We start from the raw sequence: 57,671 nt of genomic DNA, 5'->3' as shown, positions 1-57,671 counted from the left end.
TTTTTCAATTGCTGGGTTTCCAGCATCGTCTTCTTCCATTTATCGAAACTATCAACCCCTTCATGCAGGATGGTGACAAAGACATTGAAAATAGCGGCCGATAACAGTGTCCATTGGTACCTGACCTGGTTCAGTTCATAATTGAGGAAATGGAAATAGTCGTACCCCCAGAACAGAATGGTAACAATGAGCGCATTGATCAGGATGAACAGGAAGATGGAGATCACCATCCGCTTCATCAGGTCGTTATCATGGGGAAAGCGGTAGCGCAGCAAAACGGCAATTCGGGTAAACAGGAACCAGAAACCGGAAATGATCAGCAGGGTACTCAAACTGGCCCACACAAACACCCTTCCTTCGCTAAAATACCGGTTGCCAAAGATCAGGGAATTGTACACCAATACAATGACAGGCACCACAGCCGCAAAGATCCATAGGTCCTTACGGGTGTATTGTGGCAGTGACAACCTGAGCAGGGTGGAATGGGTGTTTACTGTCATTACTACTACAAATTACCAACATTTGTTGCAGGCAAGTTAAGGGGTTTCGTCAGAATGGGGAAGAAGGAGGATGAATTGAGGATTCAGGGGCGTGAATTGGAGGGAAAAACGAGCCATCGGCAGGCTCATGCCTTTGAGCCGGCAACATCGGCCGTTAGAACATACTAAACTACACACTCCGCCAGCGCCTACACCCATTCTTTCACTTGATCCCCCAAAATCGGCAGGTCATGCACGAACTGCTTTTAAGCGGGACTGAAGGGTTCCATCTTTGCGGAGCAATCATTACCAAATAGCCATTATAGTCATGCAAAAAACAAAAAAACTCCACCTGCTGGTCCAGGGATTGGTCCTGGCAGGCATTACCGGATTGGCCCTTTTCGGCCTTTTCTCCTTCACCACCCGCCAGCTGTTTGGCGATTTCTGGGAACAATTGGGCGTCACCCAACAACGAGGCAGCAACAGCATCAAAAGCAGTTTCCTGAATGGATCCTTTTATCACCCCAATGTACGGGTTGTACGTAGCCTGGCGGCAGGCGACCGGGTCGCAGTAGCCAAAGACCTGCTCGCTTATACCAAAGAATATGTCAATACCCCTGCCTTTGCCCAGGAGTATGAGCAATCGCGCCAGAGCAGGAAGCCTACAGTACCGGAGCCCGCCAAAACCGAAGCCGTGATCCGCCAGAAGTTCATAGATGATACTAAAAAGGGGATCGAGAACATGGAAAAATTCATAAAGGTAGCCGACGCATCCATGAAGAAAACAGCGGAAGAAGGGCTTGCTCAACAAAAAGCCTTTCTGAAAGACTACCAGGATCCCAATAGCGAAATGATCAAGATGGCCGTGCAGGGTGAGCAGATCCAATTCCAAAGCCGCCAGGAGCAATACGAGCAGGCGCTGAAAGACTGGCAAACCAATTATCCCGCCAATGTAAAAGCCATGATCAAAGTCAGGCTGCAACACATGCTCGCGGCTACCAAAGACGTAGACTTCGCCGCACAAACCGTAGAGCGCGATGGACTGAAGCGTTTCGTGAAACAGGAATACGAAAACAAATCAGCAGAATGGAAAAAGGCGTACCGCGCCGGTAAAGACGTCACCGTAGCAGCCCAGGCCTTCGCCCGTCAATGGCTGCAGGAATTACCCTAGCCATCGCACACACACGACAAAGCAATTAGCTCATACAAAATAATGCCGCACATGAAACGGATCCTCTTTATAGCCGTGCTCCTGATCCCTGCCACTGTATTTTCGCAGGGATTTATGGACCGGTTGAAAAAAAAAGTAACCAACAAAGCAGAACAAAAAGCAGGAGAGAAGGTCGAGAAAACGATTGACAAGGGTGTTGATAAAGCTGAACAGGCGGGAAAGTCGGGCAATAAGCCGGCAGATCAGCCTGCTCCAGGTGCAACAAACACAGCCGCCGTCCCGGAAGCGGCCCCAGCACCTGCTACTACGGCACCTGCAACACCCGCACTAAAAAGCAATACGCGCTTTGATTTCATCCCCGGAGAACAAATCGTGTATACGGAGAATTTTGACCAGGAGGCCATCGGTGAATTGCCCACCAACTGGAACACTACCGGTACGGGTGAAGTGGTGACACTCAACAACTTTCCCGGGAAATGGCTCCAGGTACACCAACGCAGTTTTTACCTCACGAGCAACCAGGCCGAATTTGGAGAGAATTACACCGTAGAATTTGACCTGATCATGAACGTAAAATACAATGGCCATTTCTTTCCCTATATCGAGTTTGGCTTTCTGAGCACCAATAAAGAACCGGCTGCCAGCAATGACTACCTGCGCAATTACCGCAAATACGCCAGCCTGGAAGCCATATTCTATCCCTCAGAAGGGGAGCGGAGTACCATGGGTATCCATACTTACCAGGCCAACAAGAACTATTATACCGGTGATCAGCAAACTGTACCGGCACTGAGCAAGTTCTTCGGTAAACCCATCCACATTGCCATGCAGGTACAAAAAGAGCGGTTGCGCATCTGGGCCGACCAGGAGAAGATTTTCGACGCCCCCAAGGCCATGCCGGCAGGTGTCATCATGAACCAATTGATGTTCCAGATCCATAGCTCCAGTTACAAAGAAGACCAGTATGGTTACTTCCTGACGAACCTGAAAGTGGCGAAAGGCGTACCCGACATGCGTCATAAGCTGGTAGAAGAGGGTAAGTTCAGCACTACGGGTATCCTGTTCGATGTCAATTCGGACGTGATCAGGCCCGAATCATTCGGTGTATTGAAATCGATCGCTACTGTACTGAAGGAAAACGGTGATCTCAAAGTAAAGATCATTGGTCATACCGACAGCGATGGCGACGACCAGAAGAACCTGCAACTGTCGCAAAAACGCGCTGCAGCCGTAGCCAGGGCATTACAGGAGTCGTTCAGCATCGAAGCAGGCCGGCTGCAAACAGATGGGAAAGGAGAAACTGCTCCGGCAGGTGACAACAAAACGAAGGAAGGCAAAGCACTTAACCGGCGTGTAGAGTTTATCAAATTGTAGCTCGCATCCACAAACAACTGATAAAATGCAAAAGCCCTGCTCGTTAAGGAGCGGGGCTTTTAATTTCTATGGGAACAACAGCGACATCTCCCGGATCGGCAGGAACCGATTCGCGTGGTACATGCTTCTTGGGAGCGATCTTGTCCTTAAGTCCGATAAATCTATTTTCAAAATAATTGAAGGAGAGGTAACTGATACCAATGGTGGCGAGCAGGGCGCCCAGGTCCACCAGCAACCTGGTGGCAAAACGATCCATCAGCCCTAATTCTTTACCGGCCTGATGTGCCAGCCAGATCATCGCAAAATGATAGACATAAAGTCCATAACTCACTTTGCCGAGCGAAGCCAATAGTTTGTTTTCGAAGATCCAGGTCTGGAAATTCCGACTTTTCAGCTTGAACAACAGCAAGGCAAAACAATAATTCAGGGCGGTGTACCCCCACACATACTTGAAACTGTTTTGCATGTATGCCGGATACCCGAGGGTGAGTATCTGTATGTCTCCCGATTGGAAATAATTGGTGGCATAGCCCAGCAATAAGGTGGCTCCCAGGGTAGCGAATACCTCCAGGCTTTTGACGACCCGGGTCTGGTACAAGGCAAAGTAACCGCCGATCGCAAAAGCATCGAGGTGCGAGAAAGTCGACAGGTATACCAACAGGTCTTTGTGGGCACCCAACCAGCTGGCATGACCATGATCGGCGTAATAGCCGGTCAGCAACCGGATGACGGGGCCAAGCAGGATGATCAATTGCAAAACCCGTTTGATGCGGTGGGTACGGGTAAAATAGATGAGCAGGGGCCACAGTAAATAAAACTGTTCTTCTACTGCCAGGCTCCAGAAATGCGTGATGAAATCATTGTGCTCAAATGACTTCGTGGCATGAAAAATATTATAAGTATACGTAAAACCATATACCAGCTGACTTTTCAGCGAAGCGAAGTACTCAAACCGGGCGAGCCCAAAGAAAGTGATCGCCAGCAAAATGACGATGAGGTAGAAGTAATACAGCGGGAAGATCCGCAGGGTCCTTCTTACCAGAAAGTTTTTGATATAGGCACCGAAGGAATTGGTCTCCGCTTTGGTGTCGATCAGGATGGGGGTGATGAGAAAGCCAGAAAGTACGAAAAAGGCCTGTACCCCCAGGTAGCCTGCATACAACAGATTGGTATGGAACAGGAATACGGCGAAGAAAGCGAAAAAACGAAAACTGTTGTAACTGGGGTTCATAAGGCTAAATAAATTCTGTTCTGCAATATAATGGCAGCAGTCGGCTCCTGCAAGACTGGGCGATCTGGTTCAGCCTGCTTTCGGAGCATGATCTGGATATTGCTATAGGAATTTGGAACTGAGTGTATTAGGAGGAATTGGAAGTTGGATGATAGACTAATAACCGACAGTAAACCGCTTGCGAATGAATCGGCCCTGCTCCAGTTCGTCCAGCAAAGCTACGGCAAGATCTTCAACGGAAATAGTGCTTACCTGCTTTTCATTGAAAACAGGCTGGTCCGTGCCGGTCCGGTAATGACCGGTTCTGCCGGTTTTTACACCCGGATGCATCACAATGGCCGGACTGAGGTAGGTCCAGTCGAGCGTATCGTTCCTACGCAGGATGGCGAGGTAATCCCGGGCACCAAGGGCACCCGGCTTGAACTCGGCCGGAAAGCCAGGCGTGTCGATCAACTGTACACCGGGAGATATTTCCAGGCTGCCGGCACCACCCACGACGATCAACCGCGGTACACCCGCCGCCGCGGTGCCCTGCTCAATGGCCTGGGCACCTTCGAGGAATTCGTTGTAGATATGGGGATTTTGCCAGCCGGGATTGTAGGCACTCACCACAGCATCGTGACCGGCCACCAGGCGGGCCACTTCACCGGCCTGCCGTACGTCTCCTTGTTTGACCACCAACCCGGCGTGCTGCAACGTGATCTTTTCGGGATGGCGCACAATAGCGGTTACCGAATAGCCGCGTTGCAATGCTTCCTGCAACACATGCGACCCTACAAAACCGGAAGCGCCGATCAAAGCTATCTTCATACCGTTCAATTTATATTATAAAAGTAAGCAATGTTTTTTTTGGAAGGCATGGGTGATAGAAAAAATGTAATGTGATTTGAGTCTGGAAAAAATAAGCCGCAACCGGACTAACCCGAACGCACATTGTCAGGAAAAATACCTATTTTCCACTATCGTTCATTTTTGCATGTCGGCCCCTGTTACTTTTACTGTCCTCCCTATGGTGCTCCTTTGCTACCACCTGAACAGGCAACTTGGCTAAACGGCCCGAAAAACCAGTTAACACTTACCAGGTATCGTTTTTATTGTAACCCAGATTGAACAGCCGGTTGTACAACCACTGGCACCAAAACCCTTATGTTCACATGAGCAAACTATCCACCGAAAAGGATCTCATGATCCGTTTTCAGCAGGGGGAGGCGATGGCATTTAATACCATCTACAATCGCTTTTTCACCTCGCTGCGACAATTTACCCACCGTCTTACCTGTCAAAGGGAGCAAGCCGAACAGATCACCGTAGAAACATTTGCCAAGTTGTATCACCTGTACGGCAATTTCGATGACCTGGCCAATGTCAGGGCCTTTCTGTATGTCACCGCCCGCAATGCCAGCTATCATTACCTGGCCAGCTCGCATCGAAGTGTACCCGATGAGGAAACCCTCGCCGACATCCACGAATGGCCATCCTTCTACGCACCGGGTACCCCTGAAAAAGCCACAGCCAGTCACCAGGCAGTAGTCGACGCAGTAGACACCTTACCTGACAACCATAGCCAGGTATTCCGCCTGGCTTATCAGCAAGGACTGAAGACCGCTGAGATCGCACGCGATCTTCAACTATCAGAAACAGCTGTGCGTGGTTATCGCCGCGGCTCGCTCAAATTATTACGCATCGCACTATTCGAAAAACGTTTGCCCGAAGCAGCACTCAATTGCGTACAGCTTGCCCGGTCACCGAGGACGGCAGCCACCTGCATGATGTAGAGCAAGACGACAGGGCACGCCTGGCAAGGAACCGGCAAACCTGTAACTACCAGGGGATGTCACCCGTGTTGAGCGCGCCATTGTGCGGGAGATAGAAGGTACGCCTTTTTAAAAGCAGCACTGAAGCTATTGATGGTATTGTAGCCAGCCAGCAGGGCGATCTGTTTGACCGGCTTGTCGCTTTCCTCCAGCAGCTTTTTTGCCCTTTCCAGGCGAAGCTGTACCTGGTACGCATAGATGCTGGTACCAAACAATTGCCTGAAGCCATACTGCAGTTTGGTGCGGTTCATGCCTGCCTCATGAGCCAGCTCCAGGATCGTGGTGTGCGACCAGGCTGGCTGTTGCAACATAGCCTGAACTTTCCTGATCTGTTGAATATCCGAGGGATGAAGTTTGATAATAGTTCCGCTCATGTCCATTTATTGGGGCAAAGCCCGGATTATACATACGCGGTGACAAGTAACCAAGTTGCCTACCCGACACAAACGCAGGGTCGATACAAATATAACAGCTTTGGTGAAACGACATAGCCCGTAGCATCCGATCTGGAGACAGAACGGTATTTTTTAGCGCGTTTACAGGTTAACCCTTATCAACCCGGCATTTCACACGACACCGGTCGATCACTGACCGTTTGCATTAGCCAATACCCAGCAGGGCCATGAACCGGTCACGATAGGTATCACCCACCGGCAGGTATTGCCCGTTGATGATCACTTTGCCGCGGTCCAGGAACTCAATCTTATTGCGGTTGATGATGTAGGATTTGTGGATGCGGATAAAAGTAGCTGGTGGAAGGGTAGCTTCCATTTTCTTCATGCTTTCGAGCGAAAGGATCTTGCTACCTGGCGTATGAAAGGCGACATAGTCACGCAGGGCTTCGATGTAAAAGATGGCATCCAGGTTGACCTTTTGGATGCGGTATTCGGCTTTGATGAAGAGATGGTCGGGCTGATCCTTTTCGGCGGCCCCCGCCTTATGGTCCAGGCGCTCCCTGGCTTTCATAACAGCCATCATGTAGCGATCGAAAGAGAAGGGTTTGAGCAGATAATCGACAACATCGTGCTCGTAACCCTCCAGTGCATACTGTGGATAGGCGGTGGTCAGCACCACTTTGCAGCGGTTGCCGATGAGCTTCATGAATTGCATACCGCTCAATTCGGGCATATGAATGTCCAAAAAGAGCAGATCGGCTTCGCCCTGCTCGATCACCGACAGGGCTTCCAGTACATGGGTGGTCTTGAAAACGACCACTAGACCAGGCGTTTTCTCCACATACTGCGCCAGCAGGCCAACGGCCAACGGCTCATCGTCGACGATCACACACCGTATAGTTGCAGCATTACTCATTGGTCAGTTCCAGGTTGATGGTGAAATGGGTATCGGTGGTGGTGATTTTCAACACATGCTTTTCGGGATACAGCAAGGCCAGCCGGCGCTGTACGTTCTGCAACCCAATGCCGCCCACAGCATCCTTCAGACCATGCCCTTTCCTATTCACGCAGTGAAAATAGATATTTTTTGTTCCGGCATGAATGGTAATGGATACCCCTTCTCCGGTTTCAGACAGATCGCCATGCTTGAAGGCATTCTCCACAAAAGGGATCAGCAGCAACGGAGGGATCTGCATCGATACTGTATCGCCGGTCACATGAACAGGCGTGTGAATGGGATGGTCGAAACGGATGCGCTGCAGGGCGATATACCGGTCGATGTAATCGATCTCTTTTTGTAGCGATACCTTTTCGCTGGCATCATACAACATATACCGCAGCAAGTCCGAAAGACCCAGTATGGCCTCCTGGGCGCCCGCCGCGTGTTGGTACATAAGAGAATAAATATTGTGCAGGCTATTGAACAGGAAATGCGGATTGATCTGCGACCGCAGGAATGACAATTCCGACTGGCGGTTCTGGATCACCATGTCTTTTTGCTGCAGCTCCTTGTACTGCGCATAACGAATAAAATAAAATACGATGCCATACAAGGAATATAGAAAGGCATACGAGATATTATTCAGGAAAAAGGTGCGCAGGCGAAGTGGTCTGCCAAAAGGCTCGAAATAAAAGCATCCGTAAAAGATTACCGGAAAAGCCGCCAGGGTCAGCAGCACGGCCAGGTAGGTCCTGCGTGGATAAAACCGGTGCAGCGTCAGGTAGGGGAGCAGGGCAAACAGGAAATACAGGCCCATGGAAAAGAGCACCATGATCAGCTCCGGAAAATTGTGGGGCGTGCCCAACACCCTCGTGCGGCCATTGACAACATTGGGCAGATTAAAAGCGATGTGCAACAGGAAATACAAAACCACATAAATTCCCAACAACAGGGGGATTCTTTTTCGCATCGGTCAAAGGTATACCATAATGCCAGATATCGGGTTACCACGCCTGCCGGTTGGTAGAGATGCAAAGCCAGTACGTCGATTTTGATTGGAAGCCGCTCACAGCGCAGGTAATTTTCCATCATCAAACGCAGCCCCGTGGCTGCCAACTATTCATCAACCGCCGCCGGGTGTACTGCGGACGAGGTTTCTACCTCGTCTCAAGCGGTTGCCCGCCTAACGTCGCAGGCAGGCAATGCATGTTCGAAAAAAGATAGCATTGAAGTGGAACATACCCGGCGGCTGGTTTTATTACAAACTCATTTTATGGAATATTTCCCATTTTGGTCACACCCTACAAAACCGCCCGGGCATGCAACTGCAGGTACATTACAGGCACCCGTGCAGCCCGTCCGGAACAATCCGGTGCCCAGGGAACAACGTCGCTTTCGCTGGTGGCGCGTTCCGGGGTGGCTGTTGCTACCAGTCATTCTATATGGCCTGTATCGCAGTATACCCTGGCCAGGTAGCAGAGGGCAGGCACCCGTAAGTTCCGGTTTTCAGTTATCAGGCAATTTCGGCGAGCTGCGGCCGCACCATTTTCACATGGGTCTCGATGTGCGCACCGATGGAAAGGAAGACCTGCCCGTGTATGCGGTAGGGGATGGCTATATAAGTCGTGTATTGATCGAAGAATATGGGTTGGGCAAGGCATTGTTTGTCACGCATGCCAATGGCACCACCTCCGTTTACGCACACCTCAACCGGTTTTATGACGCGGTACAAACCAGGGTGGAAACCATGCAGCGCAAACGGCAACAAAAAGCCATCAACCAAACCTTCGCCGCCGGCGAGTTTCCCGTGTCGCGCGGACAACAGATCGCCCTCAGTGGCAATACCGGGGGATCGGAAGCGCCTCACCTGCATTTCGAGATCCGTGACACGCGTACCGGTCACAACCTGAACCCGCTGCTGAAAGGCTATGAGATGGACGACGACACGCCACCTATCCTGGGATCTCTGTATTGGTACAACCGGCAGTTCAGCACCTACCGAATGGGAGCCAATCCCATTTCCATCACCGGCAGTGCCGGAAAATACCGGGCAGCGAAACCGGTGATCAAAGTACGTTCGCCACGCATCAGTCTCGGCATAGGCGCCAGCGATAAGAACAACGACAGCCGGTTCCGGCTGGGTGTTTACCGCACCGTGACCAAACTGGATGGGAAAGTGGTACACGAAGCGACACTCGATGATATCGCCCCCACAGACAGCCGGTATATCAACGCCTGCATCGACTATCCACGCTGGACACGCACCGGCTCCTTTGTACAGCACCTGGCCACCCTGCCTGGCAATCACCTGACCGCCTGGCAGGGCAGCGGGCTGCTCGACCTGTCGGATGGCCGCGTGCACGAAGTGCACATCCAACTCTATGACGTCAATGGCAACAGCAGTAGTTTCGAAAGTTCCGTACAATATGCAGGAGCCCTGGAAACCCCGCCGGCTAAAGAACCGGGAGCGGTGATCATCACCCCCGGGAAGGCACGTACTGTGTCCGGACCTTCGGTAACCCTCCAATTTTCAGGAAAAACCTTTTATGATACGGTAGCCTTTGTACTGAAACAAAAGACAGCCGCGCCGCAGGCTGTCTCCGCAGCCATTGGGCTGCATACCGCGGCCATTCCCGTGCATGATCGTTATACAGTGACCCTGCGAGCTTCACATACGCTCAGTCCGGCAGCCCGTCAACAGGTAGTGATGCAACTCAATACCGGCAAAAAAAAGTATACCGTCAAAGGGCAATGGCAGGGCGCATCGATGGTAGCCACCCTCAATGAACTCGGTACCGTACAATTGCTGCGCGATGAGCGCCCACCGACGGTGGAACCCGCCGGCTGGGAAGATGGTCAGTTATTTAAGAACGAGTCCATCGCCTTGAAACTAACCTGCCTGGACGACCTGGGCACCATGGCCGATTTTCGCGCCACCTGTAATGGTCAATGGTTATTGTATGACAGCAAGGGGAAAGACTTTGTCGTATATATCCCGGCCAATTGTCCGGCGGGAAAACAACAGCTGGTGGTAACGGCTACCGATGTGGCCGGCAATACCACGACGAAGACGATCAGTTTCCGAAAAGACCGGTAAAAAAAAATCAGGCATGATACAGCACCATATCAAGACATCCTACCGAAAAATGGCCAGGAGCAAGACCTATACGATCCTCAACATCGCGGGGCTTGCCATCGGGATAGCGGTTTGTACGATCCTATTTATCATTATACAGTACCAAACCAGCTTCGATACCTTTCATGCAAAGCGGGCACGCATCTACCGCGTTTTGACGGAACAACGCCAACAGGATGGCACCCTGATAGCTCGCACACCAGCTGTTCCTTTTCCCCTGCCCGCAGGATTGAAAACAGCTTTTCCGCAACTGGAGCAGGTAGCCCCCGTCTATGCCAGTCAAAACGACGAGTTGCAGTTGCTGGATGCCCATGGAGTACCGCAAAAAAGTTTCAAAGAGCAGCACGGGGTATTTTATACAACGCCGTCGTTTTTCAGCATCTTCGATTTCCCATTGCTGGCAGGCACTTATGCCTCCTTAAAGGCCCCAAACCAGGTCTTGCTGACCAAAGAGACCGCCGCCACCTATTTCGGCGATTGGAAAACAGCCACAGGCAAAAACATCCGGCTAACAGGCTCCTACAGGATCGGTGCCGGCCTGTTTCAGTCCCCACCGATCACGCTGAAAGTAGCAGGTATTCTGGAAAACATTCCGGCGAATTCCGATTTCCAGCTGAAAATAGTCGTGTCGTATGGAACAGATTTCACGGGCGACGAACAGTACGGATTTCAAAACCCCGACTGGCATCAAACAGCCCCTGATTTCGGTTGCTATGTGTTATTGTCACCCGGAAACTCCATGGACCAATTTACCCGGCAACTGAACGCCTATGGCCAAAAAATGATTCCCACAGGCAGCAAGGACAATTACCTGGTACAAAACATCAGCGAGGTGCACCAGGATGCCCAAACTGACAATTACAGCCACCAAACGATCAGCCACCAGGAGATCGATGGCTTGTGGCTGATAGCAGCGTTCATCCTCCTGATCGCTTGTGTAAATTTCATCAATGGGTCGACAGCCCAAGCCATCAACCGGGCAAAGGAGGTGGGCGTCAGGAAGGTGCTGGGTAGTCGTCCGCACCAGTTGCAGCTGCAATTTATTGTTGAGACCTTTTTGATCGTGACCGGGGCAGCCTTACTGGCAATATCCCTGGTGGTGATCGGGATTCCTGTCGTCAACCGGGTATTGGCGCTCTCCATTTCCTTCCGTAACCTGAACGCCTCCTCCCTGATCCTGTTTGTGATCACTGTTATGCTGCTGGTCACCCTCCTGGCTGGCTGCTATCCTGCGGTGGTCTTGTCGCGCCTACGTCCTGTTTATGCATTCAGGAACAAACTCCCCGCAAACATGACGAGTGGCATGTCATTGCGCAGGGGACTAGTGGTAGGTCAATTTGTGATCGCACAGGCGCTGATCATCGCTACACTCGTGGTGGCCAGGCAAATGAAGTATTGCACGACCCAGCCACTGGGTTTCGACACGGCAGCCATGGTACAGGTGCCTTTCCGTCCCGACAATACGGGTGATCGGCTCACCAGCTACCTGCGGCAACAGCTGCTGTCTCTGCCGGGAGTGCAGTCAGTCAGCTTTTGTTCCAACACGCCCATCGAATCAGGAAACGATCTGTGGACTACCTGTACATTGGGTGAGACCGCGTCAGCTTCCGGTTTCCAGTCTATGCTCAAATTCGCCGACGATCATTACCTGTCATCCTACCAATTACAATTGGTGGCCGGCAGAAATGTGCAGCCGTCGGGAATGACCAGGGAATTCCTGGTCAATGAAGCGCTGGTGAAAAAGCTGGGCTTCACCAATCCGGAAGATGTATTGAGCAAAGAGCTCAGCATATGGGATGGTCGGATAAAATGCCCCATCGTCGGCGTATTGAAAGATTTCAAGGACAGGTCCTTTCATCATGCGCTCGCCCCATTGATCGTCACCACCAACGGCACCATGTATAGGCAGATTGCGATTAAACTGGCTACGAACAATATGGCTTCCACGCTGCAGGCCGTTCAACAAACCTGGAAAAATAGTTTTCCGGACTATGTGTTCGAATACCGGATGATGGAGGATAAAATTGAGGGCTTTTACAAACAGGAGCAGCAATTGTCCAGTATGTACCAGTTCTTTTCAGCCATTGCTATATTGCTCAGCTGTCTGGGACTGTACGGGCTGGCCTCGTTCATGGCTGTGCAGCGAACAAAAGAAATAGGCATTCGCAAGGTATTGGGAGCCAATGCCGGCAACATCCTTTACCTGTTCTCCAAAGAATTTACGGTATTGATTATCCTGGCATTTTTGATCGCCACACCCATTGCCTGGTATTACGGGCACCAGTGGCTGCAAAACTATACGTATCGTATCTCCATCGACGGGTGGCCATTTGTGGGGGTTGGACTGGCTGCCATTGGCATCGCGCTCACTACCATCAGCTTTCAGGCAATAAAAGCAGCAAAGGCAGATCCGGTGAAAAGCCTGAAGGCGGAGTAACCTGGTCCGCACTATTGCTGTTGTATTGACCAGCCCAATCCACTACCTGCTGCAAGGGATAGAGACTGGCCTCGCAGTATCGTTCCCGGCCCTGTTGACGGATGCGGATAAGCCCGCATTGACGCAGTATTTTGATATGACGGGAAATGGCGGGCCGGCTGACGGAGAAATGCTCCGCCACGCCATTGAGCGAAAGCGTTTGTTGCGACAGCAAGGCGATGATCTGGCGGCGTGTAGGATCGGCAATGGCCTGGTATACATCTCGTCTCATGTGATAGCATTTCATTATTCATGGTATGGGCGATGGCTGCTGCCAGCCATCAACGTCTGCGGGCAATAATGCCCGCCACGGGTAAGCCAATACAAAACATCAGGATCAACATATTGATGATGACGCCCGAAGTCGTGTGTTTGCCCGCAGGCGTATTGCTGAGCGGCACCACGACCAGGTTCATCGCACACCAAACTACTATCCCATAACCCAGGCCGGCGAGCACCCAGTTGCTGGTTAGTTTTTTGATGGTCGGCCAGGCCGCATAAAAGATAGCTGCGAAGATCGTGGCGATCAGAAAATGCAACGCCATGCCCAACACCCGCATCGGTATCACATCCTCGTACGCAGCCTCTTTGCCCACCACACCACTGGCGATATAATTGAGGATCGGCCAGGGACTTTTGCCCGTTTTCAACGAATAATTGACAAAAGCAGCCACGATATCGCAGGTCCCGGCCAACAAACCGGCCTGCAGGATAAGTCGCCAGGCCTGTGGGTTGATGCCGGGCCTATAAGCAGGCGCCCCTACCGGAGAAGGAGTTATTTTGGTCATGATGGTAAAGGATGGGTTAAATGTCCATCTGTAATAAATTTACCCGCATTTCCCGCTGATTGCGTAGGAGATGTATGTACAACGCACAACAACGGCCTGATGGCTGTTACCGGCGGCTGACCGGGAAAAGAAGCGCCTGTGCCGCAACGACCGCTGCACACGCTTCTAATCATTCTTTAACAGGTGAATGGCTGATTGCCCGCCAATAACCGTTAATTTTCCGGAATATGTTGTGCCTGTCCTATTTAGTCAAGTTTTAAAACCGTATGATCAATCGATGATTGCCTGTCTGAAAAAGTTATGGTGTTGCTGGTTATGGACGATTTCGCTGCTGACCGTGGCCAGGGCCCAAACCTCCGACGACCAGTTCCGGATGCCACTGAAGCAAGTACTGGCCGATATTGAAGTACGCTACGGCGTCAAAGTACAGTACAACGAAGACATGGTAAAAGACAAATGGGTCAACTATGCGCAATGGCGTTACCGTCCGGATGTAGTAACCACCCTCTCGAATGTATTGTCTCCGCTGGATATGTCGGTCAACCCAACCGGCGACAAAAAATACAAGCTCAAATATTACGAATACCATCGCCTGACACCCGAAGAAGGAAAAGCCCGCCTGGACTTCCTCGCTTCGCGCTACAGTGATACCCGCACCTGGGAGCTTCGGCGTGATTCGATGATCCCCTGTATGTGGCAGGCACTGCAATTATCGCCTTTACCGCCGGCACCCGCCAGTAAACCGATCAGTGCCAACAAAAGAACCATGGATGGCTATACGGTCGAGAACCTGGCCTTTGAAGTATTACCCGGCGTGTACATAGCAGGCTCTCTGTATCGCCCGCTGAAACCAAAGGGAAAAATACCGGTGGTACTTTGTCCCGATGGTCACTGGCAACAGCACCGCTACCGGGCCGATTGCCAGCTGCGTTGTGCCAGCCTGGCACGCATGGGCTGTATGGCCATCAGCTATGACCTGTTTGCCTGGGGCGAATCCTTGTTACAATTCAAGACCGAAGACCATCGCCGCGCATTGGCCATGACCATACAAGCCCTGGGCTCCATCCGGATACTCGATTACCTGTTAAGCCTGAAAGAGGCCGATACCAGCCGCGTGGCGATTTCCGGCGGATCGGGTGGCGGCAGTCATACCATGCTGATCACTGCGCTGGACAAACGCATCAAACTGAGTGTACCCGTGGTCATGTTATCTTCCTACCACAGTGGCGGTTGTCCCTGCGAGAGCGGTATGCCCATACATCTTTGCGGAGGCGGCACGGCCAATCCGGAGATCGCCGCCATGGCAGCCCCCCGTCCACAGCTGGTGATTTCCGATGGAAAGGACTGGACCGACCAGGTGCCCCAAACAGAATTTCCCTACCTCCAAAGGATCTATGGCTTTTATGGAAAAGCCGACCAGGTGGAGAATGTACACCTGCCGGAAGAGGGACATGATTTTGGCCCCAGCAAAAGACAGCCGCTGTATGCCTTTGTAGCCAAACATTTCAAACTCGATACGAAAGCCCTGCAAGCGGCCGATGGCCGGATCGATGAAAGTAAAGTGACCATCGAAACAGAAAACGCTCTGAAGGCGTTTGGTGACAACGGCGAAAAGCTGCCAGCTAATGCCATCCGGAATTTTGAACAATTGCAGCAGCAGTTCAACAAGACCAGGCAATAAAGCTATTTCATTGTATATCCCCATACGCGACTTACGAAAAGGCTTCCTTATGAACCGGATCTTTTTAAGTTTATTCATCGTACTCTTTACATTCCCTTCGCTGGCCCAGACGCCCGAACCGGTCTATGACCTGCGGGTAGATCACCGGCAGAGTCCGCTCGGCATAGATCACCAGCAACCCGTATTCAGCTGGAAGATCAACAGTCAACAGCGCGATTTTAAGCAGTCAGGATATAAGATCCTGATATGGCCCGATCCCTTGACCAACGGCAACAGTGCCGTCAAGATGATGACACTGGCCGCTAATTCCGATAATTCCACCCACATTGAATACCAGGGCGCTCCCCTCCAGCCAGCTACCCGGTATCGCTGGAGTGTGATCGTATATGACCAACACAAGAAAGCACTGCCCACCAGCAATGCCGTCTTCACGACCGGCCTCTTCACAAAAACAGATTGGCATAACGCCCGGTGGATCGGCTATGAAGACCTTGCACACGATTCGATGCGCGTATTGCCGGGTGTACATGGTGGTGGCGGCAAGCTGGGCGAAAAGGCCAAACAACGACCCGTTACGCCCTTATTCCGCAGATCGTTTACCGCAAAGAAGAAAATACTGCGTGCATTGGCTTTTGTGAGCGGCTTGGGACAATATGCCTTCAGTGTGAATGGTCAACCAGTCGACGGCCGCTTTCTCGCGCCGGGCTGGACCTACTACGACAAAACAGTGCTGTACAACACCTACGATGTTACACGACACCTGAAGCAGGGCGATAATACGCTGGGCGTGGTGGTCGGCAATGGCTTTCACCACATCAACCGGGAGCGGTACCGCAAACTGGTCACTGTATTTGGCATGCCCAAAATGATCTGTCAGTTGCGCATCACCTATACCGATGGCACCACTGAGACCATCGTATCGGATCAAAGCTGGAAGACGGCCCCTTCAGCGATCACCTACAACAGTATTTTTGGAGGGGAAGATTACGATGCCCAATTGGAGCAGAAAGGCTGGAACCAACCCAGCTTCAAAGATAACCACTGGAAACAGGCCTTGCTGGTAACACCGCCCAAAGGTCAGTTGCAGGCAGAAGCAGATTACCCGCTGCAGGTGATGCAGCAGTTTACCGCAAAGAAAGTCAGCCAGCCCGTCCCGGGTCAATACGTATACGACTTTGGCCAGAATACATCGGGCATCGTGGAGATCAAGGTAACCGGTAAAAAGGGGCAAACCATAAAGCTAACCCCGGCCGAACTGATCAATGAGCAACAACTGGCCAATCAAAAAGCCACTGGCAGTCCCTATTATTTCAGCTATACCCTGAAAGGCGATGGAGAAGAAACCTGGCGGCCTGCTTTCTCCTATTATGGATTCCGCTATGTACAGGTAGATGGGGCCGTACCCGATACAGCGGCCAACAAAGATGAACAACCTGTCATCAAAGGGCTTACCCTGTTACATACGCGCAATGCGGCTCCTGCCAACGGATCGTTCACCAGTTCCAATGACCTGTTCAATCGTATCGACCAGTTGATCCTGTGGGGCATCAAGGGCAATTTCCAGAGTGTACTCACCGATTGTCCGCACCGGGAAAAGCTGGGTTGGCTCGAGCAGGATTTTCTCATGGGTGCCTCGGTCAAATACAATTTTGAAACCTACAACCTGTACAACAAACTCATCCAGGATATGATGGACGCCCAGTTGCCCAATGGGCTGGTGCCTGACATCGCTCCCGAGTATGTATTGTTCGACGGCGGTTTCCGTGATTCGCCGGAGTGGGGGAGTGCCTCCATCATTTTGCCCTGGTTGCAGTACAAATGGTATGGCGACACCTCGGCCATGCGCAAAGCCTGGCCCATGATGGTCAGCTACCTCGACTACCTCGAATCGACATCAAAGCACCATATATTATCACATGGCCTGGGTGACTGGTACGACCTGGGGCCCGACAGGCCGGGGTTTGCGCAGCTCACACCGATGGGGCTTACCGCTACAGCGATCTATTACTACGATGCTACCTTATTGCGCGACATGGCCCAACTGCTGGGCAAACCGGACGCGGTCAGCCGCTACGCACGGTTAGCCGGTGAGATCAAACAAACCTTCAACGACACGTTCTTCAACAAAAGCACAAAGGTATATTCCACCGGCAGCCAAACAGCCATGGCGATGCCTCTGGCGTTGGGATTGGTGGACGAGCCATACCGGGCTGCGGTGCTGAAAAATCTGGAGGATTCCATCCGCGCCGATGGCAAAAAACTAACGGCGGGGGATGTCGGTTTTCACTACCTGGTGCAGGCATTACAGGAGGGGGGCGCCTCCCAGTTATTGTATGAGATGAACTCGCGCGATGATGTACCGGGTTATGGCTACCAGTTGCGCAAGGGTGCTACAGCACTCACAGAATCCTGGCCCGCATTGGAAGTGGTATCGAATAACCACCTGATGCTGGGACATATCATGGAATGGTTTTATGGCGGGCTGGCGGGTATCCGGCAAACGGACAAGTCCGTTGGCTTTCGCCATATCCTCTTACAACCAGAGGTGGTAGGAGACATCACCTATGTGAAAGGCAGCTATGAGTCGCTGTATGGTACCATCAGGAGTGAATGGAAAAAAACAGCTGGCAGCTTTACCTGGAAAGTTTCGATCCCTGCCAATACCACAGCAACGGTTTATATACCTGGTGCTGCAGGTAAACAGATCACAGAAGGTGGTCGCGCGGTGAAACCCGCGAAGACCGAAGGAACGGCCGCCGTGGTGGAAATTGGCTCAGGAGATTATATATTTGTGGTACAATAAATACAGGCCACATACAGCCTGTCGCGAACAAAGGGCTATACAAACGCCCTTGCTATTTAACTTGCTTGCCGGATGCTATATGGTCTTATTACATTACATTTAAGACTATTAATAGCGATGATGAAATTTGCCTTTTGCTTCAGTCTGACTGCCACACTGGTTGGCAACAGCTTTGTCGTGCTTGCACAACCTCCTCAGCAACCGCTTACGTTGTGGTATCAACAACCGGCCACCAAATGGACAGAGGCCTTACCGATCGGCAATGGCCGGTTGGGCGCCATGATCTATGGTGATGCACACAACGAACACCTGCAATTCAACGAAGAGACCCTATGGTCGGGTGGCCCGCATGACCACCAGCGTAAGGGCGCGTATCGATACCTGCAACCCATCCGCCAATTACTGGCCGAAGGCAAACAAAAAGAAGCAGAAGCCCTGGCAGAGCAGCAGTTCATGGGCGTCAAATTTCCCACGCAGGAAGGATACGATGTGCAACGGGCCATCTGGCTGCAAAAAGTACAGGCAGAAAAGCGGTATGCCGCCCCCGAATTCAATGATGCCCCCTGGCCATCGATGACCGTACCCAACAACAACGGCTGGGAAAGCGGGGGGCTCGACGGATTGGATGGTGCCGTATGGCTGCGCACCAGCTTTGACCTGCCTGCCAGCTGGAACGAAAAAAACATCTGGCTCGACCTGGGCCGTATACGGGATGCCGATAGGACGTATGTAAATGGCATTGCCGTCGGCAGCACCGATACCCTGACCATCAACCGGCATTACCTGGTGCCTGCGAGCGCCCTGCGGGCCGGGCGTAATACGATTGCCGTACAGGTGTTGAACTATTACGACAAAGGAGGGTTCAGCGGTGCGCGTGGCGGCCAGCCAGCCTTTGTTATTTATCCCGAAGGCAGTACGCCCCAGCAGGGCCAGCCGATCTCTACCAACTGGAAATACTTTATCCAGGACGATAACCCACCTATCTATCCACGGTACGCGGCCGACTACCAGCCGTTTGGCGATCTATGGTTACGGATGGGACCGGGTAATACCTCCGGTGGCCGTATCACCGACTATCGCCGGCAGCTCGATATTGCCAATGCACTGGGGCAGGTGCAGTATCGGCAGAACGGTGTATACTATCGCCGCGAATACCTCGCCAGTGCCCCCCGCAACGTAATCGCCATCCACCTCACTGCCAGCAAAAAGGGGAGCATCAGCCTGGAAGCCTTGCTCAAAACCAACCACCGGCAGTCGCACACGCGGAAACTCGATGACCGCACCCTGGCGCTCGACCTCCAGGTACGCAATGGCGTATTGAAGGGCACCAGCTTTCTGCATATAGCGGTTTCAACAGGAACCGTCGTCGTTACCGACAGTTCCATTGTGTTGCGTGGAGCCGACGAAGCCACCCTGTACCTGATGGCGGGCACCAGCTTTAAAAACTACCAGGATGTGAGCGGTGATCCGACAGCCGTTTGTAAACAGGCATTGAGCAGCCTGCAAGGACAGTCGTATCAATCGGTGCGCACCGAACATAGTTTTGACTACGACCGCTACTATGCGACCTTCGCGATCGACCTGGGGCGTACGAAACTGGCTGATCTGCCCACCGATAAACGCATAGAACAATTTAGTGCGCTAAAAGACCCTTCCTTATTGTCATTGTACATGCAATACGGCCGCTACCTGTTGATCTCTTCTTCGAGGCCAGGCACACAACCTGCCAACCTGCAGGGCATCTGGAATGATTTACTCACACCACCCTGGGGCAGTAAGTACACCACCAACATCAACCTCGAAATGAATTACTGGCCGGCAGAATTGCTGAACCTATCCGATTGTGCAGAACCGCTTTTCAAGCTGATCGAAGAAACGGCGGTGGCCGGGCAACAAACGGCCAGGGAGCACTACAACGCACCAGGTTGGGTACTGCACCACAATACCGATCTGTGGCGTGGTACGGCACCGATCAACGCTTCCAACCACGGTATCTGGGTGACCGGAGCCGCCTGGCTTTGCCAGCATTTGTGGGAGCATTACCTGTTTACGCGGGACACTGCTTTTTTGCAGAAACATTATCCGACCATGAAGGCGGCAGCCGATTTCTTTGTGTCCTTTCTCGTGAAAGATCCCAAGACAGGCTGGCTGATCAGCACACCCTCCAACTCGCCCGAACAGGGCGGCCTGGTAGCCGGGCCAACGATGGACCACCAGATCATCCGCGAAATGTTCCGCAATACGATAACCGCAGCAACTGTGTTGCAAACAGACGCTGCGCAGCAAAAGGTGTGGCAGGAGAAAGCCAGTCAGCTGGCGCCTAACCAGGTCGGCCGGTATGGTCAACTGCAGGAGTGGCTGGAAGACAAAGACGATACGGCCAACAAACACCGCCATGTATCACATTTGTGGGGCGTGTATCCGGGTACCGAGATCAATGGGGACCAGACAGCCTCTCTGCTGAAAGCGGCCAAACAATCGCTGCTGTACCGGGGCGATGGGGGTACGGGCTGGAGCCTCGCCTGGAAGGTGAACCTCTGGGCAAGGTTTAAAGACGGCGATCACACCCTGTTGATGGCCGAGCGCTTGCTGGCGCCGGCAGACAAAGAAGGAGGCGAAGGGGGAGGCGTATACCGCAACTTGTTGGATGCTCATCCACCCTTTCAGATCGATGGCAATTTCGGCGGTGCGGCGGGCATGGCTGAGATGCTGGTACAAAGCCATCTCGGCTATATCGACCTGTTGCCGGCTTTACCCACAGCCTTGCCCAATGGAAATATTCGCGGTGTCTGTGCCCGCGGCAGTTTCGAGCTGACGATAGCATGGAAACAGGGTGCACTCACCAAAGTCATTATCCTTTCCAAAGCAGGCGGCGACTGTATCCTGCAATACAAAGGCAAGCGGATTACCATCACCACCGTGAAAGGGAAGGTGTACGAAGTGAATATGGGGCAGTTTAAATAATACTATCTTCGGCCAAATGGACATCCACACCAGCCGCTTATTGCAATTCTTTCAGCAAGGCCCTTTCCCGGCGCAGCAGGCATTGGATATTGCACTGTTGTTTACCGAAAAGACCGTGGATAAAAACGAGTTGCTGTTAACAGCCGGACAGGTATCCAATGAATACCTTTTTCTCGAATCAGGTTTTATGCGAGCGTATGTACATGATATCGAGGGTAGGGAAGTGACCACCAACTTCATGGCCCCCGGCAATGTGGTGGTAGAGCCTTCTTCGTTTTTCAACCGCGTACCCACCCAGGAAAACATACAGGCGCTGGAAAATTCAACCGGCTGGTTTATTACGTTCGAACAGTTGAACCATTTATTTCATGCTTATCCGGCTTTCCGCGAATTCGGACGCTCCATTCTCGTTCGTGTACTCACAGGCCTCAAAGACAGGACACTTTCCATGATCACACAAACCGGCGAACAACGCTATCAGCAACTGGTACGCACCAATCCAACCATCTTTCAACACGCCCCCCTCAAACAGATAGCTTCTTACCTGGGCATCACCGATTCCTCATTGAGCAGGATCAGAAAGGAACTCTCGAAGAAATAACATACAGCAGCAGGCAGACCACCAGCCTTCCGTGACCCTTGGCTAATGAAATTGTTTACAGCATTATCTCGACCAGCTATTTCTTGCCAAATGACAAGACATTCTTCCTGACCATATCTTTCCTTTGTGGCATCAACCGCTCCACAATGAACAATATCCCCGGGTACATTTCGCTCATCTTTACCGTAACCACGGCACTCTCGCTCTACCTATTTTACCGTGCCACTAAGCCCTCGGGGACTACCGTCATGGTCATTCTTACCTGGCTGGCGTTGCAGGGCATACTGGCCTTCTTTGGCTTTTACCTTGTGACAGAAACGACCCCGCCGAGGTTTATCCTGGCGATCGCTCCCGCTTTGATCACCATACTGTTGCTATTCCTGCTACCGCCCGGCAGGCAGTGGATGGATAGTTGGAAGCTGCAACGCCTCACCTGGCTGCATGTAGTACGCGTACCGGTCGAACTGGTATTGTTCTGGCTGTACCAGCACGGCCAGGTGCCCTTGTTGATGACTTTTGAAGGCAGCAATCCGGATATCCTGTCCGGATTGACGGCTCCGTTGATCGCCTGGCTCGCCTTCAGGAGCGGAAGTCCGCGACGTGCGCTATTGATTGCCTGGAACCTGCTCTGCCTGGGACTACTACTCAACATTGTGATCCGGGCTATACTATCAGCTCCCACGCCCTTCCAGCAATGGGGATTCGAACAGCCGAATATTGGGGTGTTGCAGCTTCCGTTTGTGTGGTTGCCCGCCTTCATTGTTCCCGTAGTATTGCTATCACACCTGGCCGCCCTGCGCCAACTCTTGTTCGCACCCATAAAATCGCACGATCAGGTGTAACAAAACCGAACAGTTTCACATGGCCATACGCCATCTAAGCAACTGATTATCAGCAAGCCAATAAGGTGGCATTCTTTTGGGTCGGGTTGGGGCATATCAATATGCGAAACACCTTCAAGCCGATCGAATGCTAAAGAACTATTTCAAAATAGCTTTCCGCAACCTGATCAAACACAAACTGTTCACCGGCCTCAATGTCTTCGGACTGGCTACCGGTATGGCGTGCAGTATCCTCATCTTCCTGTGGGTACAGGACGAGCGTAGTTACGATCAGCACCATCCCCAGGCAGGTAGCTTGTATCGCCTCACGGCCCGTATTTCGGGCATCGACGCAGCCGTTACCCAGGTGCCCCTTGCCGCCGCGCTCCGAAAAGACCTGCCTGTCGTAAAAGTGGTGACGCGGCTGGCTGCGCTGCAAACCATCGTAACGGTCAATAACCAAAAGTTTGAAGAGAACCGCATCTTCTACGCAGATAGCAACCTCTTGCAGCTGTTTAGCCTTCCCCTGGTACAGGGTACAGCCGGGCAGCAGTTGACCCGGCCCGATGGCACCCTGATCACCGAACAAACCGCCATCCGCTATTTCGGCAATGCCGGTAACGCTATGGGTAAATCCATCCAGCTCGGCAATACGGGAACCGACCTCATTGTGACCGGCGTGTTGCAGAACCTGCCCTCCAACACCCACCTTCAATTCGATATACTGGCCCCGATCAAATTGTACGACGCTACACAAAATCCCCAATACTCCTGGGGCAATTATGATGTGTACAGCTACCTGTTGCTCGATCCCCGGTTTGAACCCAACGCGGCCAGCATTGCCACACTCGAAAAACAGATCAAAGACGTTGTCAGCAAAAACGACAATACCCATACTGAAAGTTCGATCTTCCTGCAACCGGTGACCGATATCCACCTGCGCCCGGGCCTGCTGCTCGATATCGACGGCACCGGCAACCTCCAGCACGTGACCATCTTTACGCTGGTAGCTGTCTTCATCTTACTGATCGCCTGCATCAATTTCATGAACCTGTCTACCGCATTGTCGGGGCAACGTTCCAAAGAAGTGGGACTGCGTAAAACGGTAGGCGCCCTGCGCTGGCAGCTGATCATACAGTTTCTTTGTGAATCGATCCTCGTGTCCTTTGTGGCGCTGGTAATTGGCGTAGCGATCGCCTCGCTGTTACTGCCCCTGTTCAATGCCCTGGCGGGCAAAAACATCAGCCTGCACCTCATCAACTTTACCCTGCTGGGCAAACTGATGGGCATCGCCCTGATCGTAGGGCTCATTGCCGGTAGCTACCCGGCTTTCTTCCTGAGCTCCTTCCAGGCGGTGAAAGTATTGAAGGGCGTGAAAGTGTTACACGGTACGAAAAACCTTTTCCGCAATGGCCTGGTGGTCGTACAATTCTCCATTTCGGTCATCCTGATGGTGAGTACACTGGTCGTCTACAAACAACTCCAGTTCATCCGCGAACGCGATATGGGTTTCAATAAGGAAAACCTGTTGTATGTACCCATTCCCCAGGCCGGTGATGTAGGTCAGCATACCATGGCCATGAAGGCAGCCTTCGGTAACCAGGCCTCCCTCGGCGACTACACCTTGCTGAGCCATTTGCCAACCTACCTGACAACAGGCTCTACCGATGTAGAGTGGCCCGGCAAAGATCCCAAGCAACAGATCATCTTCCCCCAGCTTTGGACAGACGCCCATTTCCTGCGGACCTTTGGCGTAAAACTGCTGGCGGGTCGGTATTTCTCCAAGGACCTGCAAACCGACGAAAACAATTATGTGATCAATGAAACCTGTCTGCGTACCATGAATATGACGGCGGCACAGGCGGTGGGCACCCGCATCACCATGAATGCCATCACGGGCCAGATCATCGGCGTCGTGAAAGATTTCAATTTCAAACCGATCCAGCAGGCGATCGAACCACTGATCCTCAAGTATGGTGTTCGCCCCAATTACTTCATCAATGCACACTATTTCGTATTCAAGACCACGCCGGCCAACCTGCAAAACAACCTGACCATCCTGAAAAAAGCATACCAGCAATCACTCGGCGATCTGCCATTCTCGTTTGGCTTCATCGACCAGGACCTTGCCAAACTCTATCTCACAGAACAAAGGATGGCCAAACTTTTCAATGTGTTTTCGATCCTGTCGATAGTCGTTTCCTGCCTGGGGTTGTTTGGCCTGGCCACCTTCGCCACCCAAAAACGCATCAGGGAGATTGGTGTACGCAAGGTATTGGGCGCCAGCGAAGCCAGTATCGTGGCGATGTTGTCGAAAGACTTTGTGCGGTTGGTAGGGTGGTCGATCGTGGTAGCCTTTCCGGTGGCTTACTGGACGATGAATGCCTGGCTCCTCAATTTCAATTACCGCATCTCGCTGCACTGGTCGTTTTTTGCGCTGGCGGGCATGATTGCGTTGCTGATCGCCTTTATCACGGTCAGCTATCAGTCCGTACGGGCCGCGCTGACCAATCCATCCACGAGCTTGCGCCGTGAATAGCGCCCTTACATCGAACAACAAAATAAGTAACCACTCTACAACAGTATAGCTATGTTCATCTCTTTTATTAAAACAACGGTACGCAGCCTGTGGCGCAATAAAACCTACAGCGCGCTGAATATCTTCGGGCTGGCGATCGGCATCGCCTGTGCCGGCCTGATCTTTCTCTGGATGGAAGACGAAGTCAACTTCGATGGACACCAGGCGAAGAAAGACCGGCTCTACCGCATACTCGAACACCAAACCTACGATGGCAAGAAACGCACCTTCTGGTCTACGCCGATGCAGCTATCGGAAGAAGTGCGCACACAGGTACCCGGTGTGGCCAATACAGCCCGCATGAGTGGCAGCCGCCCCACCTTGTTTGCCCTGGGCGACAAAACGATCTTCGAGCGGGGTGGTTTCGTCGACCCCTCTTTCCTGACGATGCTCAGCTGGCAATTCACCGCGGGCAACCCACAGCAAGCGTTCAGGGAACTGCATTCCATCGTCATTTCAGAAAAGATGGCCAACCAGTTCTTTGGCCGTACGACCAATGTGGTGGGGCAAACCCTTCGCCTCGACAACAAGCAAGACTACCTGATCAGCGGTGTGGTAAAAGACCTGCCGAAAAATTCAACGATACAAATGGATTGGATGGCGCCCTTTGCCATCTACCAGGAAGAGAATAAAGAACGATTTGCCAGCTGGGGCGCCAATAGCATTGGCACACTCGTGGAATTAGAAGACAATGCCAATGTACAGCGGGCCAACCAGGTTTTGGGAGGCATGATCAAAAAACATTTACCCGAATCCTCTACCATACCCTTCCTGTTCAGCATGAACGACTGGCGTTTGCGTGATGAGTTTGAAGACGGCCAGCAAACCGGAGGGCGCATTGCGTATGTGCGCCTGTTTACGGTTATCGCCTGGATCATCTTGCTGATCGCCTGCATCAACTTTATGAACCTGGCAACGGCACGCAGCGAAAAGCGGGCCCGTGAAGTGGGTGTTCGCAAAGTGCTGGGAGCCGGTAAGCAACGCCTGGTAGTACGCTTCATCGGTGAATCCGTCTTCATGGCCCTGCTGTCGGTAGCCATCGCTGTCGTCATCATCCTGGTGGCATTGCCCGCCTTTAATCTACTGGTTGAAAAACAGTTGACCATCGGGCTCGATAAGCCCTTGCACATCGGTGCCTTGCTTTCCATTGCATTGATCTGCGGACTGGTAGCGGGTAGTTATCCGGCCCTGTACCTGTCTTCCTTCAATCCCATTTTCGTCTTCAAAGGTATCCGCCTCAAAGGCAGCAGTGCGGCCTTTATCCGTAAGGGATTGGTGGTAACGCAGTTTACCGTATCGATCGTGCTGATCATCTGCACCATCATCATCTACCAGCAAATACAACATGTACAACAAAGAGACATGGGCTACGACCGCAACAACCTGCTGGTCATCGATGCACGGGGACAGCTGGCCAAAAACTTCAACAGTATCCGTAACGAATTGGTCAAGTCGGGCGCCGTATCGCATGTGGCGCTGAACAGTTACGACATGATCAATATCGGCAACAATACTTCCGAATTCACCTGGCCCGGCAAAGACCCCTCCAAATCGATACTGGTATCAGCACGTGGTGTGAGCGAAGATTTCATCGCTACAGCCGGCATGCACATTGTCGAGGGGCGCGACTTCCAGTTGAATGCCGTAGCGGATAGCAGCAATATTCTCGTCACCGAAACCATGGCGAAGCTGATGGGAGAGGGAAGTGCCGTGGGCAAAATAGTTCACTACGGAGATGATGCACCAGCCATGACGGTAGTGGGCGTGGTGAAGGACTTTATCTATGGCGACATGTATGCGAAGAGCGACCTGGTGGTCTTCTTCCTGAACAACGACATCGCCCGCACGATGTATGTAAGGATCAGTGAAAAAACGGCCCTGGAGCCAGCCCTGGCGAAGATCGGCGCGGTATTGAAGCAACAAAACCCGGGATATCCGTTTGAATACAAGTTTGTGGACGACCAGTTCCGCGAAAAGATCAACAGTGAATTGCTGATCGGCAAATTGTCGCGCGTGTTTGCGGCCCTGGCGATCATTATTTCCTGCCTGGGTTTGTTTGGCCTTACGGCCTATACCGCAGAGCGCCGCACCCGCGAGATTGGAATCCGCAAGGTACTGGGGGCGAGTGTTACGGGCATTACCCACCTGCTGTCGAAAGAGTTTCTGCAGCTGGTGATCTTATCGGCCGGTATATCCTTCCCGATCGCCTGGTGGGCCATGCAGCAGTGGCTGAATAGTTATTCCTACCGGATCAGTATTCAGTGGTGGGTGTTTCTGGTGGCTGGTGTATTGGCCATCGCGATCGCTTTACTGACCATCAGCCTCCAATCGGTGAAGGCGGCGCTCATGAACCCGGTCAAGAGCCTGCGCAGCGAATAAGTTCGTTTTTCTGTTGATTGCATATATGGCTCCCGCTTGGGGGCCTTTTTTCGGGCTTATTCGGCAAGAACGTGTACCAAACGCCGACTTAACGCGCACCAAACGCACGCCTACCTGACCCGAACAGGGCGCCTGCTGGTCGCCTGTACCAATCGTCTACCACAGATATACTCCATTTATACCGGGGATACAGCGCCTCTAAATAGGGCCGCTGTGTCCCCGCTCTATCTCCGCTGCATCTCCGCTGTATCACCGCTGCATCCTCTATAACGGCATACAGTATCAATGCTTTAGGCGAGAATCCGGCATACAGGAATATCCCTTTGGCAATCAACAGTTTGTGTAATTCGACTATTTATCTGCCGCAAGAAGTGAAATTTTGTTAAAACGTAGCGGTCGGCTTTCCGGATCTGCAATTTATCGCCATATTTGGGTAACCCTGAACGATAATCAATTGATATGTCAACCAACCGCGTCTGTCTGCCTGCGCTAATCCACGTTCATTACAGTTTGTACAAAGTTCTACTGATCGCTTTCGCCCTATCGGCCTGTAACTTCAACCGGGCTGACCCCAAGATCGTCGCGCAACAGCGGGAGGCAAAACGTCGGGAGGCTGTCGTTAAAATCCTCACCGCCAGACTGGAAGCAAGTGAAGAGATCCAGGGGGAAGGGATAGGTATCAGCGGAACTCCCAGCGCTACCTATGAATCCTTTAAATTGCTCGACGGACTGCTATCCGATACGGCATGGCTTCAGCTCACTTACAGTAAAAGCCCGGTGATGAGGGTGTACGCCTACCAGGCACTTCAAAAGCGGAATAAAGCCATGACAGAAGAAGTGAAAGTTCGCCTCAGTCATGACGACGCCAGTTTTACCATGACCGGAGGCTGCACATCTATGCCCAATACCGTGCGTGGCTACGTTACCGGCACCCTGGACAGCTCACTATTTATTATGGTAAGGCAATAGGGAAAGTCAACTGCCGCTCATTCGCTAACACTTCCAATGGCAACGCCTTTCACCAAAACAAATGATGCGGTACTTAGGGCATTAAGCCTCAATTGCTTAAATTGCGCATTCGACACATGCGCTTGAACCGGTTTAAAACGATATTTTTCAGGGTGATCCTTTACCTGTCGGCCTTCCAGGTCCTAAACGTCAGCATTGATGTGGACTATGTGGTGCAAGGATTCCGCACGGCCAATGTCGAAGGCTTCGACGATATCGACTCTTTCACCGAACTACTCGTCGAACAGTTTTCCGGTGACGACAACCTGTTTGAAGACACGGGCTACGATCACGACAATCCTTTCGATACCGAAAATACCCGACTTGAAAGCGATCAATTGGGTCGTCCAACACCAATCGTACACAAACAACTGCCGCCTGAGCTTGTCAGCTCTACCTGGCCCTGTGGTATGCAATCGGCGCACATCACCTGCATAGGATACCGTGCCATCATTACTCCGCCGCCAGACAGGGCCTGACCATTTCCCCCTACCATACCGATCGTAACAGCCATTCTATCAGTTTGGCTGAACACGCACGTATAAACTTCGAACCGGGCCGCATTGGCCCACTAATAAAGATGTATCGCAAGCCACACTCGCCTTGCCTTTCAATCCAGCCAACATGGAAATACTTATCATTCTCTTTCTGATCCTGCTCAATGGCATATTCTCCATGAGCGAGATCGCCCTTGTATCGTCCCGTAAATTCAAATTGGAAACAGCAGCCCGCAAAGGAAATGCGAACGCCCGCAAGGCCCTTGAACTGGCCAACAACCCCAATACCTTTCTCTCCACCGTGCAGATCGGCATCACCCTGATCGGCATTTTAACCGGTATTTTCAGTGGCGATACCATCGCCACCAAATTGCAGGGCGTTATTGAAAAGGTCGACCTGCTGAAGCCCTATGCGCATACCCTCTCCGTAGTGACCATCCTCATCATCGTTACCTTTTTCTCGATTGTATTGGGCGAACTGTTGCCCAAGCGGATCGGATTGATGTTTCCTGAAGCGATTGCTGCTGCTGTGGCAAGGCCCATGACCTTTATCTCGATCATCACCAAGCCCTTTATCTGGTTGCTGACGAAAACCAATGACCTCGTACTGTTCATCTTTGGTTTGAAAGAGCAGAAAGAGGGTATTGTCAGTGAAGCGGAGATCAAGGCCATCGTGCAGGAGAGTGCCAAAGGTGGCGAGATCCAACAGATAGAGCAAAACATTGTACACCGCGTATTTGCGCTGGGCGACCGCAAAGTAAGCGAGCTGATGACCCACCGCAGCGACCTGCTTTGTTTCAACATCAACGATAACCTGGCTACGGTAAAAGAATGGGCGCAGCAGGAACTGCATTCCGTTTATCCCGTATTTGAAACGTCCCGTGACAACCTCATCGGTATTGTGTCGGTCAAGGATATATTTCCCAAAGATTTCAGTCAGCGTGCCTTCTCCTTGTCCGACTTCCTGAAACAGCCGCTGTCTGTTACAGAACATACACCTGCCTATAAAGTGCTGGAGCTATTCCGGAAAAACAAGATCCATTATGGCTTCGTGGTAGACGAATATGGAGAAGTACAGGGCATGGTGAGCATGGACGATATCCTCGACGCACTGATCGGCGATGTATCTGAATACAATCAGCAAGACTATGAGATCGTGCAGCGGGATGAAAAGTCCTGGTTGGCGGATGGCCAATACCCGTTCTTCGAGTTCCTGCATTATTTCCACCTCACGGAAGATGACCAGGATACGGATTACAATACACTGGCCGGCTTGCTGCTGTCGAAACTGGGGCATATTCCCGTAACAGGTGAAACGGTCAGCTGGAAGAAGTTTGAATTTGAAGTGATCGACATGGACAACCAGCGCATCGACAAGATCCTGATCACGCGGAAAGCATAAAAGTTATCCACCCGAATGAATAATTGCTTGATCCTGGTCAACCGGCTAAGGGTGGGAAACGGGGCATACTTATTGTCCATAGCGTCGTGTATTTTGCTATACAATAGTTCGGGTCCGTTTTCCGTTAAATTCATCCAATTATGGCACTTATATTCATCGGTCAATCCAAATGTCCTATTTGTCAGCAGGTGCTGAAAGAAGGTGATAAGATCACCGGGTTTCCGGCATTCATTTCCAATTACAAGGACCCGCTGTACTTTTTCAACGACAATGGCTTTCATGAGGCCTGTGTACCCACCCATACACAGGGTACCCTCGCCGTACTACTCAAGAATGCCTACCTGGAAGAAACCGATCCGCACAGCAGGCAATGCCTGGTGTCGGGCAAACCGGTACCGCAGTTTGACCGGTATTTCTGTACCGGCCTGTTGACCTCCGACCAGGATTCTCCCTTGTTTCAATACAATTTCCTGTCCTTCGACCGGGCCCATATTGCAGAATGGCCGTCGAGGCCTGAGTTGTTGCTGGCACTGACCCAACTCAGGGAGCAAGGCCAGTGGGACGACTGCCTCGGAGGTGGCATACTGGATGATATGATCGACACGCTGTCGGGGAATTAAAAGTGGGCCGTTGAAATACCTATTTCGCTGGCGCGAGTTGCTTCAACGCCTCAAAGGCCTCATTCTCTGTTCCATTGAACCGTCGGGCAGACTCCTCATAGGCTTTTACCGCTGATTGTTTGTTACCGGTCAGCAGGTATGCCTTTGCCAGCAGATTGTAGTTGACATAGTAGCCCTGATTTTCCTGTACGTTTACTGCCAGGATGGCCACAGCATCTTTGTACCGTTTCATCTCCAACAATTTTTCTCCCGTTTCGCGCAAACCATTTCGATTGGCACTACGCAGATTATAGATATAGTAGTTACCGGGATCCTTTATCAATGAATGATATTGACGGATAGCAGCCCGGGCGCCATGTTGCAATACCGTAGCCAGGATTAATTCCCCATAATCCTTGCGTGGCCTGTTCAACCCCTCTTTTTTATCCAGCACATCCCGCAGATATTCCGTCGAAATAGCGACAGATACGCCGGTGCCCGTTGTACCATATACGGAGGCCGAGGAGATGACGCCGATCAGGTACCCATTGGCATCGATGACCGGAGACCCGCTGCAGCCGCCCTTGTGCGTGGCCATATCGCGCTGTATGAGCAGATCGAGCCCCTGCTTCGCGACCACTATTCCCTCATGGATGGTGCTTACACTGTCATTGTAAGCATTGCTGAGTACAAACACCTTTTCACCAGCCAACACCGGCGTGTACCTGGGTTTCAATGGATATAACGCGGGGGAGGAAGCAGACACGCTAAAAACCAACCAATCTCGTTCTAAGATGGTGGAATTTTTACCTTCCAGTATTTCCGTGGTGTCTTCGTTGATCAGCCGGCCGATCCTGGCACTATCCGCGTGATTGTTCTTTGGTTTCATCACCCACTGCTGCAGCTGCGGAACGGTCACCCGGTTACCTGACTTTTCTTTGGCAATCCAAAGTACGTGCTTGGCAGTGGCTGCCAGCGTATCTGTACCGGTATCGATCAGGAAGCCAGTGGCAGCATAGGGGAAAGAAGGGGCAACATAGGTGGTACCGCTAGTAAACTGGAAATGATTGGTCAACGCAATGACAGGCCATTTATCTTTGGGTAATGTGATCCAGGATTCGCGTAGCTGCGCGGTAAGTGCGCCAGGAAGAAAAGCAATGATGGCAAGTACCTGTAACTGAAATTGCATAGCGGATATATTTGTACCGCAAACCTACGGACCTGGCAGGAAGCCTTGCCGTAGCAATTGTAAAAAACTGTAAATTTCGCTCCATGCCCGTCTACCGGAGCCAACAAACAATACTTATGAACCAAGCCCCTATAGATCTTCCGGTAGCCCTTGAAGCGGTATCCACAAAAACAGACTTCATACGTTTCCTGCATCTGCTGCTGAAGGACCTGCAAAACAATCCCGGCGGGTGGGAAAACAACTCCCTTGAATCCTACCTGGAAGCATTTGCCAGCTGGACGGAAGATATGGACGGCTACTACGACAACCATAACCTGTCGCGCCCCGGCAATATCAATTGGAAAGCCATGGCCAATATGTTCATGGCCGCCCGCATTTATGAGTGATAGAACACTCCATTCGTCACGATAACCATATGCCGGCAGGATTCGATGGGGTAGACCTTGCCGCCATTCCGCAATCGTTTGCCCTATTTTTCCAGATATCATTGCCCACACAGTCCCGGTAAAACTTTCTGCTTTAACTTCCAACCCGGTAAATGAACCGTGCACCTGGACCGGGGTATGACACTGACTGCTGCGATACGATATGGTTTTCTTGCGCTGTGCGACAAAAAGGGATGGCTCTTTTTGCTGTTATTGATCGCCTGCCTGTCCGGGCATGCGCAACGTTCCCCCCTCCAATTCAAACACCTCGGCCTCGCCGACGGCCTCTCACAAAGCTCTGCCTACTGTTTATTCAAAGACCGCAAAGGGTTTATCTGGATCGGCACTACCGACGGACTGAGCCGGTACGACGGCTATGCTTTTCGCCACTTCAAATATGACCAGGCCAATCCCCACAGCATCGGCAGCAATGAAACGCAGGCGCTGGGTGAAGACCCTGATGGAAACCTGCTCGTAGGCACCTCGGTGGGCCTCGACCTGTTTGACCACCGTACAGAACGTTTTGAACCGATACCCGTGGCCGGCGATGAAAAAGCGATCCGTTATGTCAAGGCGATCTTCACCGATAGCCGCGGCATCATTTGGGTGGGCACGAGTCGTGGCCTTGCCCGGTATGATGCTGCACGCAAAGTGCTTGTACCCGTCAATCCCGATCCTTCCAATACCCAACGGGTCACCTATTTCTCTATAGCAGAAGATGCGCAGCACAAACTGTGGTTTGCTGCCGGCCGCAAAGTGATCAGTTATGACCCGGTCAACAATCGATCATTCCCGTTGCCTGCTTCACTGGCCCAACATCCGCTGTACCAGCAAAGCGGTGTGTACCAGGTAGCCATCGATCCGCAACAACGTCTATGGCTGGGTACCGAACGGGAAGGCGTATTCTGCCTCGACCTGGCCAGCGGTACGCTGAAACATTTATCCGGCAATACGCCGGGTGCCATCAGCAACGATATGATCCGCGCCATCGGCTTCTACCAAGGTAACACGTGGATCGGTTCCCGTAATGGTCTCTATGTCGTCGACAGCAGCTTGGATCGTATACAACATTACCAGGTGAACCAATACGATCCCACAGCGCTATCGGGCAATTCGGTGTTGTGCTTCATGAAAGACAATGCAGGCAGCATGTGGGTGGGCACTTTTGCAGGCGGCGTCAGCATCGTACAACCTGGCAACGATAATTTCCGGCACATCAACGAGCGGGCAGGCAAGGAGGGTGGATTGAATTATCCCGTGGTAAGCCGCATTGCCGAAGCAGGTCATCAGTTGTGGATCGCCACGGAAGGCGGCGGGGTCAACGTTTACGATCAGTTGACGGGCCAGTTCAGCGTACTGCATGTCAATCCCGCTTCCAACCACCTGGTAAACCAGGAAACCATCAAAGCCATTCAATTCGATGACCGGGGCAACTGTTGGATCGGCACGCTGGAAGGGCTTTTTTACTATGAAACCAGTACCCGCCGCATGCAGCGGGTGCCCGTCCGGGAATCGGATGCGCGTCGCTACGATGAAATGATCTATGCGTTAGGGTACCAACAAGGCGCGTTGTGGATCGGTACCAAAGGGGGCCTCTTCAAGAAACTGCCCGACGGCACCATGATCCGCTACCGGCATATCGCCAACGACAGCAGCAGCATCATATCAGATAATATCAATGCATTGACACTTGACCGCTCCGGCGGCGTCTGGATCGGCACCGAACTCGGCTTATCCTGGCTGCCACCTGGTAAGGACCAGTTTGTCAATTACCTCACGGAGTATGCGAAAGTATTCAACAAGAATGCTATCCTGTATATCTATGAAGACCGGCACAGCAATACCTGGATCGGTACGCGCGGCGGCGGCCTGAAAGTATTCAACCGGCAGCAGCAACAGTTTTACACCATCGATACGGAATGGGGGTTAGCCGACAACATCATACACGCCGTGATCGAAGACCGGCAAGGTGATCTATGGGTAAGCCTCAACCAAAGCATTGCCCGCATCGTGGTGAAGAAACCAACACCGCCCTTCAGCAAAAGCGATATCCAGGTGATCAACTACTCCGTCAACAACGGACTTGCCACCAACGAATTTGGACCCGCTGCTATCCGTACGGCTTCGGGACAGATCATGCTGGGGGGCATGAAAGGCATACTCAGTTTTAGCCCCGAGCAAATGGTCATCAACAAAGTGCCGCCTCCCGTAGTGATCACCGACCTATTGATCAAAAACATCCCCGCCACCATTGGCGGAACCGGTTCGCCCCTCCAACAATCGATCACTTACTCGGAACATATCACCTTAACCCACGACCAGGCCTATTTCACCCTGCACTTTGCGGCGCTGAACTATATCAATCCGCGCACCAATCAATATGCTTACCAACTGGAAGGGCTCGACCAGGATACCCTCTGGCACCTGGTAGGTCACCAGCAAACTGCTACCTATACCAACCTCAGCGCTGGTCAGTATACCTTTAAAGTGAAGGCTGCCAACAACGATGGCATCTGGAACGAACAATATGCCACCCTACACATCACGGTATTGCCGCCCTTTTGGAAAACCTGGTGGGCTTACCTGATCTATACCGCGATCGTGGCCGGCCTGCTATACCTGTTTTATTATTATTCCGTAAAGACCACCCGGCTGCGCGATGAACTGACGGTGCAGGAACTGAGTCGCACGAAAGACCAGGAGCTGATGCAACGCAAGCTGGCCTTTTTTACCAATATCTCGCACGAGATCAAAACACCGCTGACACTGGTGCTGGCACCCATCGAAAAGATGCTGGGCCTCGTACAGGGGCGCGCACCCGAAACCAATCAACTACAGCTAATGCAGCGCAACGGTCAGCGGCTGTTGCGGCTGACCAATCAATTGCTCGACTTCCGCAAGTTCGAAGCGGGTGGTATACCCCTGCAGGTGGCGGCTGGTCAGCTGGCACCCTTTATAGAAGAGATCGTGCAATCCTTTGAAGGCTATGCCACGCAACAACAGATCGCTTTGCGTTTTTCGGCGACAGGCCATGAGGGTACCGCCTTGTTTGATGCCGACATGCTGGAAAAGATGCTGTACAACCTGCTGTCGAATGCCTTCAAGTTTACCCCGGCCGGCGGATGGATCCAGGTGGTGCTGCACTGTACCCACACGCAGGCCACGCTCCGGGTAGAAGACAATGGGGCAGGGATCGCTCCGGAAAGACTGGAGTCGATCTTTGATCCTTTCCACCATTACAATGATACGGGACGTCGCATAGCAGGTACCGGCATCGGGCTCACCTTCACCAGAGGGCTGGTGCAATTGCACCGGGGCACCATTGCCGTGCAAAGCCGGCTGGCCACTGCCACGCAGGCAGGCTATACCTGCTTTACCATCTCGCTGCCCATCGGGGAAACAGCGTATGTAGCATCACAACGTAAAACGATCCAGTCGACGGGCAGTCAGGAGATTATTATCGATACGGTGCTGCCCCAGGCGGTGGTGGAGGTGCCCAACGCCACCGGCGAACATCGACCGGTGCTGTTGATCGTAGAGGACAATGCCGAAGTCAATGGCCTGCTGTGCGACCATTTTGCCGCCCGCTATGTGATCCATACGGCCCCGAACGGTGAAGCAGGCTGGACCATCGCCACCGAAACAGTGCCCGACCTCATCATCAGCGACGTCATGATGCCCGGCATGAGTGGCACCGAACTCTGTGCGTCGCTGAAACAGGATGTCCGCACCAGCCATATTCCCGTCATCCTGTTGACTGCCCGCAACCAGCTCACCCACCAGATCGACGGTTTTGGTTCGGGCGCCGACGACTATGTCACGAAGCCCTTCAGCCTGTCGCTGCTCGACGTGCGGGTGCACAACCTGCTGCAATCACGCCAGCTGCTGCGGGAGCGCTACAGCAAAGGCCTCGACCTGCAACCATCGGATGTAGCCATTACCCCAGCCGACGAGACATTCCTCGAAAAGCTGTTGCTATTTATAGAAGACCACCTGATGGAATCCGACCTGCAGGTGGAGGAGATGGCCAAAGTGGTGAACATGAGCCGCACCACTTTGTACCGGAAACTGAAAGCCCTGACGGGCTTATCGGCCATCGAGTTCATCCGCGATGTGCGCCTCAAACGTGGGGCACAATTGCTCCGGAAGAAAGAATTCACCGTCAATGAGGTCGCTTATATGGTCGGTTTTTCCGATGTCGACTACTTCCGCAAATGCTTCAAGCAACAATTCGGCAAGACCCCGAAGGAATTTGCGCACAACGCCTGAGCCAACGGCACCGCTTTCTCTTTTCTCTTGATATTCATCCTGTTTCGCAACATTTGACGGGTAATATTGCACGATCTGACCCGGTAATCGACCTTCCCGACCCGCTATTTTTGGAGGCATAAGGAACGTTAGAAGGTAGACTTCTGCCACTGGCTGTTCCCTTCTTTTCCACCAAAACAACTGAAGCATGGCCCAGGGGGTTACCACGATCAAAGACATCGCCCGTCAGTTAAACGTCGCCACCTCGACCGTATCGCGGGCACTCAGCGGTCATAGAAGCATCGGACTGGGCATGCGGCTCAAGGTGCAACAACTGGCCCAGGAAATGAGCTACCATCCCAACCGCAATGCCATTGCCTTCAAACAACGTAAAACGGGTATCATCGGCCTGCTCGTGCCCAACCTAAGCGAGCACTTCTTTTCCGAAGCCATCAGTGCCGTCGAAAACCAGGCCATGCAACACCAGTACCAGGTATTGATCGGCCAATCGCACGACGAGGAAGAACGGGAGCGGCGCATTATAGCGGCCATGACGCAGCAGCGGGTAGATGGGTTGATCGTATCACTCGCCAAACACACGCTTCACTACGATCATTTTCAGGTATTGCAGCATTACCAGATCCCGGTCGTTTTCTTCGACCGCGTACCCAATATTCCCGACGTGCACAAAGTCCATTTCAATATGGAAAGCGGTACCAAACAGGCCATCAGGTTCCTGCTGGACCGGGGCCATCGCCGGATCGCCTTGCTCAACGGCCCCGAATGCATGCCTTCGACTGTCGAGCGTACGCAGGTGTACCGGGACTGTCTTTCCCAACAGCGGATCAAAATGGATATGGGCCTGGTGGCTTCCACCGACCTGACACGCGCCACTACTTTCCACGCCATGGAAATGCTACTGGCTCAAAAGCCGCGCCCCACCGCTGTAGTCACCATCAATGATTATGTAGCCCTGGATGTGATCGAATACATCAAACAGCATGGCCTGGTACTGAATAAAGACCTGACAGTGATCAGTTATGCCAACCTGCCCATCACCAACTACCTCGAATCGCCGCCGTTGGCTTCTGTGGAGCAATTCCCTTACCGGCAGGGCGAAGCCGCCGCCGAGCTGCTGATGGACCTGGTGCTCAACAAAACAGGCAACCCCGTTCCACACCAGCAAGTGATGATAGAAGGGCAACTGGTGGTGCACGGCAAACAATTCTGGCTATAGCCAGGCACCAGGCACCACCACCGCTTACAAGCAACCATCAACAATCAATAGTCAACCAAAACGAAACTGTATGCAACACTTCACCTGTCCGCGAACCGCGTGTTCTCCCATTTTATCACGCCTGCAAATTGAAGCCATATGATAAAGATTCCGATCAGAGCGGTGCTGTACACATTGTGCTGCCTGCTGTTGTTTTCCTGCCAGAAGGAAGACGAAGTGGTGGAAACCGCTTATCTCCGCAAGTACTGGAACGAAACTGCCAGCAGCCAATTTGAAGTACCGGTTACCCGCTCCAATGAATTAAAAGCCCGTTGTTTTCTCAACCTCATGACGGACCATGTCTTTTACTACGACATCCTCGTGGATGCCGATGGAAAAGAGGACGTCATCACGGGCGCCGGTTTGTACACCGGTACCCCGTCCAGCGCCGGCACTTTGCTGGTGGGCTTGCAACCAACGATCAATGGCCGCCATGTAAAGGGTAGCGTGAACCTGACTGCCGCACAGGCACAGCAACTCATGGAGCAACCCATGTTCCTGAATGTTACATCGGCGGGTAATCCGGCCGGACTGGTACGCCTGCAGCTCGACAAGAACATCGACTGGAGCCTGGACCTGGCCCTGCGTGGTGATGCCGTGGTACCGGCCGTGACTACCACCACCACCGGCAAACTGGTGTTGCGCATCACGACCGACAAAGTTTTGCATTACCAATTTCTGGTTGATGGGGTAGAAGCCGGCAACACACTGACCGCGGCCCACCTGCATGCAGGTGCTGCCGGGACCAATGGCGCGCTGCAATACACCTTTGCGACGGCAGCCGGTGACTTCAATACCGCCAAGTCCGTAACCGGCGTGGCTGATGCGATACTGTCACTACTGAAGACGGGTACCGGCTATGTAGATGTGCATGCTGCTAACCAGCCCGATGGCCTGCTGCGCGGTCAGCTTCGATAAGAAAGTCTTTTCATCAACATTAACTGCAACCATGTCAACGAACTCAATCAAGATAACCCGCCTGGGGCTGCTGCTGGGCCTTGGCCTGCTGGCCGCGGAAGCAGGTTTTGCCGGTGTATACGACCAGCAAACCCCGGTAGCCGATACCGCCACGAAAAAGATCAGCGGTAAAGTGGTCAACGCCGAAGGGCGTCCGGTGACCGAAGCGGATGTAACCAACAAAACCAATGGTGAAACCGTTCAAACCAACAAGACCGGCAGCTTTTCCCTGGCTGCCCATGCCGGCGATGAACTAGCCGTGCAGTTGGAAGGTTATGCGACCAGTAACTATACCATTACGGGCCTGGAGAAAGGCTCCTTACAACTCGTATTGCGCGAACAATCCCTGTCGGGTAGTCGTAGTCTGCACCTGCCCGCGGGTATCCGGCCTGCCGACCAGGTAACCAGCTCCTACGACGTTGTCTACAACAAAGACCTGATCAAAAGCCCGGTGGTAGACATTACCAATGCCCTCGCAGGCCGGCTGACAGGCTTGTATACCCTGCAGCAGGGTGCCACACCGGGTAGTGAAAAAGCCAACCTGTATGTGCGCGGTATCAGCAATCCACTCATCGTGATCGACGGCATTCCCCGTCCGTACACGTTGCTGAACCCGGCAGAAATTGAAAGTGTAACGGTATTGAAAGACGCCCTGGCAGCTAACCTGTACGGTATGCGGGCCGCCAATGGCGCTTTGCTGATCAATACCCGCAAAGGAGTGCCCGGCCGACAAACGATCTCTTTCACAGCCCAGTACGGCATACAACAACCTACCACCCGCGCTCAATACCTGAATGCCTACGATTATGCCCGCCTCTTCAACGAGGCGCTGAGCAACGACGGTAAGCCAGCATTGTACACGGAGGCAGATCTCGCTGCTTATAAAAATGGCAGCGATCCTTACGGTCACCCGGACGTAGACTGGCAGAAAGCCCTGCTGCGCGACCAAACACGCTTTACGCGGTATAGTGCCGATATATCAGGCGGTGGTAAGTTTGCCCAGTACTACCTGGCCCTGGACCATGTGAACCAGCAGGGGATTTTCACCACAGACGCCAAGAACTCTTACAACACCAACAACGATTACAAGCAATACAGCATCCGTTCGAATGTAACGATGAACGTGAATACGAGCCTCAAGGCTTTCCTGAATGTATTTGCCCTCGTACAAAATGGCAACCAGCCCGGGGTCACGACCAGTTCGGTATTCTCCGCCATTCCGATCGTGCCCAACAATGCTTATCCCATCCGCAACCCCGACAACAGTTTTGCCGGAACTACCGAGCGCACGACCAACCTGCTGGGCAACGTCATCAACGCGGGTTACCTGATGGATTACAACCGCAACCTGTATGCCGATGTAGGTCTGCAGCAAAGTCTTGACCGGCTGCTCAAAGGGCTTTGGGTGAAAGCCAAGGCCTCCTTTGGCACGGACCTCACGGAGTACATCATCCGTTCCAAAACCTACGCCACGTATAAGATGAATATCGGCGCTGCCGGCGATACCACCTATACCAAGTTCAATACCGACGGTACACAATCCAATACGGGTGGCGTGCTCGTGCAATCACGCAACAATTACTGGGAAGCGACCCTGGGGTACGACCGTAGCTTTGCCGGTGGCCATACCGTAGGTGCCCGCGCTATTGCCAGCGCACAACAGTACGGCTCCGATGCCGACCTGCCCCTGCAATACAACAACTACTCCTTCAACGGTACCTACAATTACAAAGGCAGGTACGACCTGGAACTGGCCCTGACAGCCCAACAACAGAACCGTTATCCATCGGCCAAAGATGTGGGTGTTTTCCCCGCAGCTGGCATTGGCTGGACGATCAGTCAGGAAAGCTGGTTTCCCCACTTGAAATCATTGAACAGTCTGCGCCTCAAATCTTCGTACGGCCGCGTTGGCCTCGACGATGTGGGTTATTATGTGTACCAACAGTATTACAACAGTAGTGGTGGTTACGTCAACGGGGTATCACCTACTACCGTGTCAGGCATTACAGAGGCGTCGCTGGCCAACCCGAATGTCACCTGGGCAAAGGCCGACAAACTGAATATCGGCGCCGAGGCGGAACTATTGCAACACCGGCTGCGTGTAGCGCTGGAGTATTACCGCGACAGCTACTTTGACCTGATGCAGGTGCGGGGCCGCTCGCTGGCCTTCCTCGGCAATACCTGGCCCGAAGAGAACATCGGCAAGAACCTGTACAAGGGCTGGGACCTGAGTGTACACTACAACGACGCTATCGGCAACGTTAAATACTATGCCGGTTTGAAGTTGAGCACCCGCCAGTCGGAGATCGTGTTCATGGATGAAGTAGACCGGAAATACGATTGGATGAAACGTACCGGTCAGAAAGTAGAACAGCTGTACGGCTATATCGCCGAAGGTTTTTATTCGGCGGCAGATATCAGCGGTAAACTGCCTACGCTCGAAGGCTACAGCCCCGTACCGGGCGATATCAAATACCGTGACCTCAATGGTGATGGTGTAATCAACCGCTATGATGTGACGGCTATTGGCAACCAACACCCTTTCATCAGTGGCGGCTTGCAGGCGGGCGTGGAATACAAGGGCATTTCTTTCAGCTTCCTGTTGCAAGGTACCGCCAACCGCGACCTGCTGCTGAACAGTTCCAATTACGAGTTTCAGACATTAAGTGGTGGAGGATACGGACAGGCGCAGGCGCATCACCTCGATCGCTGGACGCCCGAAACGGCCGGTACGGCAACTTATCCCCGCCTGACGGTCGGCAACAATGTCAACAACCAGACGGCTTCCACCTTTTGGCTGCACAAGGGCGACTACCTGCGCCTGAAGAATATCGAACTGGCCTGGTCGGTGCCCACCCGCTGGATCAATGCCGTGAAGCTGACAGGCGCCCGCGTGTTCATCAATGGTTTCAATCTTTTCACGCTCACCGAAGTGGACCGCCTCGATCCGGAATATCCTGCTGCTGCGGGTTATCCCATCCAGAAGGTCTTCAATGCAGGCGTTAACCTCAAATTTTAATCAACATGCGAACTGCTCAATCCAATATATGGTTACTGGCACTGATCTGTACGATGGTCAGTTGCAAGAAAGCGATCGAAGACTATCCGCAGGAACGCCTGGAAGAAGAAGAGATCTTCGACCCCAGGGATAGCGTGGGTACCAATTCCCGACAGTTTCTGATGAATGTATATGCTTATCTGCCCAATCACTTTACCGGGGTGGGAGAGAATGCCCTGCAGGATGCAGCGACCGACGATGCGGTATACCGCTATCCCGCCGGCACCGTAGAAACATTCGTGAACGGCCGCTGGACCTCCTGGAATATGCCGGATGATGTGTGGAGCCGTTATTATGTCGGTATCCGCCGCGCCAACCTGTTCCTCTCGAAGGTGGACATCGTGCCACTGAAAACAGCCGGACAGAAAGACCAATGGAAAGCCGAAGCACGTTTTTGCCGGGCGCTATTCTATTTCGAACTGGTAAGGCGCTGGGGTGGTGTACCCCTGCTGGGCAACGAAGTACTGACGCTGGAGGGCAACGTGGACTTTACTCGCAATACCTTCGACCAATGTATACAATACATCGTGTCGGAATGTGACGCGGTGAAGGACGTATTGCTGCGCGAAAACGTGATCGCCGACGGCGACTGGGGCCGGGTAACCCGTACCGGTGCCCTGGCACTCAAAGCAAGGGCACTGCTGTATGCTGCGAGCCCGCTCAACAATGCAGGCAACGATGTCACCAAATGGCAAGCCGCTGCACAGGCCGCCAAAGACATTATCGACCTCAACTACCACGCGCTGGCCACCAATTTTTCTACCCTGTTTACCACGCGGCGCGATAAAGAAATCATCCTGAATTACCAGGCCAATACCAGCAGCACCCTGGAGACGAACTACGGGCCGATCGGTTATTCCGGCGCCAGTGCCGGTTCGGGCTTAATGAACCCCACGCAAAACCTGGTGGAAGCCTTCCCCATGAAAAATGGCAAGGCCATTACAGAAAGTGGGTCGGGATACGATCCGCAAGCGCCTTATACCAACCGCGACCCCAGGCTGGCTGCTACCGTACTATACAATACGCTGGGATGGCTCAACCGTCCCGTGGAGTTGTATGATGGTGGCCGGGACTATGCCGGTACGCAAACAGGGTATTATATGCGCAAGTTCCTCGGTGCTTTTACAACCAGTACGGCCTACGCAGCCACCAACCACAATGCCATGATCTTCCGGTATGCGGAAGTGCTGCTCAACTATGCAGAAGCTTTGTGCGAGGCCAATACCCTGGTACCGGAAGAAGCGTATAAGGCACTGGAGCTGATCCGTCAACGGGCAGGCTTGTCGCCCTATACCATCACCCGCGGCCTGAGCCAGGCGGCCTTCCGTACGCTGGTACGCAACGAACGTCGCGTGGAGCTGGCTTTTGAAGGACACCGTTTCTGGGATATCCGTCGCTGGAAAATCGGCGCGGAGGTGTTGAACAAGACCCTGCTACGAGGTGTAGCGGTTACCAAAACCGGCACGACGTATACCTACGATGCGCAGCGCCCCGTATTGACGACCTCGACCTGGGAGGATAAGTTATACCGCTATCCCATCCCGGTAGCCGAGATCGAGAAAAGCAAGTTGTTGTTGCAAAACACCGGCTGGTAAGTTCATTCTATTCTTTCAACTACTCAACACAGCGTTATGTATAAAATACTCTCCTGGTTACTGGTCCTGCTGACCGCCGCACAAGTGTCGCTGGCGCAAAGCAGGGTGATCAAGGGTACGGTCACCGACGGTACTACCGGCCTGGCCGGTGTCACCGTCGCGGACCAAAACAATCACTCCAACTCAACGGTGACCGACGAAGCGGGTAAATTTTCGCTCACCCTCAAAGATGCCCAATCTCAATTGCTGGTGTTTTCCAGTGTTGGCTACCTGACCTATACAATCGACCTGAAAGGCAGGACTTCCGTATCGGTAGCCCTGCAAACCGCCTCTACCGACATGAATGAGGTGATGGTGGTAGGCTACGGTCGCAAAAAAAAGATCACCAATACGGGCGCCGTCAGCATGGTGACCGGAACAGAGATCCGCCAGAGCCCATCGGCCAGCCTGCAAAACTCGCTGGTGGGTCGCTTGCCTGGCTTCTTTGCGCAGCAACGTTCGGGACAGCCCGGCCGCGATGGTGCAGATTTCTACATCCGCGGTATCAGCTCCTATAACTCGAGCGCCAGTCCGCTGATCATCGTCGACGATATTGAAGTGAGTTATGACCAGGTACGCGACATCGATCCCAACGAGATCGAAAGTCTTTCTATCCTGAAAGACGCATCTACTACGGCTGTATACGGGATCAAAGGCGCCAATGGCGTACTGGTGATCACCACGCGGCGTGGTAAAGAAGGCAGGCCCAAAGTGAACTTCCGTACGGAAGCAGGCTTGCAGAAACCCACTTTCTATTTCAACTTTTTGCCCGCCTACCAGGACCTGTTGCTGATGCGCGAGAAATCGCTGGCCAGCAAGGAGAATCCTGTAGGTACTTATCCCGACCTGTATTCGGACGAGGCTATCCAGAAGTACAAGGACCAGAGCGATCCGTATAGCTACCCCGACGTCAACTGGATCGACGCATTGAGCAAGAAGAGCACAATGCAATTACGCGACAACATCGACATCAGTGGCGGTACCAAGAATGTGAAGTACTTTATTTCCGGTGGCTATGTATACCAGGATGGCATCTTCAAAGACTTCAGCAAATCGCAGGGATTCAACAGCAACTATTATTATAAGCGCTACAATTTCCGCAGCAACCTCGACATTACAGCAACCCCCACTACGACGTTCCGCTTTGACCTGTCCGGCCGGTTTGGTGAAACCAACGAGCCCTATATTGCCGATGCGAACATGAGCGGCGGAGCCTGGCCCATCTGGCGCCAGATCATGTCGGGGGTACTGCCTTCTTATGGTTACCCGATCTACAATCCCGATGGTAGTTTTGGCGCCAAAGGTGGCCTGGCCATCAACCCGGTGGGTGTATTGACGCTGAACGGTTATGAACGTTCTTTCGACAACAACTTCAACGTGAACTTTACCGGCAACCAGAAACTTGATTTCCTGACCAAGGGGCTGGCCTTGCATGGTACGGTAGCGTTCACTTCTTATGCCATCGACTACAAGTCACTCGTTCGTAACAATTTCCCGGCCTACGATTACAACAGCGCTACGGGCGAATATTCGCTGTACAACACCAACAAGGAACTGTACCGCATCCCGGCACTGTCGGCGACCAACGCGGGCATGGATGCCAGTGAGTTCCCCAGTACCAGCAAGCGAATCAATATGCAGGCTTCGCTGACCTGGAACCGCGATTTCGGCGACCACAATATCGCCTTGCTCGCCCTGTACAACCAGTATTCCTATACAGCAGCCAATAACAGTCCTGCCTTCACTCCTGAGAACTTCAAAGGGTATACCGGTCGGATCACCTATAACTTCCAGGAAAAATATCTGTTGGAGCTGGTGGCCGGCTACAATGGCACGGACCGTTTCAAAGCCAAGAAACGATATGGTTTCTTCCCCGCAGTCTCTGCCGGCTGGAACGTCAGCTCCGAGCCATTCTTCAAAGACATCCACTGGATCGACAATTTCAAGATCCGTGCATCCTGGGGTAAGGTAGGCAGCGACCAGATCAGCGGTTTCCAGTACCTCTACGAAGAAGTGTATGGTCGCACCAACAGCAGCAGTTATGGCAGCAACTACTCCTTTGGCGAAACACCTGTTACGCAGCCGTATATCCTGCCCACCTCACTGGCCAATAATGATGTGCGCTGGGAAATGGAAGAGCAGAAAAACCTGGGCATAGACCTGCGCCTGTTCAAAGGCCGGTTGGGCATCACCGCAGATGTATTTGACCGCTATCGCTACGACATCCTCGACAAGCCCAAGAGTACACCTTCTTATGCCGGTCTGGGCAGCACCTTGCCGGCCATCAACCTCGGCCGTGTAAGCAACAAGGGATTTGAAGTAGAGGTGAGCTGGAATCAAAAGGTGGGCGAGGTCAACCTGTTTGCCAAGGCCAATTATACCTATGCCAAAAACAAGATCCTCTTCAGCGACGAAGTAGCCCCCACGTATCCGCTGCAGGCAACCACCGGCCGGTCGATCGGTCAGTTCTTCGGTTATGTATGGAGTGGAAAGTTCTACAACGACCTGCTCGATATCGATACCAGTGCTGCCGTGGATGGGTACAACATCCTGCCTGGCGCGCTGAAGATGGTCGATATCAACGGCGACGGCCATATCAACGATGCCGATAAAACGGCCATCGGCAACCCGAACAGGCCCAATACCTACTATGGTTTCAGCCTGGGCTTCTCGTACCGTGGGTTCGATGTATCGGCCATGTTTCAGGGTACCGCCGGCAGCAGCTTCTATACGGAGCTGTTCAGCCTCGGTGTGAACGTAAAGACCATGAACATCCACCAGCAACGGTGGACACCTGCTACCGCCGGCACCGCCAATTTCATGCGCCTGGGCGAGGGTGGGGGCCTGGGTGGCGTATTGTCTTCGTACTGGTTGCGCCCGGCCGACTACCTGCGTTTGAAGAACGTAGAACTGGGATATAAACTGCCCGCCGGCATCACGAAGAGACTGCACGTAGAGAATATCCGGATCTATGCCAATGGGCTGAACCTGTACACCTGGTTCAAACTGAAGATCTACAACATCGATCCGGAAAATACGTCGAACAGTACCTCGGCATTGAACAGCTATCCGCAACAAAAAGTATTCAATGCTGGCCTCAGCGTCACTTTCTAAATCATCAAGCATGAAACAGTTTTCGATCTATACAATGATTGTTCTGGCATTGGCCATGGCATTCATGACGACATCCTGTTCGAAAAAAGGCAGCGACTTCCTTGATAAGACGGAGTCGGGCACGATCAATGAAGCGATCACTTTTGCAGACAGTATCCGCACCATGGAATTCCTGAACGGTATTTACCAGGGGTTGCAGAACAACTACAAACAAACCTACCTCACCAACTACGGCAGCATGGCCGATTGCGTGGATGAAGGCGAAGTCATGTGGACGGGTGCCGCCAATTATCCGGTACCCATCAACCAGGGCAACCTGAGCGCTACCTATGCCTGGGTAAGCGGTGCCTGGTCGCACTGGTTCTCCCGTATCCGCAACAGCAATATTTACCTGAAGAATGTCACCAAATCGCCGTTGAGCGCAGAGATGAGAACACGTACATCCGGGGAGGCACGATTTCTCCGGGCCTGGTATTATCACCAACTGGTACGTTTTTTTGGTGGTGTTCCACTCCTGGGCGATACGACCTTCACCCCCGACGAACTGGTTAGCATGCCCCGTAATACCCTCGAAGAATCGATCGCGTATATCGTATCAGAACTGGATGCCGTGGCGCAATTGTTACCGGCGGACATGCCCGGCATCGACTATGGCCGCGTAACCCGCGGAGCCGCCCTGGCGTTGAAAGCGCGGACCTTGTTGTATGCCGCCAGTCCGCTGATGAATGGTGGCTACGATGGTCAAAAGGGTTTCGAAGCAGCCCCGGAAAGGAAGGTGCTGGTGAGCTATGCCAGCTACGATGCCAACCGCTGGAAGGTCGCTGCAGACGCCTTCAAGGCGGTGATCGACCTGAACAAGTATAGCCTGTATGAAGACAATACCACGGCGCCTGGCTATGGTTTCTATAAAATGTTTCACCAGCGCGTCAACAGCGAGGCGATCTTCCAAATGATGGATCCACCCAATACACGCCTCGAAGGCATGTGGCTGCCACCCACCCGGGGCGGACAGGGTGCTTCGTATCCTGGTCAGCAATTGGTAGACGCTTTCCCGATGAAAGACGGCAAAGCAATCACCGATGCTGCCAGTGGTTACAACCCGGCCAATCCCTATGTAGACCGCGATCCACGTTTTTACTATACGGTATTGTACAATGGAGCGCTGTTCCGCGGCACCAGCACGGTGACGCAATCACCTGTCTATACTTATTTCGGTGCACCCACCGATGGTATGGGCGTGTCGAGTTATACCACGCGCACCGGCTACTACTGCCGCAAGATGCTGAACAATGAAGGCACCGGCAATACACAGCGTTGTATGCCCGAGATCCGCTATGCAGAAGTGTTGTTGAGTTATGCAGAAGCCTTGAACGAGTTCAGCGGTCCTTCGCAGCCAGTGTATGATGCGGTCAACGCCATCCGCCGCCGTGCCGGCCTGTCGCCGTTTGAACTACCTGCGGGATTGACGAAAGAATCGATGCGCGAAGCCATCCGTACCGAACGCCGCATCGAGCTGGCGTATGAGAACCAGCGTTATTTCGACGTGCGTCGCTGGAAAATCGCCCACGATCCGGAAGTGGTGATCCTGCGGGGTATCAAATGGACCAAAGACGGCAGTAATTACAAAAGAGAAGATATCGTGGCCGATCCACGTGCTTTCAATCACCCGGCCATGTATTATTTCCCCATCCCGGCAACGGAAATGGGACGTCAGCCAAAGTTTTTTCAAAACCCCGGGTATTTACAATAGGGCAGCTATATAGTATCACACAAAAAGTTATTAAAGCAGGTTATTCATGAAGAGACGTTATTGGTTCGTGTTGGGAGGATGTTTATGTTGTATCCGATCCCTGTCGCAAACGGTTCGCACCCGGCTGGAATCTCCTTTTACCACGCAATGGCAGTTCAGCAAACCAGGAGAGGAGTGGTCACCCGTTACCATTCCTCACACCTGGAATGCGGTGGACATGCAAACCACCAAAGCCTTTTACCAGGGTACGGCCCACTACAAAAAAGAGTTGGTGGCCGATACCGCCTGGCGCAACAAACGGGTATTCCTGCGCTTTGAAGGCGTAGGGGCAGTGGCCGACCTGTATGTGAATGACCGGTTCATCGGACAACACAAAGGCGGCTACGGGGCATTTGCTTTCGACATTGCTCCCGTACTGCAATTCGGGCAGGCCAATACCATCGTGGTAAAAGCCAGCAACGAATCGCGGGAAGATGTGATCCCGATCAATCACCGCCTGTTTGGCGTATATGGTGGTATCTATCGTCCGGTAAAACTGATCGTCACCGACAAGCTGCACATTGCTGTCACCGACAATGCCTCCACTGGTGTATACATCCGCCAGGAAAAGGTATCAGCAGCTCAGGCAGGCATTCAGGTAACCACCAAACTGGAAAACAAGACCGGTCAACCGGCCAACGCCGTACTCACGACCAGCATCTACGATGCCGGCGGCAAGCTGGTACGCACGGCCACCAGCCGCGTACAGGTTAGGCCACAGGGCCTGCAACATTTTGTGCAGGGCCTTGCACTCACCAAACCCCATCTGTGGCAGGGCGTAGATGATCCTTACCTGTACAAAGTGGTGGTGCGTGTGCAGCAAAACGGGCAAACGATCGATGAAGTAACGCAACCACTGGGTGTGCGCAAATTCGAGATCGTTCCGCGCAAAGGATTTTTCCTCAATGACAAACCCTATGTACTGCATGGCGTATGCCGTCACCAGGATTGGTGGGGCAGTGGCAGCGCCCTGAGCAACGAGCAACACGCGGCCGACCTGGCCACCATTCGCGAGATGGGCGCCACCAGCATCCGACTGGCGCATTACCAGCAAGCAGAGTATATGTATGCGAAGGCCGACAGCATGGGGCTCATCATCTGGGCAGAAATTCCATTTGTGAATGCGGTCAGTGGTAAAGAAAACGATAACGCCAAACAGCAACTGGTAGAACTGATCCGTCAGAACTTCAACCATCCATCGATCTATGTATGGGGGTTGCACAATGAGGTATACGGAAAATCAGCAGCCGACTATACAACCGTATTGACAAGTTCCTTACACGAGATTGCCAAAACCGAGGACCCCGACCGCTATACCATCAGCGTAAACGGCTATGGTACGATGGAGCGGCCCGAAAACCAGGTGGCCGACCTGCAGGGCATGAACCGCTATTACGGTTGGTACGAGGGTAAAACACCCGATCTGGAAGGGTGGGTGACAGGCCTGGCGGCCAAATACCCCGACCACAAGGTGATCTTGTCGGAATATGGAGCCGAGGGCAACGTATTCCAGCAGGATGAAGCGCCCCCGGTGAAGTTTGACCCCGTGAATGGGCAGTATTTTCCCGAGCAAATGGAAACACGTTACCATGAGACGCAATGGGGTATTCTTTCAAAACAACATTACCTGGCCGGTACGTATCTCTGGAACATGTTCGACTTTGCCGTGCCTTTGTGGAACCGGGGCGGCATCGCTTCGCGGAACCTCAAGGGCCTGGTAACCTTTGACCGCCAGGTGAAGAAAGATGCTTTTTATTGGTACAAGGCCAATTGGAGCAAGGAGCCGGTGTTGTACATTGCAGACCGGCGCTTTACACACCGCAAACCGGGAAAAACAACGATCACTGTTTATAGCAACCGTGGCAAGCCTGCGCTTTCGGTCAACGGTAAACCCATCGCCAACATGCGACAGGGCACTACGGCGGTACATTATGTATTCGACCAAGTCGTCCTGCAGCCGGGAGTTAACAAGATCAGTGTAAGTACCAGCGATACCCTGACGGATGCCGTTGAGTGGATGGTCGAGTAATTGAATAAAATGAGAACAACAATGACAGCCTATAGAAAATATGCAACGATAACGCTGGCAAGCCTGTTGGCGCTGCAAGTATCCGTGGCACAAACGACATCAGCAGCACCGAAGAAGTCACTGCAATATGGTGCCCAGTACACGGGTAAACGCAAGGATACTGCCATGGCGAAATTCCGGACCAATCGCTTCGGACAGTTCATCCATTGGGGTTTGTATTCGATACCTGGTGGAATCTGGCAGGGCAAGACGTACAACTACGCCGCCGAGTTCCTGAAATCGAGTGCACATATCCCTACCAGTACCTGGGATTCGCTGCAGTACCAGTTTAACCCGACTAAATTCGACGCCAGGGCCTGGGCCAAAATGGCGAAGCGTATGGGCGTGAAGTACATGACCATAACTACCAAGCACCACGAAGGGTTTTGCTTGTGGTCGAGCCAGTATACCAACTTCCACGTGGGCAATACGCCCTTCAAAAGAGACATTCTACAAGAGCTGGTGACGGCCTACAATGCGGAAGGCATCGATGTCAACTTTTATTATTCGGTACTGGACTGGCACCATCCTGACTGGAAATATGATATCAAAACAGCGGCCGACCAAACGCAATTCCTGCGTTACCTCGACTTTGCCTATAACCAGTTGAAGGAACTGGCTACCCGTTACCCTACGGTGAAATGTTTTTGGTTTGATGGCACCTGGGACAACAGCATCAAGAAAAACGGCTGGTGGACACTGGAAGTGGAGAAGATGCTGAAGCAAACCATACCTGGCGTGATTGTCAACAGCCGTTTGCGGGCGGATGATTATGGCGCACGCCATCGTGACTCGAATGGAGAGCTGATGGGTGATTATGAATCGGGGTATGAGCGCCGGCTGCCCGATCCGGTGAAAGACCTGGTAGTGACACAAACCGATTGGGAGGCTTGCATGACGATTCCGGAGAACCAATGGGGCTATCATAAGGACTGGAGCCTCTCGTATGTAAAAACACCCCAAGAACTGATAGAAATGCTGACGCTGGCCACCTCACTCGGAGGAAATTTCCTGCTCAATTTCGGTCCGCAAGGGGATGGCGCCATCCGCCCCGAAGAACAGCAGATCGCAACGGCCATCGGCGACTGGATGAAAGTCAATGGGGAGGCGATCTATGGCGGGGACTATGCCGGTTTGAAAAAACAGGACTGGGGTTATTTCATCCGCCAACCGGGCAGCAACAAACTATATATGGTCGTTTTCAACCAACCGCTTTCCGGAATAGCCCGGTTGCAATTGTCCGATAAGACGAAGCTGCTCCGCAGCTACCTGCTGGAGGCGCCCGGTCAAACCCTGCGCTGGCAGGAAACGCAAAAGAACCAGTACAACCTTTCACTGCCCGTGCTGAAGAAAACGGCGCCTTATGTGATCGTACTGGAAACGGAACAGGGTAGCGGGTCCACCGGCAATTACCAGGAAGCAAAAACCTGATAAGGGGGTAGGCGAATCGATAATTTATCTCTACCTTCCCGACTTGATATAACCGGCAGGAGCGCGTGTACCACCTGGTAGCCTGTTCCTGCCGGTTTTAAATTATCGACCCATGGCAATAGGCTGGAGCCCCAAACACAAAGAGCAGTATCCCTTAGGCGATCTTTCACACGCCCATTTTCTGGTGCTTGCGGCCAACGCCGCGTCGGCACTTGGCTGGCAGGTCGTACACCTCAGTTCAGCAGGCCTCATTGCCTCCACGAAAATGAGTATGGCTTCCTGGGGAGAAGATGTAACCATACAGCTGGCAGACAGTTCCGCCTTAATCAAAAGCGAGGTCAACGGCAACCAGATTGTTGACTGGGGACGCAACAAGAAAAACATCATCCGTTTCCTGGATATGCTGGAAACATTGAGAGCCTCCACACCGGCTTCATCGCTCGACGAACAATATGAATCGCTCCAGCTGCAATTTGTCGCACCCGAACTGGACGAACTGCGGCAGCCGCCACCCACCGCCACAGACAACGCCAAAAGCATCCTAAGCCTGTTTATTCCAACCAAAGGATATTTTGTAACGCCTATCATCGTTATCCTCAATATCGTAGTCTTCCTCCTCATGGTCTTTAGCGGCGTTCATATCATGGAGCCCGATTCTGAAAGCTTGTTGAAATGGGGGGCTAATTTCAGGCCCGTTACGTTGGAGGGTGAATGGTGGCGATTACTAACCTGCTGCTTCATCCATATCGGCATCCTACACCTGCTGCTCAATATGTATGCCCTGGTGTACATCGGTGCCCTGCTGGAGCCTTTGCTGGGTAGTGTACGCTTCCTGGTCGCATACCTGCTAACCGGTATCGCTGCGAGTACAGCCAGTCTATGGTGGCATGACCTGACGGTCAGTGCCGGTGCGTCCGGCGCCATATTCGGTATGTATGGTGTATTCCTGGCCCTACTGACCACCAACCTGATCGAAAAAACAGCCCGGCAGGCGCTGCTTACCAGCATCGCCCTGTTTGTAGGCTACAATTTGCTCTTTGGAATAAAGGGAGGTATCGACAATGCTGCGCACATTGGTGGTTTACTCAGCGGGGCCGTGATCGGTTATGCCCTGATACCCGCTTTAAAAAAGCGGGATGGCGGACAATTATCAAAACTGACGCTCGTGGTATTGACGATCGTCGTATTGGGTGGTTCGTACGGGGTGATCCGGAAGCTGCCCAATGATTTTGGTCAATATGACAAAGCCATGAAAGTATTTGTTGAAAACGAAGACAAAGCATTGGCCGTATACAAGCTGCCACAGGGAGCTCCTGCCGATCAACAACTGGCATTGGTTAAGTCCGGTATTGAAGCCTGGCATTCCTGCGACAGTGCCCTGACCGTGATCGGTCAGCTACAGCTATCGCCCGAATTCAAAACCCGCAACGACAAGCTGAAACAGTACGTGCAGCTACGCCTGCAAACCTATCGTTTGCTGCAAGACGACCTGACCGGTGCGCAGCAAATGCATATGGAAACCTACCAGGAACTCACCGAACGCATCAATGTACTCATCGAATCCTTGAATAAACCTGCCAGGAAGTAATTTTGCCTGTCATTGCTAAATGATCGCTCATGCCTCAACCCGATAGAGAAGACATCCACCTCATCAGCCAGTTGACCGACTGGTCTGCCGCCAGTGCCGACCAGGCATTGGAAACCTACGTATACCAGGATAAAACGACGTGGCGGCGCTTCCTGCCCTTATTTTGTTTGTTGCTGGGCGTTGGCCTCACCGTGGCCGGTATTCTTTTCTTCTTTGCGTATAATTGGGCTGACCTGCACAAGTTTGCAAAACTCGGGCTGATAGAAGGGCTGCTGACCTTGCTGGTTCTGCTGGTGATAGGGTCCAAACTTTCCCTTACGGTCAAAAAGACATTGCTTACCGGGGCAGGCATGCTGGTGGGTGTGCTGTTCGCGGTATTTGGCCAGGTATACCAAACGGGAGCCGATGCCTATGACCTGTTCCTTGCCTGGACACTGGGCATTACGTTATGGGTATTCATTATTCATTTTGCACCGATGTGGCTGTTGTACATCCTGCTCTGTAATATTACGATGACGCTTTACGGCCAGCAGGTGTCGTCAAATTGGTCGGGCTTGTGGTACTTCACCCTGCTTTTCCTGCTGGATGCTTTATTTATAGTGATCGCGTTACTGATCGGTTGGAAAAAACCCTCGCTGCGATTGCCCGACTGGAGTATCTTGGTGGTGGCGCTCGGAGCTGCTACGCTGGCTACCCTGGGCGGTATTATGGCCATCTATGATCCGTTCCGTTCCCAGGAACTGCTCATCTACCTCGCCGTCATGATCCCTACCTATACCACTGGGATCTGGTACGGCTACCGCTACAAAAAATTCTTCTACCTCGCAGCCTTACCCTTCAGCCTGATCGTGCTGGGCACCGCCCTGCTGTTAAAGCAATCCTACGACACGGGCATGTTATTCTTTATTTTCCTGTTTGTGGTCGCCAGTGTTACCGGGCTGGTATGGTGGCTGATCAGGATACAAAGACAATTGTCGCATGAAAAGAACTAATGAGATCCCCGCGCTGCTACACAGGTTGCAATCGTTGACTGGTACAGACCTGTCTGATTCGGAAGCCACCCTGGTCCAAGCTTACCAGGCTAAAGAGAAAAACCGGGGATCGCTGATCATCCGGATCCTGATGATCGCTGGCGGTTTCCTGGCAATGGTATTCTTACTGGCTTGCCTGGCAGTATTTGGCCTTTTCGATTCGGAAGGCTCGATCATCGTACTGGGTATCCTGTTTACGATCGCGGGACTGGTCATTGTACAGGCCAAACACCTGTTGGTGGATACGATTGCCGCTACCGCCTTCATGGCCGGGTTGATCCTGATCGGTACAGGCGTAGCGATCAACAACGTTTCATTGACGCAGGTCTGTTTGTTGATGACGATCACGGGACTGGTCTGTTTGGTGATCACCAACAATTCCGTCCTGGCATTTATTGCGGCGCTGACTGCCACCGGGTGCGTTTATTTCATCTTTCCAGCCAGTACCAATTTCGTCGCTTTGTTCGTCACAAGGGCTGTGCTGGCCTGGTTGTTTACCTTACTGATCACACACGAAGCCCGGGTGATCACCTTGCACCCTAAGATGGCGATGCTGTACAGGCCTGTTTGCCTGGCTATGACCTGCAGTTTGCTGGTCGGGTATTTCGCGGGCTGGTTTCAGGAATTCCACCACCTACATAAGTATATACATTACATAGAACCTGTGGCGATAATCGCGGCGATCTTATATGCCATAGTACCGGTATTGAAGCGGTTTGGGATGACCAGCCGGCAAGCCACGTGGAAAGCACTGACAGCTGCTGCACTGTTACTGATACCTACGGTCTTCGTACCCGGAGTGCCTGTTGCCTTGCTGGTATTGCTGCTATCCTTTGGCTGGCGCTATGCGGCTGGGATCGTGCTGGGTATCGCAGCGCTGATCTATTATATCTGTCAGTATTACTACGATCTGCAGCTTTCCCTACTGATGAAGGCGTGGCTGTTGTTGCTACCGGGGGCACTCCTGATCGGTCTTTATTTTGCCTTACACCAACACTTTCAACGCGATGAAAAAATATAAGATCGTACTGATCTGCGCCAACCTGGTGATCGTATTGATGTTCTTTCATTATTCGGTCTACCAGAAAGAAGCCATCTTAACGAAGGGGCAGTTGGTACTGTTACGGCTGGCCCCGGTCGATCCGCGGTCACTGATGCAGGGTGATTATATGGACCTGCGGTATGACATCAGCCGGAATGACAGTGACATTTCCAAAAGCTCGAGCGGTTACCTCGTCGTGCAGCTTGATTCGGGCAATGTAGCCCGGATGGTACGTTTGCAAGACAAAGCAACACCACGGGCAACTGGTGAATACCTGATCAAATATTCCCGGAGAGCCTATCGCGATGTAAGGATCGGTGCAGAATCTTATTTCTTTGAGGAAGGGCAGGGCAGCAAGTACGATTCGGCTGCCTACGGGGGACTTCGGATCGATGACCGGGGAAATTCAGTTTTGACGGGTTTGTACGATAGTCATAAACAACTGATACAATAGCCGCTGCGCACTTCCTGATGGTATGCGGAAAGTATTATTTACAACATCCTGATGGGGTTGGTAGCGGGACTACCAATCCCATTTTTTATTGGAGGTAATTTGCAGGAAATACATTTCTTATGAATTACAAAGTTTGGTTAGTGGTCGCAGTGATCACCGGTGGCCTGGTCAGTGCCGCCTACCATCATCCGACAAGCATCGCAACAATAACAACATCCAACACCCAGGCAAAGGCTGGTGTAACTGACAACAAAGTGGTGTGTGTTTATATGATTTACAATGGATTTGGACCCGAGAATGACAGATCCAGTTATGACACTACGTCAACAGCTCCCGCCTCCTGCAATGGTCATGATATCATTTGTTTCTTCCGCATCTGTGACGATGACGGTGACGTAACGCCAGCTGAATTTGATGATGCCTTTAATGCTCGTAATTTGAAAGATCCGGCGTTAAATTATCTATCAGATGAAGACGAGATACCTGGTGAACTGGAAAAATATACCTCCGGTAAATAACAACCTTACCAGACCTCAATAAGACCAGGCAGGCAATCGATAGTCGATTGCCTGCTTTATTATATGCCTCCTGTATTTAATCAGCATCCGACACTTCAGTCACTAACCAGAAAATTTTAACCCGATTCGGGCAGTGCGACATTCCTACCCATTTTTTAACCATCCTGCGTGGGGGTTTATCCGTATAATGGATAGAATCATTTCACTAATCGTTTTACCTTAGTCATTGTAATGATTAGTTAGTACACAGCTGATGCTGCTGTGTGGTTCCTCCCTGCTTTTTTTGTTTCGACAGCACTCACAGAGATCACAACTATCGACCATTTTTCAGGCAGTTTATCTGCCTGCGGTTCCGTTATGTACACCACATGTAATCAGTACGTACAGGCACGACCTGTACTGCCGGCTTTTGTAGCTGGCGGGTATTCATTTGCTGTAAAACAAACACTTCGCTATGTTGAACAAACGTTTACACGAAACACGAAAACGAAAGAAAATGCTATTTGCAGGCAGGCGGCCAAGAGCAGGAACAGGATGGAAGATCCTTTCCTTCTTAATGGCCTTTCTCTTACTGGCACCCGATATCCGTGTGCTGGCAGAAGGTACGGCATCCGTCATGCCCAACTCGGCCAACGGTACCGGTATTTATATTTCTACGACGAATGGCACAGGCCCCTACCGGGGTGCGCCGGCAGAGAACCGGATCGACTTT

Annotated in this window: 41 protein-coding genes (2 of these 41 only partly in view); 32 read left to right on the top strand and 9 right to left on the bottom strand. The window is 52.4% G+C overall.

What is annotated here, in order from left to right; genetic code table 11:
- On the bottom strand, positions 1-500 hold the 5' portion of the coding sequence (locus tag P2W70_RS15780; protein WP_276482454.1) for a sensor histidine kinase. 592 nt of this gene lie to the left of the window's left edge; 500 of the gene's 1,092 nt are visible here — the first part of the coding sequence; its start codon is at positions 498-500; its stop codon lies off the left edge, out of view.
- 307 nt (positions 501-807) lie between these two features.
- On the opposite strand from P2W70_RS15780, the gene P2W70_RS15775 reads away from it, so the two are divergent.
- Positions 808-1,650 carry a hypothetical protein gene (locus P2W70_RS15775; RefSeq protein ID WP_276482453.1) on the top strand — a complete coding sequence of 281 codons (843 nt, stop codon included), beginning with the start codon at positions 808-810 and terminating at the stop codon, positions 1,648-1,650.
- A gap of 51 nt (positions 1,651-1,701) precedes the next feature.
- Entirely contained in the window at positions 1,702-3,024 is a 1,323-nt protein-coding gene (locus P2W70_RS15770) for an OmpA family protein (RefSeq protein WP_276482452.1), read from the top strand.
- 43 nt (positions 3,025-3,067) lie between these two features.
- Here P2W70_RS15770 and P2W70_RS15765 read toward each other — a convergent pair whose 3' ends face one another.
- The gene (locus P2W70_RS15765) at positions 3,068-4,255 is read right to left on the bottom strand and encodes an acyltransferase family protein (RefSeq protein ID WP_276482451.1); all 1,188 of its coding nucleotides are present in this window, start codon (positions 4,253-4,255) and stop codon (positions 3,068-3,070) included.
- A gap of 156 nt (positions 4,256-4,411) precedes the next feature.
- On the bottom strand, positions 4,412-5,065 hold the full coding sequence (locus P2W70_RS15760; protein ID WP_276482450.1) for an NAD(P)-dependent oxidoreductase: 654 nt from the start codon (positions 5,063-5,065) through the stop codon (positions 4,412-4,414).
- A 344-nt stretch (positions 5,066-5,409) separates the two neighbouring features.
- On the opposite strand from P2W70_RS15760, the gene P2W70_RS15755 reads away from it, so the two are divergent.
- Positions 5,410-6,030 carry an RNA polymerase sigma factor gene (locus P2W70_RS15755; protein ID WP_276482449.1) on the top strand — a complete coding sequence of 207 codons (621 nt, stop codon included), beginning with the start codon at positions 5,410-5,412 and terminating at the stop codon, positions 6,028-6,030.
- A 59-nt stretch (positions 6,031-6,089) separates the two neighbouring features.
- On the opposite strand, the gene P2W70_RS15750 is transcribed toward P2W70_RS15755, so the two are convergent.
- The 3 genes from P2W70_RS15750 to P2W70_RS15740 all read right to left on the bottom strand — a co-directional run bounded on the left by P2W70_RS15750 (position 6,090) and on the right by P2W70_RS15740 (position 8,374).
- Positions 6,090-6,443 carry a helix-turn-helix domain-containing protein gene (locus tag P2W70_RS15750; protein WP_276482448.1) on the bottom strand — a complete coding sequence of 118 codons (354 nt, stop codon included), beginning with the start codon at positions 6,441-6,443 and terminating at the stop codon, positions 6,090-6,092.
- 226 nt (positions 6,444-6,669) lie between these two features.
- A complete protein-coding gene (locus P2W70_RS15745; protein WP_276482447.1) occupies positions 6,670-7,380 on the bottom strand; it encodes a LytR/AlgR family response regulator transcription factor in 711 nt (236 codons plus the stop codon).
- Positions 7,373-8,374, bottom strand: coding sequence for a sensor histidine kinase (locus tag P2W70_RS15740; protein WP_276482446.1), 1,002 nt, complete (start codon positions 8,372-8,374; stop codon positions 7,373-7,375). The genes P2W70_RS15745 and P2W70_RS15740 overlap by 8 nt, the downstream gene beginning before the upstream one ends.
- A 303-nt stretch (positions 8,375-8,677) precedes the next feature.
- Between P2W70_RS15740 and P2W70_RS15735 the strand changes: the two genes are divergently transcribed.
- Together P2W70_RS15735 and P2W70_RS15730 are read left to right on the top strand one after the other, a co-directional pair.
- The gene (locus P2W70_RS15735) at positions 8,678-10,501 is read left to right on the top strand and encodes a M23 family metallopeptidase (protein WP_276482445.1); all 1,824 of its coding nucleotides are present in this window, start codon (positions 8,678-8,680) and stop codon (positions 10,499-10,501) included.
- 13 nt (positions 10,502-10,514) lie between these two features.
- The gene (locus P2W70_RS15730) at positions 10,515-12,977 is read left to right on the top strand and encodes an ABC transporter permease (protein ID WP_276482444.1); all 2,463 of its coding nucleotides are present in this window, start codon (positions 10,515-10,517) and stop codon (positions 12,975-12,977) included.
- Here P2W70_RS15730 and P2W70_RS15725 read toward each other — a convergent pair.
- Complete coding sequence (locus P2W70_RS15725) at positions 12,916-13,248, bottom strand: ArsR/SmtB family transcription factor (protein WP_276482443.1); 333 nt, start codon at positions 13,246-13,248, stop codon at positions 12,916-12,918. The genes P2W70_RS15730 and P2W70_RS15725 overlap by 62 nt on opposite strands.
- Before the next feature lie 49 nt (positions 13,249-13,297).
- A complete protein-coding gene (locus tag P2W70_RS15720) occupies positions 13,298-13,804 on the bottom strand; it encodes a hypothetical protein (RefSeq protein ID WP_276482442.1) in 507 nt (168 codons plus the stop codon).
- A 277-nt stretch (positions 13,805-14,081) separates the two neighbouring features.
- Here P2W70_RS15720 and P2W70_RS15715 point away from each other — a divergent pair, with 277 nt between their 5' ends.
- The 11 genes from P2W70_RS15715 to P2W70_RS15665 all read left to right on the top strand — a co-directional run bounded on the left by P2W70_RS15715 (position 14,082) and on the right by P2W70_RS15665 (position 31,158).
- Entirely contained in the window at positions 14,082-15,485 is a 1,404-nt protein-coding gene (locus P2W70_RS15715; RefSeq protein ID WP_276482441.1) for an alpha/beta hydrolase family protein, read from the top strand.
- Positions 15,486-15,534: 49 nt separating this feature from the next.
- A complete protein-coding gene (locus P2W70_RS15710) occupies positions 15,535-18,288 on the top strand; it encodes a glycoside hydrolase family 78 protein (RefSeq protein WP_276482440.1) in 2,754 nt (917 codons plus the stop codon).
- Positions 18,289-18,405: 117 nt separating this feature from the next.
- Entirely contained in the window at positions 18,406-21,252 is a 2,847-nt protein-coding gene (locus tag P2W70_RS15705; protein ID WP_276482439.1) for a glycoside hydrolase family 95 protein, read from the top strand.
- A gap of 16 nt (positions 21,253-21,268) precedes the next feature.
- On the top strand, positions 21,269-21,853 hold the full coding sequence (locus tag P2W70_RS15700; RefSeq protein ID WP_276482438.1) for a Crp/Fnr family transcriptional regulator: 585 nt from the start codon (positions 21,269-21,271) through the stop codon (positions 21,851-21,853).
- Positions 21,854-21,999: 146 nt separating this feature from the next.
- The gene (locus P2W70_RS15695) at positions 22,000-22,695 is read left to right on the top strand and encodes a hypothetical protein (protein ID WP_276482437.1); all 696 of its coding nucleotides are present in this window, start codon (positions 22,000-22,002) and stop codon (positions 22,693-22,695) included.
- Positions 22,696-22,822: 127 nt separating this feature from the next.
- Positions 22,823-25,213, top strand: coding sequence for an ABC transporter permease (locus P2W70_RS15690; protein ID WP_276482436.1), 2,391 nt, complete (start codon positions 22,823-22,825; stop codon positions 25,211-25,213).
- Between the two features lie 51 nt (positions 25,214-25,264).
- Entirely contained in the window at positions 25,265-27,631 is a 2,367-nt protein-coding gene (locus tag P2W70_RS15685; RefSeq protein ID WP_276482435.1) for an ABC transporter permease, read from the top strand.
- A gap of 510 nt (positions 27,632-28,141) precedes the next feature.
- Complete coding sequence (locus P2W70_RS15680) at positions 28,142-28,600, top strand: hypothetical protein (RefSeq protein WP_276482434.1); 459 nt, start codon at positions 28,142-28,144, stop codon at positions 28,598-28,600.
- Positions 28,601-28,716: 116 nt separating this feature from the next.
- Positions 28,717-29,118, top strand: a complete 402-nt coding sequence (locus P2W70_RS15675; protein ID WP_276482433.1) for a hypothetical protein — start codon at positions 28,717-28,719, stop codon at positions 29,116-29,118.
- Between the two features lie 145 nt (positions 29,119-29,263).
- Positions 29,264-30,538, top strand: coding sequence for a hemolysin family protein (locus P2W70_RS15670; RefSeq protein ID WP_276482432.1), 1,275 nt, complete (start codon positions 29,264-29,266; stop codon positions 30,536-30,538).
- 140 nt (positions 30,539-30,678) lie between these two features.
- The gene (locus P2W70_RS15665) at positions 30,679-31,158 is read left to right on the top strand and encodes a hypothetical protein (protein WP_276482431.1); all 480 of its coding nucleotides are present in this window, start codon (positions 30,679-30,681) and stop codon (positions 31,156-31,158) included.
- 19 nt (positions 31,159-31,177) lie between these two features.
- On the opposite strand, the gene P2W70_RS15660 is transcribed toward P2W70_RS15665, so the two are convergent.
- Positions 31,178-32,326, bottom strand: a complete 1,149-nt coding sequence (locus P2W70_RS15660; protein ID WP_276482430.1) for a trypsin-like peptidase domain-containing protein — start codon at positions 32,324-32,326, stop codon at positions 31,178-31,180.
- 116 nt (positions 32,327-32,442) lie between these two features.
- On the opposite strand from P2W70_RS15660, the gene P2W70_RS15655 reads away from it, so the two are divergent.
- The 16 genes from P2W70_RS15655 to P2W70_RS15580 all read left to right on the top strand — a co-directional run.
- The gene (locus P2W70_RS15655; protein WP_276482429.1) at positions 32,443-32,712 is read left to right on the top strand and encodes a DUF7660 family protein; all 270 of its coding nucleotides are present in this window, start codon (positions 32,443-32,445) and stop codon (positions 32,710-32,712) included.
- A gap of 177 nt (positions 32,713-32,889) precedes the next feature.
- Entirely contained in the window at positions 32,890-37,020 is a 4,131-nt protein-coding gene (locus tag P2W70_RS15650; RefSeq protein ID WP_276482428.1) for a hybrid sensor histidine kinase/response regulator transcription factor, read from the top strand.
- Positions 37,021-37,207: 187 nt separating this feature from the next.
- Positions 37,208-38,236 carry a LacI family DNA-binding transcriptional regulator gene (locus P2W70_RS15645; protein ID WP_276482427.1) on the top strand — a complete coding sequence of 343 codons (1,029 nt, stop codon included), beginning with the start codon at positions 37,208-37,210 and terminating at the stop codon, positions 38,234-38,236.
- A 138-nt stretch (positions 38,237-38,374) separates the two neighbouring features.
- Positions 38,375-39,193, top strand: coding sequence for a CHRD domain-containing protein (locus P2W70_RS15640; protein ID WP_276482426.1), 819 nt, complete (start codon positions 38,375-38,377; stop codon positions 39,191-39,193).
- Between the two features lie 31 nt (positions 39,194-39,224).
- The gene (locus P2W70_RS15635) at positions 39,225-42,251 is read left to right on the top strand and encodes a SusC/RagA family TonB-linked outer membrane protein (protein ID WP_276482425.1); all 3,027 of its coding nucleotides are present in this window, start codon (positions 39,225-39,227) and stop codon (positions 42,249-42,251) included.
- Positions 42,252-42,256: 5 nt separating this feature from the next.
- Complete coding sequence (locus tag P2W70_RS15630; protein ID WP_276482424.1) at positions 42,257-43,885, top strand: RagB/SusD family nutrient uptake outer membrane protein; 1,629 nt, start codon at positions 42,257-42,259, stop codon at positions 43,883-43,885.
- 36 nt (positions 43,886-43,921) lie between these two features.
- Positions 43,922-47,038, top strand: coding sequence for a SusC/RagA family TonB-linked outer membrane protein (locus P2W70_RS15625; protein ID WP_276482423.1), 3,117 nt, complete (start codon positions 43,922-43,924; stop codon positions 47,036-47,038).
- 10 nt (positions 47,039-47,048) lie between these two features.
- On the top strand, positions 47,049-48,788 hold the full coding sequence (locus P2W70_RS15620) for a RagB/SusD family nutrient uptake outer membrane protein (protein ID WP_276482422.1): 1,740 nt from the start codon (positions 47,049-47,051) through the stop codon (positions 48,786-48,788).
- Between the two features lie 46 nt (positions 48,789-48,834).
- Positions 48,835-50,856: a glycoside hydrolase family 2 protein gene (locus P2W70_RS15615; RefSeq protein WP_276482421.1), complete on the top strand. Its 2,022-nt coding sequence runs from the start codon at positions 48,835-48,837 to the stop codon at positions 50,854-50,856.
- Between the two features lie 9 nt (positions 50,857-50,865).
- A complete protein-coding gene (locus P2W70_RS15610; protein WP_276482420.1) occupies positions 50,866-52,326 on the top strand; it encodes an alpha-L-fucosidase in 1,461 nt (486 codons plus the stop codon).
- Positions 52,327-52,438: 112 nt separating this feature from the next.
- Complete coding sequence (locus P2W70_RS15605) at positions 52,439-53,914, top strand: rhomboid family intramembrane serine protease (RefSeq protein WP_276482419.1); 1,476 nt, start codon at positions 52,439-52,441, stop codon at positions 53,912-53,914.
- Between the two features lie 29 nt (positions 53,915-53,943).
- Positions 53,944-54,906 (top strand): DUF2157 domain-containing protein, encoded by a 963-nt coding sequence (locus P2W70_RS15600; RefSeq protein WP_276482418.1) that lies wholly within the window; start codon positions 53,944-53,946, stop codon positions 54,904-54,906.
- Entirely contained in the window at positions 54,893-55,966 is a 1,074-nt protein-coding gene (locus P2W70_RS15595) for a DUF4401 domain-containing protein (protein WP_276482417.1), read from the top strand. Before P2W70_RS15600 ends, P2W70_RS15595 begins: the two co-directional genes overlap by 14 nt.
- Positions 55,953-56,441, top strand: coding sequence for a GDYXXLXY domain-containing protein (locus P2W70_RS15590; protein WP_276482416.1), 489 nt, complete (start codon positions 55,953-55,955; stop codon positions 56,439-56,441). The genes P2W70_RS15595 and P2W70_RS15590 overlap by 14 nt, the downstream gene beginning before the upstream one ends.
- A 119-nt stretch (positions 56,442-56,560) precedes the next feature.
- Positions 56,561-56,959: a hypothetical protein gene (locus P2W70_RS15585; RefSeq protein ID WP_276482415.1), complete on the top strand. Its 399-nt coding sequence runs from the start codon at positions 56,561-56,563 to the stop codon at positions 56,957-56,959.
- A gap of 454 nt (positions 56,960-57,413) precedes the next feature.
- Positions 57,414-57,671 carry the beginning of a T9SS type A sorting domain-containing protein gene (locus P2W70_RS15580; RefSeq protein WP_276482414.1) on the top strand. It continues 7,161 nt past the right edge of the window, so only the first 258 of its 7,419 coding nucleotides appear in the window; the start codon lies at positions 57,414-57,416; its stop codon lies off the right edge, out of view.

The organism is Paraflavitalea pollutisoli (assembly GCF_029360705.1).
Taxonomy (GTDB): Bacteria; Bacteroidota; Bacteroidia; order Chitinophagales; family Chitinophagaceae; genus Paraflavitalea; species Paraflavitalea pollutisoli.
The sequence above is the reverse complement of the archived record's forward strand: the minus strand, read 5'-3'. Positions and strand labels throughout refer to the sequence as shown.

Excerpts from the sequence above, each read along its gene's own strand:
- P2W70_RS15755 (WP_276482449.1), top strand. The coding sequence starts at position 5,410 with ATGAGCAAACTATCCACCGAAAAGGATCTCATGATCCGTTTTCAGCAG.
- P2W70_RS15700 (WP_276482438.1), top strand. The coding sequence starts at position 21,269 with ATGGACATCCACACCAGCCGCTTATTGCAATTCTTTCAGCAAGGCCCT.
- P2W70_RS15655 (WP_276482429.1), top strand. The coding sequence starts at position 32,443 with ATGAACCAAGCCCCTATAGATCTTCCGGTAGCCCTTGAAGCGGTATCC.
- P2W70_RS15650 (WP_276482428.1), top strand. The coding sequence starts at position 32,890 with ATGACACTGACTGCTGCGATACGATATGGTTTTCTTGCGCTGTGCGAC.
- P2W70_RS15590 (WP_276482416.1), top strand. The coding sequence starts at position 55,953 with ATGAAAAAATATAAGATCGTACTGATCTGCGCCAACCTGGTGATCGTA.
- P2W70_RS15585 (WP_276482415.1), top strand. The coding sequence starts at position 56,561 with ATGAATTACAAAGTTTGGTTAGTGGTCGCAGTGATCACCGGTGGCCTG.
- P2W70_RS15645 (WP_276482427.1), top strand. The coding sequence starts at position 37,208 with ATGGCCCAGGGGGTTACCACGATCAAAGACATCGCCCGTCAGTTAAAC.
- P2W70_RS15665 (WP_276482431.1), top strand. The coding sequence starts at position 30,679 with ATGGCACTTATATTCATCGGTCAATCCAAATGTCCTATTTGTCAGCAG.
- P2W70_RS15630 (WP_276482424.1), top strand. The coding sequence starts at position 42,257 with ATGCGAACTGCTCAATCCAATATATGGTTACTGGCACTGATCTGTACG.
- P2W70_RS15760 (WP_276482450.1), bottom strand. The coding sequence starts at position 5,065 with ATGAAGATAGCTTTGATCGGCGCTTCCGGTTTTGTAGGGTCGCATGTG.
- P2W70_RS15710 (WP_276482440.1), top strand. The coding sequence starts at position 15,535 with ATGAACCGGATCTTTTTAAGTTTATTCATCGTACTCTTTACATTCCCT.
- P2W70_RS15695 (WP_276482437.1), top strand. The coding sequence starts at position 22,000 with ATGAACAATATCCCCGGGTACATTTCGCTCATCTTTACCGTAACCACG.
- P2W70_RS15615 (WP_276482421.1), top strand. The coding sequence starts at position 48,835 with ATGAAGAGACGTTATTGGTTCGTGTTGGGAGGATGTTTATGTTGTATC.
- P2W70_RS15690 (WP_276482436.1), top strand. The coding sequence starts at position 22,823 with ATGCTAAAGAACTATTTCAAAATAGCTTTCCGCAACCTGATCAAACAC.
- P2W70_RS15685 (WP_276482435.1), top strand. The coding sequence starts at position 25,265 with ATGTTCATCTCTTTTATTAAAACAACGGTACGCAGCCTGTGGCGCAAT.
- P2W70_RS15730 (WP_276482444.1), top strand. The coding sequence starts at position 10,515 with ATGATACAGCACCATATCAAGACATCCTACCGAAAAATGGCCAGGAGC.
- P2W70_RS15735 (WP_276482445.1), top strand. The coding sequence starts at position 8,678 with ATGGAATATTTCCCATTTTGGTCACACCCTACAAAACCGCCCGGGCAT.
- P2W70_RS15595 (WP_276482417.1), top strand. The coding sequence starts at position 54,893 with ATGAAAAGAACTAATGAGATCCCCGCGCTGCTACACAGGTTGCAATCG.
- P2W70_RS15600 (WP_276482418.1), top strand. The coding sequence starts at position 53,944 with ATGCCTCAACCCGATAGAGAAGACATCCACCTCATCAGCCAGTTGACC.
- P2W70_RS15620 (WP_276482422.1), top strand. The coding sequence starts at position 47,049 with ATGAAACAGTTTTCGATCTATACAATGATTGTTCTGGCATTGGCCATG.
- P2W70_RS15750 (WP_276482448.1), bottom strand. The coding sequence starts at position 6,443 with ATGAGCGGAACTATTATCAAACTTCATCCCTCGGATATTCAACAGATC.
- P2W70_RS15705 (WP_276482439.1), top strand. The coding sequence starts at position 18,406 with ATGATGAAATTTGCCTTTTGCTTCAGTCTGACTGCCACACTGGTTGGC.
- P2W70_RS15715 (WP_276482441.1), top strand. The coding sequence starts at position 14,082 with ATGATTGCCTGTCTGAAAAAGTTATGGTGTTGCTGGTTATGGACGATT.
- P2W70_RS15635 (WP_276482425.1), top strand. The coding sequence starts at position 39,225 with ATGTCAACGAACTCAATCAAGATAACCCGCCTGGGGCTGCTGCTGGGC.
- P2W70_RS15640 (WP_276482426.1), top strand. The coding sequence starts at position 38,375 with ATGATAAAGATTCCGATCAGAGCGGTGCTGTACACATTGTGCTGCCTG.
- P2W70_RS15770 (WP_276482452.1), top strand. The coding sequence starts at position 1,702 with ATGAAACGGATCCTCTTTATAGCCGTGCTCCTGATCCCTGCCACTGTA.
- P2W70_RS15660 (WP_276482430.1), bottom strand. The coding sequence starts at position 32,326 with ATGCAATTTCAGTTACAGGTACTTGCCATCATTGCTTTTCTTCCTGGC.
- P2W70_RS15720 (WP_276482442.1), bottom strand. The coding sequence starts at position 13,804 with ATGACCAAAATAACTCCTTCTCCGGTAGGGGCGCCTGCTTATAGGCCC.
- P2W70_RS15605 (WP_276482419.1), top strand. The coding sequence starts at position 52,439 with ATGGCAATAGGCTGGAGCCCCAAACACAAAGAGCAGTATCCCTTAGGC.
- P2W70_RS15725 (WP_276482443.1), bottom strand. The coding sequence starts at position 13,248 with ATGAGACGAGATGTATACCAGGCCATTGCCGATCCTACACGCCGCCAG.
- P2W70_RS15765 (WP_276482451.1), bottom strand. The coding sequence starts at position 4,255 with ATGAACCCCAGTTACAACAGTTTTCGTTTTTTCGCTTTCTTCGCCGTA.
- P2W70_RS15670 (WP_276482432.1), top strand. The coding sequence starts at position 29,264 with ATGGAAATACTTATCATTCTCTTTCTGATCCTGCTCAATGGCATATTC.
- P2W70_RS15625 (WP_276482423.1), top strand. The coding sequence starts at position 43,922 with ATGTATAAAATACTCTCCTGGTTACTGGTCCTGCTGACCGCCGCACAA.
- P2W70_RS15675 (WP_276482433.1), top strand. The coding sequence starts at position 28,717 with ATGCGCTTGAACCGGTTTAAAACGATATTTTTCAGGGTGATCCTTTAC.
- P2W70_RS15775 (WP_276482453.1), top strand. The coding sequence starts at position 808 with ATGCAAAAAACAAAAAAACTCCACCTGCTGGTCCAGGGATTGGTCCTG.
- P2W70_RS15740 (WP_276482446.1), bottom strand. The coding sequence starts at position 8,374 with ATGCGAAAAAGAATCCCCCTGTTGTTGGGAATTTATGTGGTTTTGTAT.
- P2W70_RS15745 (WP_276482447.1), bottom strand. The coding sequence starts at position 7,380 with ATGAGTAATGCTGCAACTATACGGTGTGTGATCGTCGACGATGAGCCG.
- P2W70_RS15610 (WP_276482420.1), top strand. The coding sequence starts at position 50,866 with ATGAGAACAACAATGACAGCCTATAGAAAATATGCAACGATAACGCTG.